The organism is Labilibaculum antarcticum (genome assembly GCF_002356295.1).
Taxonomy (GTDB): domain Bacteria; phylum Bacteroidota; class Bacteroidia; order Bacteroidales; family Marinifilaceae; genus Labilibaculum; species Labilibaculum antarcticum.
This window is the reverse complement of sequence record NZ_AP018042.1, coordinates 5075092-5132762: the sequence shown is the minus strand read 5'-3', so window position 1 is coordinate 5132762 and position 57671 is coordinate 5075092. Positions and strand designations below refer to the sequence as shown.

General features: G+C 34.2%; 56 protein-coding genes (2 of these 56 only partly in view). 33 read left to right on the top strand and 23 right to left on the bottom strand.

Features of this window, described 5'->3' with window-relative positions; translation table 11 throughout:
* Positions 1-840, top strand: partial view of a fructosamine kinase family protein gene (locus tag ALGA_RS20560; protein WP_096432506.1) — the 3' portion only. 30 nt of this gene lie to the left of the window's left edge; only the last 840 of its 870 coding nucleotides appear in the window; the start codon falls outside the window, past its left edge; it ends in the stop codon at positions 838-840.
* Here ALGA_RS20560 and ALGA_RS20555 read toward each other — a convergent pair.
* The 5 genes from ALGA_RS20555 to rpsF form a co-directional block, all read right to left on the bottom strand.
* Positions 812-2143, bottom strand: a complete 1332-nt coding sequence (locus ALGA_RS20555) for a cobyrinate a,c-diamide synthase (RefSeq protein WP_096432504.1) — start codon at positions 2141-2143, stop codon at positions 812-814. The genes ALGA_RS20560 and ALGA_RS20555 overlap by 29 nt on opposite strands.
* 130 nt (positions 2144-2273) lie before the next feature.
* The gene (locus tag ALGA_RS20550; RefSeq protein ID WP_096432502.1) at positions 2274-2978 is read right to left on the bottom strand and encodes a TapB family protein; all 705 of its coding nucleotides are present in this window, start codon (positions 2976-2978) and stop codon (positions 2274-2276) included.
* 870 nt (positions 2979-3848) lie between these two features.
* Positions 3849-4292, bottom strand: a complete 444-nt coding sequence (gene rplI / locus ALGA_RS20545; protein ID WP_096432500.1) for a 50S ribosomal protein L9 — start codon at positions 4290-4292, stop codon at positions 3849-3851.
* 21 nt (positions 4293-4313) lie between these two features.
* Positions 4314-4583 (bottom strand): 30S ribosomal protein S18, encoded by a 270-nt coding sequence (gene rpsR / locus ALGA_RS20540; RefSeq protein ID WP_096432498.1) that lies wholly within the window; start codon positions 4581-4583, stop codon positions 4314-4316.
* Between the two features lie 3 nt (positions 4584-4586).
* Positions 4587-4937: a 30S ribosomal protein S6 gene (gene rpsF / locus ALGA_RS20535; protein ID WP_096432496.1), complete on the bottom strand. Its 351-nt coding sequence runs from the start codon at positions 4935-4937 to the stop codon at positions 4587-4589.
* Between the two features lie 227 nt (positions 4938-5164).
* On the opposite strand from rpsF, the gene ALGA_RS20530 reads away from it, so the two are divergent.
* Positions 5165-6289, top strand: coding sequence for a universal stress protein (locus ALGA_RS20530; protein ID WP_096432494.1), 1125 nt, complete (start codon positions 5165-5167; stop codon positions 6287-6289).
* Positions 6290-6329: 40 nt separating this feature from the next.
* Here ALGA_RS20530 and mtaB read toward each other — a convergent pair whose 3' ends face one another.
* The 8 genes from mtaB to bioA form a co-directional block, all read right to left on the bottom strand.
* Positions 6330-7610: a tRNA (N(6)-L-threonylcarbamoyladenosine(37)-C(2))-methylthiotransferase MtaB gene (gene mtaB / locus ALGA_RS20525; protein ID WP_096432492.1), complete on the bottom strand. Its 1281-nt coding sequence runs from the start codon at positions 7608-7610 to the stop codon at positions 6330-6332.
* Complete coding sequence (gene miaB, locus ALGA_RS20520) at positions 7607-8950, bottom strand: tRNA (N6-isopentenyl adenosine(37)-C2)-methylthiotransferase MiaB (protein WP_096432490.1); 1344 nt, start codon at positions 8948-8950, stop codon at positions 7607-7609. Before miaB ends, mtaB begins: the two co-directional genes overlap by 4 nt.
* A 13-nt stretch (positions 8951-8963) precedes the next feature.
* Positions 8964-9608, bottom strand: coding sequence for a ferredoxin--NADP reductase (locus ALGA_RS20515; RefSeq protein WP_096432488.1), 645 nt, complete (start codon positions 9606-9608; stop codon positions 8964-8966).
* Positions 9609-10001: 393 nt separating this feature from the next.
* The gene (bioD, locus tag ALGA_RS20510) at positions 10002-10694 is read right to left on the bottom strand and encodes a dethiobiotin synthase (RefSeq protein ID WP_096432486.1); all 693 of its coding nucleotides are present in this window, start codon (positions 10692-10694) and stop codon (positions 10002-10004) included.
* A gap of 8 nt (positions 10695-10702) precedes the next feature.
* Positions 10703-11419, bottom strand: coding sequence for a malonyl-ACP O-methyltransferase BioC (bioC, locus tag ALGA_RS20505; protein ID WP_162845501.1), 717 nt, complete (start codon positions 11417-11419; stop codon positions 10703-10705).
* 25 nt (positions 11420-11444) lie between these two features.
* Entirely contained in the window at positions 11445-12137 is a 693-nt protein-coding gene (locus tag ALGA_RS20500) for a DUF452 family protein (protein ID WP_096432482.1), read from the bottom strand.
* Positions 12127-13248 carry an aminotransferase class I/II-fold pyridoxal phosphate-dependent enzyme gene (locus tag ALGA_RS20495; RefSeq protein WP_096432480.1) on the bottom strand — a complete coding sequence of 374 codons (1122 nt, stop codon included), beginning with the start codon at positions 13246-13248 and terminating at the stop codon, positions 12127-12129. Before ALGA_RS20495 ends, ALGA_RS20500 begins: the two co-directional genes overlap by 11 nt.
* Before the next feature lie 6 nt (positions 13249-13254).
* The gene (gene bioA / locus ALGA_RS20490; RefSeq protein WP_096432478.1) at positions 13255-14544 is read right to left on the bottom strand and encodes an adenosylmethionine--8-amino-7-oxononanoate transaminase; all 1290 of its coding nucleotides are present in this window, start codon (positions 14542-14544) and stop codon (positions 13255-13257) included.
* Between the two features lie 196 nt (positions 14545-14740).
* Here bioA and ALGA_RS20485 point away from each other — a divergent pair, with 196 nt between their 5' ends.
* The 24 genes from ALGA_RS20485 (at position 14741) to ALGA_RS20370 (ending at position 39053) form a co-directional block, all read left to right on the top strand.
* Positions 14741-15226: a thioredoxin family protein gene (locus ALGA_RS20485; protein WP_096432476.1), complete on the top strand. Its 486-nt coding sequence runs from the start codon at positions 14741-14743 to the stop codon at positions 15224-15226.
* A gap of 132 nt (positions 15227-15358) precedes the next feature.
* A complete protein-coding gene (locus ALGA_RS20480; RefSeq protein WP_096432474.1) occupies positions 15359-15901 on the top strand; it encodes an FKBP-type peptidyl-prolyl cis-trans isomerase in 543 nt (180 codons plus the stop codon).
* 106 nt (positions 15902-16007) lie between these two features.
* On the top strand, positions 16008-17318 hold the full coding sequence (locus ALGA_RS20475) for a dicarboxylate/amino acid:cation symporter (protein ID WP_096432472.1): 1311 nt from the start codon (positions 16008-16010) through the stop codon (positions 17316-17318).
* A 98-nt stretch (positions 17319-17416) separates the two neighbouring features.
* Positions 17417-19204: a fasciclin domain-containing protein gene (locus ALGA_RS20470; protein WP_096432470.1), complete on the top strand. Its 1788-nt coding sequence runs from the start codon at positions 17417-17419 to the stop codon at positions 19202-19204.
* A gap of 100 nt (positions 19205-19304) precedes the next feature.
* Positions 19305-20189 (top strand): MerR family transcriptional regulator, encoded by an 885-nt coding sequence (locus tag ALGA_RS20465; RefSeq protein WP_096432468.1) that lies wholly within the window; start codon positions 19305-19307, stop codon positions 20187-20189.
* Positions 20190-20370: 181 nt separating this feature from the next.
* Positions 20371-20868 carry an RNA polymerase sigma factor gene (locus ALGA_RS20460; protein WP_096432466.1) on the top strand — a complete coding sequence of 166 codons (498 nt, stop codon included), beginning with the start codon at positions 20371-20373 and terminating at the stop codon, positions 20866-20868.
* Between the two features lie 155 nt (positions 20869-21023).
* On the top strand, positions 21024-21311 hold the full coding sequence (locus ALGA_RS20455; RefSeq protein ID WP_096432464.1) for a hypothetical protein: 288 nt from the start codon (positions 21024-21026) through the stop codon (positions 21309-21311).
* A 51-nt stretch (positions 21312-21362) separates the two neighbouring features.
* Positions 21363-22085: a M48 family metallopeptidase gene (locus ALGA_RS20450; protein ID WP_096432462.1), complete on the top strand. Its 723-nt coding sequence runs from the start codon at positions 21363-21365 to the stop codon at positions 22083-22085.
* Position 22086: 1 nt separating this feature from the next.
* On the top strand, positions 22087-22458 hold the full coding sequence (locus ALGA_RS20445) for a hypothetical protein (RefSeq protein ID WP_096432460.1): 372 nt from the start codon (positions 22087-22089) through the stop codon (positions 22456-22458).
* Positions 22459-23529: 1071 nt separating this feature from the next.
* A complete protein-coding gene (locus ALGA_RS20440) occupies positions 23530-23958 on the top strand; it encodes a helix-turn-helix transcriptional regulator (protein WP_096432458.1) in 429 nt (142 codons plus the stop codon).
* Between the two features lie 62 nt (positions 23959-24020).
* Complete coding sequence (locus ALGA_RS20435) at positions 24021-24782, top strand: dihydroorotate dehydrogenase electron transfer subunit (protein ID WP_096432456.1); 762 nt, start codon at positions 24021-24023, stop codon at positions 24780-24782.
* The gene (locus ALGA_RS20430) at positions 24776-25690 is read left to right on the top strand and encodes a dihydroorotate dehydrogenase (RefSeq protein WP_096432454.1); all 915 of its coding nucleotides are present in this window, start codon (positions 24776-24778) and stop codon (positions 25688-25690) included. The genes ALGA_RS20435 and ALGA_RS20430 overlap by 7 nt, the downstream gene beginning before the upstream one ends.
* A 192-nt stretch (positions 25691-25882) precedes the next feature.
* A complete protein-coding gene (locus ALGA_RS20425) occupies positions 25883-26911 on the top strand; it encodes a pyridoxal phosphate-dependent aminotransferase (protein WP_096432452.1) in 1029 nt (342 codons plus the stop codon).
* Complete coding sequence (cbiB, locus tag ALGA_RS20420; RefSeq protein ID WP_096432450.1) at positions 26890-27840, top strand: adenosylcobinamide-phosphate synthase CbiB; 951 nt, start codon at positions 26890-26892, stop codon at positions 27838-27840. Before ALGA_RS20425 ends, cbiB begins: the two co-directional genes overlap by 22 nt.
* Before the next feature lie 376 nt (positions 27841-28216).
* Positions 28217-28732, top strand: a complete 516-nt coding sequence (gene cobU, locus ALGA_RS20415) for a bifunctional adenosylcobinamide kinase/adenosylcobinamide-phosphate guanylyltransferase (RefSeq protein WP_197705635.1) — start codon at positions 28217-28219, stop codon at positions 28730-28732.
* A complete protein-coding gene (locus ALGA_RS20410; protein WP_096432446.1) occupies positions 28732-29877 on the top strand; it encodes a BPL-N domain-containing protein in 1146 nt (381 codons plus the stop codon). The genes cobU and ALGA_RS20410 overlap by 1 nt, the downstream gene beginning before the upstream one ends.
* A gap of 276 nt (positions 29878-30153) precedes the next feature.
* The gene (cobT, locus tag ALGA_RS20405; RefSeq protein ID WP_096432444.1) at positions 30154-31209 is read left to right on the top strand and encodes a nicotinate-nucleotide--dimethylbenzimidazole phosphoribosyltransferase; all 1056 of its coding nucleotides are present in this window, start codon (positions 30154-30156) and stop codon (positions 31207-31209) included.
* A 38-nt stretch (positions 31210-31247) separates the two neighbouring features.
* Positions 31248-32297, top strand: a complete 1050-nt coding sequence (gene cobT / locus ALGA_RS20400) for a nicotinate-nucleotide--dimethylbenzimidazole phosphoribosyltransferase (protein ID WP_096432442.1) — start codon at positions 31248-31250, stop codon at positions 32295-32297.
* Positions 32298-33059, top strand: a complete 762-nt coding sequence (locus tag ALGA_RS20395; protein WP_096432440.1) for an adenosylcobinamide-GDP ribazoletransferase — start codon at positions 32298-32300, stop codon at positions 33057-33059.
* 1 nt (position 33060) lies between these two features.
* Complete coding sequence (gene cobC / locus ALGA_RS20390; protein ID WP_096432438.1) at positions 33061-33597, top strand: alpha-ribazole phosphatase; 537 nt, start codon at positions 33061-33063, stop codon at positions 33595-33597.
* Between the two features lie 478 nt (positions 33598-34075).
* Positions 34076-34576 carry a glucosaminidase domain-containing protein gene (locus tag ALGA_RS23080; RefSeq protein ID WP_162845500.1) on the top strand — a complete coding sequence of 167 codons (501 nt, stop codon included), beginning with the start codon at positions 34076-34078 and terminating at the stop codon, positions 34574-34576.
* A 151-nt stretch (positions 34577-34727) separates the two neighbouring features.
* Positions 34728-35459 (top strand): tetratricopeptide repeat protein, encoded by a 732-nt coding sequence (locus tag ALGA_RS20380; RefSeq protein WP_096432434.1) that lies wholly within the window; start codon positions 34728-34730, stop codon positions 35457-35459.
* Between the two features lie 623 nt (positions 35460-36082).
* Entirely contained in the window at positions 36083-38344 is a 2262-nt protein-coding gene (locus ALGA_RS23750; protein ID WP_096432432.1) for an NADP-dependent malic enzyme, read from the top strand.
* A 103-nt stretch (positions 38345-38447) separates the two neighbouring features.
* Positions 38448-39053, top strand: a complete 606-nt coding sequence (locus ALGA_RS20370; RefSeq protein ID WP_096432430.1) for a trimeric intracellular cation channel family protein — start codon at positions 38448-38450, stop codon at positions 39051-39053.
* A gap of 2 nt (positions 39054-39055) precedes the next feature.
* Here the strand turns inward: ALGA_RS20370 and ALGA_RS20365 are convergent, their stop codons facing one another.
* Positions 39056-39457: a hypothetical protein gene (locus ALGA_RS20365; protein ID WP_096432428.1), complete on the bottom strand. Its 402-nt coding sequence runs from the start codon at positions 39455-39457 to the stop codon at positions 39056-39058.
* A gap of 224 nt (positions 39458-39681) precedes the next feature.
* On the opposite strand from ALGA_RS20365, the gene ALGA_RS23745 reads away from it, so the two are divergent.
* From ALGA_RS23745 to ALGA_RS20345, 4 genes are all read left to right on the top strand, one after another.
* Positions 39682-40056, top strand: coding sequence for a DUF7670 domain-containing protein (locus ALGA_RS23745; RefSeq protein WP_096432426.1), 375 nt, complete (start codon positions 39682-39684; stop codon positions 40054-40056).
* A 96-nt stretch (positions 40057-40152) separates the two neighbouring features.
* Positions 40153-41319 carry an adenylate kinase gene (locus ALGA_RS20355; RefSeq protein ID WP_096432424.1) on the top strand — a complete coding sequence of 389 codons (1167 nt, stop codon included), beginning with the start codon at positions 40153-40155 and terminating at the stop codon, positions 41317-41319.
* A gap of 169 nt (positions 41320-41488) precedes the next feature.
* Positions 41489-42592, top strand: coding sequence for an FIST signal transduction protein (locus ALGA_RS20350; protein ID WP_096432422.1), 1104 nt, complete (start codon positions 41489-41491; stop codon positions 42590-42592).
* 1 nt (position 42593) lies between these two features.
* Entirely contained in the window at positions 42594-44306 is a 1713-nt protein-coding gene (locus ALGA_RS20345; protein ID WP_096432420.1) for a hybrid sensor histidine kinase/response regulator, read from the top strand.
* A 144-nt stretch (positions 44307-44450) separates the two neighbouring features.
* Here ALGA_RS20345 and ALGA_RS20340 read toward each other — a convergent pair whose 3' ends face one another.
* Together ALGA_RS20340 and gyrA are read right to left on the bottom strand one after the other, a co-directional pair.
* Positions 44451-45620: a tetratricopeptide repeat protein gene (locus ALGA_RS20340; protein WP_096432418.1), complete on the bottom strand. Its 1170-nt coding sequence runs from the start codon at positions 45618-45620 to the stop codon at positions 44451-44453.
* 103 nt (positions 45621-45723) lie between these two features.
* Positions 45724-48252: a DNA gyrase subunit A gene (gyrA, locus tag ALGA_RS20335; RefSeq protein WP_096432416.1), complete on the bottom strand. Its 2529-nt coding sequence runs from the start codon at positions 48250-48252 to the stop codon at positions 45724-45726.
* Between the two features lie 300 nt (positions 48253-48552).
* On the opposite strand from gyrA, the gene ALGA_RS20330 reads away from it, so the two are divergent.
* From ALGA_RS20330 to ALGA_RS20320, 3 genes are all read left to right on the top strand, one after another.
* Positions 48553-51054, top strand: coding sequence for an ATP-dependent Clp protease ATP-binding subunit (locus ALGA_RS20330; RefSeq protein ID WP_096432414.1), 2502 nt, complete (start codon positions 48553-48555; stop codon positions 51052-51054).
* A 137-nt stretch (positions 51055-51191) separates the two neighbouring features.
* Positions 51192-51707, top strand: coding sequence for a thiol peroxidase (gene tpx / locus ALGA_RS20325; protein WP_096432412.1), 516 nt, complete (start codon positions 51192-51194; stop codon positions 51705-51707).
* A gap of 55 nt (positions 51708-51762) precedes the next feature.
* Positions 51763-52353 carry a 3'-5' exonuclease gene (locus ALGA_RS20320; RefSeq protein ID WP_096432410.1) on the top strand — a complete coding sequence of 197 codons (591 nt, stop codon included), beginning with the start codon at positions 51763-51765 and terminating at the stop codon, positions 52351-52353.
* A 35-nt stretch (positions 52354-52388) separates the two neighbouring features.
* Here the strand turns inward: ALGA_RS20320 and rimO are convergent, their stop codons facing one another.
* The 7 genes from rimO to ALGA_RS20285 all read right to left on the bottom strand — a co-directional run.
* Positions 52389-53687 carry a 30S ribosomal protein S12 methylthiotransferase RimO gene (rimO, locus tag ALGA_RS20315; protein ID WP_096432408.1) on the bottom strand — a complete coding sequence of 433 codons (1299 nt, stop codon included), beginning with the start codon at positions 53685-53687 and terminating at the stop codon, positions 52389-52391.
* A 148-nt stretch (positions 53688-53835) separates the two neighbouring features.
* On the bottom strand, positions 53836-54786 hold the full coding sequence (gene ftsY, locus ALGA_RS20310) for a signal recognition particle-docking protein FtsY (protein WP_096432406.1): 951 nt from the start codon (positions 54784-54786) through the stop codon (positions 53836-53838).
* 157 nt (positions 54787-54943) lie between these two features.
* Positions 54944-55096: a DUF4295 domain-containing protein gene (locus ALGA_RS20305; protein WP_096432404.1), complete on the bottom strand. Its 153-nt coding sequence runs from the start codon at positions 55094-55096 to the stop codon at positions 54944-54946.
* A 7-nt stretch (positions 55097-55103) separates the two neighbouring features.
* The gene (gene rpmG / locus ALGA_RS20300; protein WP_096432402.1) at positions 55104-55286 is read right to left on the bottom strand and encodes a 50S ribosomal protein L33; all 183 of its coding nucleotides are present in this window, start codon (positions 55284-55286) and stop codon (positions 55104-55106) included.
* Positions 55287-55299: 13 nt separating this feature from the next.
* On the bottom strand, positions 55300-55542 hold the full coding sequence (gene rpmB, locus ALGA_RS20295) for a 50S ribosomal protein L28 (RefSeq protein ID WP_096432400.1): 243 nt from the start codon (positions 55540-55542) through the stop codon (positions 55300-55302).
* Between the two features lie 290 nt (positions 55543-55832).
* Positions 55833-56735: a YitT family protein gene (locus ALGA_RS20290; protein WP_096432398.1), complete on the bottom strand. Its 903-nt coding sequence runs from the start codon at positions 56733-56735 to the stop codon at positions 55833-55835.
* A gap of 345 nt (positions 56736-57080) precedes the next feature.
* Positions 57081-57671, bottom strand: the 3' end of a protein-coding gene (locus ALGA_RS20285) for a M3 family metallopeptidase (RefSeq protein WP_096432396.1). Its footprint extends 1446 nt past the window's final position; 591 of the gene's 2037 nt are visible here — the last part of the coding sequence; its start codon lies off the right edge, out of view — the gene reads right to left on this strand; the stop codon is at positions 57081-57083.

Sequence of the window (57671 nt, the reverse complement as noted above, 5' to 3'; positions counted from 1 at the left end):
GAAGATTTAATCGGTCAGAAAATCACTGGTTTTAAATCTATTTCTGGTGGGAGTTTTGCTACTTCAAATCAAATTCGATTTGAAAATGGACAATACGCATTTTTAAAGACGGAACCGTACAATGAAGATGTATTTTTTAAAGAAGCGAACGGATTAAAAGAAATTCGTAAAACAGCTTGTATTCGAGTTCCTGAAGTGTTTTATGTCGACACAGATGTTCTCTTACTTGAATTTATTGAGGAAGGACATAAGAATAAGGATTTTTTCAGTCGATTTGGCACACAAATGGCAAATTTACATAAAAGGAGCGCAAGTAAATTCGGATTTAAGGAAGACAACTATATTGGTGCTACTCCTCAAATAAATAGTGCAACGAATACAGAGACTGTTAATTGGTGCGATTTCTATTATAATAAACGCCTGCTGTATCAATATAAATTAGCCGAAAGCAATGGTTTGGTTGGTAATGAATTAAAAAATGGATTTCTAATTTTAGAAGGTCGAATAGAAGAGATTTTAGAAGGAAGCGAAGAAAAACCAACTTTATTGCACGGAGACTTATGGAGCGGTAATTTTTTATGCGATGAAGATTCTAACCCATGCTTAATTGATCCGGCAGTTTACTATGGTCATCGAGAGGCTGATTTAGCCATGACTAAACTCTTTGGTGGTTTTAGTGATGATTTTTACAGATCTTATCAAAAAAAAATGCCACTTCCACAAGGCTATGATTACAGAGAGAATATTTACCTATTGTATCATGTTCTTAATCATCTGAATCTCTTTGGAAATAGCTATTACGGACAAGCAGTTAGACTTGTTTGGTCGTATCTTCATTAGTATTTCCAAAAAAAATATCAGTAATTTTCTTTTCGCCCCAATAAAAATGGATGTAGGAAGCTACAGTATTTTGTTTCCGAAACAACAGTGTATCTAATTTTTGATCTCTCGCCGAATAAATTTCTCCCACAGAGTATTTTAGTAATGGACTAAGAATTTTAGAATAATGAAATTCATGTCCAAAACAAATATTGTTATCAATATTAATTTTTCGATACCCCAATTTTAGTTTCATATTCTCCATAGTGGCTTTTTGCTCTAAATATCCTACCATTGGATATTCAATAGAATCTGAATCTATTATACTTTCGCATAAATACATCATTCCACCGCACTCTGCCAATACACGACCACCTTGTGAGCAATAGTTGTTAATTGCCTTTCGCATAGTAGTATTCGAACTTAATTCTTTAAGATGAAGTTCAGGATAGCCTCCGGCAAGGTAAAGCAGATCAGTAAAAGGTAATTCATGATCTTTAAGAGGGGAGAAATATGTTACATCTCCTAATTGTTCTAACGCTTTTAAATTTTCATGATAAGTAAAATTAAAGGCTTCATCCTTAGCAACCGTAATTTTTAGTTTCCCTTTTTGACTGATTTTACTTGTTCTTGGTTCTTGAAATTGAGTTGTCGAGATCTGAATTAATTTCTCTATGTCAACTGTTTGTGAGATATGTTCCGCAATATCTTCTATAATTGCGTCATACTGCAATGAATCAGAAATTTGCAAGCCAAGATGTCTGGATGGCAAATGAAGTTTATCGTTTTTAGGAACATAACCTAAAGGAGTTACACCTACATCTTCACAAGCATCTTTTAAAAATTGATAATGTGATTCGCTGCCAACAAAATTAAAGATAACACCGGCAATATTAATTCCCGGATAGAAATTTTTAAATCCATACAGTAATGGAGCAACAGAATAAGCAGTTGCCTTAGCATTAACCACAAGAATTATTGGAATATTTAATAATTCAGCAATTTGTGCTGAACTCCCCTCCATTTTCTTCGCCCCATCAAAAAGCCCCATAACACCCTCTACTACCGAAACGTCAGATCGACTTGAATATCTATGGTAAATCTCCTCAACGTGCTCATAACTGCTCATAAAGGTGTCCAGATTGATCGAAACATTGCCGGCAGCCCAGGCATGGTGTTTTGTATCTAAATAATCCGGGCCACATTTGAACGGTTGAACACGCAATCCTTTATTCTTTAAATAGCGTAATAATCCCTGGGTAATAGTCGTTTTTCCTGATCCACTGGAAGGAGCCGCAATTAAAAACTGTGGTTTTTTGTCCATTGTTAAGTTACAAAATAAGAAGTCAAAAAAGTTGAATAATCAAGGCATTAAAGCAAGAGGATATAACTCATTTCATGCTTTAACCATGTTTTTCAGAAAAGAATTAATTAGAAACAAAAACTGATAAGTCTTACGGTAGGAAAAAATCTTCAGCGAGTGATTCCAATACTTTATAGGATATTAATTTTCCGTTAGATTGATATTCTTCCACCCGAACTAAACCAACATTAATAGCATACCATTCAAATATCTTGGTTTTACTTTTATTGATTCCCCCGTAAGTAATTTTATCCGTTGAAATCTTAAAACAATTAAAGTTTCCTGCTGGAGTACTAATGTTTTCCATCGCATCTATCTTTCGATTAATAAGTAGAACATTCATCGACATCAAAACTGATCCTGTCCCTCGTAAGATACTGGCTTCACAACTCGCTTCAGGTAACATTTGTCCTATTCTAGGCCGAACAGGTATAGCAACGCTGTCTGATGAGATTTTAATTACCATTTTCTGATAGGAATCCAATTTTTTAGGATCAAGATATCTTTCTGATCCGATAAAAAAGATAGAATCCTTAGTAACTAATCTGAAATATTGATAAAATGTATTGTGTTTTCTTGTGGTAATCTCTGATTCAATATTGTACTGAATTAAACCATTCGATTTTGATTTACCAACCAATTGCCAAATTTCAGAATATTCTCTTCGATCTTTCGAGTCGTAGGATACGTATTTTATTCTAAAGTTTCTTTTAGAAGGTAAATATGTATTGTCTCTTTGTCCAAAAGAAGAGAGTGAAAATGATAGTAATATAAATATGGTGTAGAATATTCTCATAGACAAAATTTGATAGCTGAACTAGTTATTTTCAGTACTTAAAATTACATATAATCCTTTAAGTTGGAAACAATATTTTACATATTTCCAATAATTTTTAAAATCCATATAAATTAGCTTCCAAATTACTTATAAATAAAGAAAATATTCATCCTTCTATTTCAACCAAATTCACACTCAATCCACATTTAATCATCTTTAAATTATTCTAAATGAGAAAAGTGTTTTATACAGTTTGCCTGATATTATTATCTGGATTATTGATATTAGGTTCCAAAGATGATATTAATTTTAGTGAGCCACTTCAGAAAAGACACACAATACAACTATTCAAAATCAAGTAATAATCAAGCTATTTCAGGATAAGCACTTCCATCAGTTGAAGGAAGCTTGCCGAGAGGGTGTTCCTGACTTCCATCAAATTAATAGAAAGCCAATCGGTATTATCCCCCAGTTGATTCAATTGCTTGGAACAGTAAACTTGAAACAGCTACTCTTAAGCATAGTAATGATAAGCTGAATAATGATTTTTTCAGTCACAAATCTTTTAATGAGGGAACTTTCCTTGAGATAATAGGCGACGTAGGATCTATTTATTTCAGTGTATGTGAGAATATTGCAATGGGGTAACTTCCGAAGAAAGTGTATGGATGGATGGCTTACCAGCCAAGGATGCTGTCCCAAAAGTATATATTCCAGTATTACAGAAGTGGGAGTAGGAAGAGCTGGAAGTTATTGGACTCAGGATTTTGGAAAACCTAAGGTATAAAAAAACCACCCCAAGCGTTAATCAGGGTGGTTTTAATCTGTCTGTTTGAAAAGTTTTAAGTTTGTCTGTTATAAACTTAAATTAATTAATTATCGAAGCGATTATTCAGAAACAACGTCAAATTCGATATCAACTTTAACTTCTTTATGAAGTTTGATAGTTGCGGTATATTTACCGATCTCTTTAACAACGTCTTTGATTGCAATCACTTTTCTGTCAATTTCAAATCCCTTAGCAATTAATGCTTCAGCAATTTGAATGTTGTTAACAGAACCGAAAATTTTACCAGTAGTACTAGTTTTAGCACCTACACTTAAGGTAACACCTTCAAGTTTTTTAGCAACTTCTAAAGCTTCGTTCTTTATTTTTTCTTCTTTATGAGCTCTTTGTCTCATATTTTCAGCATTCATTTTCTTAGCTGATTCTGTTGCCAGAGTAGCTATTCCTTTAGGAATCAAATAATTTCTACCGTAACCGTTTTTTACAACTACGATGTCGTTCTTATATCCTAAGCTATGAATATCTTGTTTTAAGATTACTTCCATTTCGTTCCTCCTGTTTAAAGATTATTTCATCATGTCAGTTACGTATGGTAGCAATGCCAAGTGACGAGAACGTTTAACAGCTGTAGCTACTTTTCTTTGGTATTTCAATGAAGTACCAGTGATACGACGAGGTAAAATTTTACCTTGCTCGTTTAAGAACTTTCTCAAAAATTCAGGATCTTTATAATCGATGAATTTAATTTTGTTCTTTTTAAAACGACAATACTTTTTCTTTTTGATCTCAACCGATGGAGGGGTTAAATATCTAATTTCTGATTGATTCTGTGCCATAGCTTACTTCTCCTCTTTGTTAGATTTAAGTTTTCCTTTTCTTTTAATAGAATACTCAAAAGCGTGCTTGTCAAGTTTGAAAGTTAAAAAACGAATGACTCTTTCATCACGTCTGTAATTTAATTCCAATTTTTCGATAACGTCGCCTGGAGCATCAAATTGAAGCAATTGGTAAAAACCAGTGCTTTTCTTTTGAATTGGATAAGCCAACTTGCGCAGTCCCCAGTTCTCCTCATTAACCATCTCGCCACCATTCTCGATGACAAGGGCTTTAAATTTTTCTACCGCCTCCTTTACCTGAGCCTCAGATAAAACGGGAGTTACAATGAAAACGGTTTCATAATGATTCAACATAACTTTGTTTGTTTAATTAATTACTTATTAAGTAACTGTTCTATATTAAGGCGCAAAATTAACTATTCTTTTTTGATATTTCAAGAATACTAGGGTTTTATTGCGACATAGGATGCATATTATATTTAGAATCTATTTTAGTACCCATTCTTTCCTCTAAAAAATCGCTTTGTTCACTATCTCTTTTTTTTGTAACTTAAGACTAACGAACAATAAAACCAATAGCTATGAAGGACAGGATGATAACATTAGCAACTTATAGCTACTCCAGAGCACAGTTGCTTAAAACTCGTTTAGAATCAGAAGGTGTAGAATGCTTTCTGAAAAATCTCAATTTAATACAATCTGCCATTGGTGGAGGTGTAAAATTAAGAATAAAAGCACAGGATTTAACTCAGGCTCTTAAAATAATTGAAGAATTGGAATTGAGTTATGCTCAGGAGGATTTTGAAAAAGCCTTTCCTCAGCAAAAAATTGAAGTGAATCGTATTTTGGTTCCTGTCGATTTTTCTGATTTCTCACCTCGTATTTGCGAATATGCTATGAGTATTGCCAAGAAGTTTAATGCCGATATTTTATTGTTTCATACTTATTTCGCATCAGCAATAGAAACCATTCCATTCTCTGACAGTTACACCTACAATGCCACTGTTGTAGAAGTCCTTTCAGAAGTTGAGAAGAATGCAAAAGCAAGAATTAAAGAATTATATTACGATTTACGAAATAAATTGGAACTTGAAAAAATTGAAGGGATTGAAGTCGATTATGCCCTAAGTGGAGGAACTGCGTCTTCCGAAATATTAAACATTTGCAATACTTATAAGCCCGACTTAATGATTATGGGAAGTAGGGGAGAAACAGCCGGAACAACCAATCTTTTGGGAAGTGTAGTCACAAATGTTATTGAAGAAACGGAAGTGCCTATTCTGATATTGTCGGATCAAGGAGAGCTTGTTGATTTTGATAAGATTGATAATATCATGTATGCAACCAATTTTGATAAAGCTGATTTTAGGGCAATGGCCAACTTAAAATACATTACCAAGCCCTATGACATGAAAATTCATTGTGTTCACTTCAATGATATCGAAGAGGATAATATTATGGAGCAACACCAAATGGAAGTCATGAGAAAATATTTGAAAAGTACACTTGGTGAATCAAATGTTAGCTGCTCAATCATTCAGATTGAGGATAAAATGAAAGGCATAGAAAAATATGTGCAAGATAATAACATAGGTGCGATAGCTATTTTGGCTAGAAAGCATAATTTATTGGAACGTATGTTTTTTGGTCAGATGTCAAGAAAACTGTTCATTAAAACACACATTCCAATATTGGTTTTTCATTAGATTAATACAAAAAAAGACGCAATTCAATTGCGTCTTTTTCTTATATCATTTCACCTTTTAAGACGGGATCTGAACCGTCTTCCATATCGGTAATATTCACTTTATAGAATTTATTCTTTTGAATGTTAACTCCAGAAAACTGAACCGGAATATAATACTCCCCATATCCGCTGCCAATCTCACCATCAGTTTTTTCAACTAAAATAGTTTGCGTTTTCCCGATGAAACTTTTCCTGTAGTTATTTTTTATTTTGTCGGATAAATTCCGAATAATTTCACTCCTTTTAGTTTTTATTCTCTCATCAATCTGTTCGGGCATTCGCTCAGCTCTTGTCCCTTTTCTAATAGAATATTTAAAAGTATGCACATGGCCAAAATTCAATTCTTTAATCGCATCACAAGTTGCGGAAAAATCATCTTCAGTTTCATTTGGGAAACCAATAATAATATCTGTAGTGATGTTAAAATTAGGATTGATAGATCTCACCTTGTTTACAATTTCTTTAAAACGTTTAACCGTATACATTCTTCTCATTTGAAGCAGGATGGGTTCTGAACCACTCTGCAAACACAAGTGTAAATGCGGTGTCATTTTCGGATGATTTAAAAGGCTTAAGAATTTATTCCCAAAACCATCTGGTTCTATTGAGGAAATTCGAAGCCTAAATTCACCATCCAAATCTAAAATTTGTTCAACTACATCGTCGAATTTGTAGCCTTCAAACTCATACCTACCAATGTTTACGCCTGTTATAACGATTTCTTTTGCTCCTTGTGCAATTACTTCTCTTATATTGGTAAGAATATCCTGAATCGGTCTGCTTGCCGCTCTTCCTCTAACTGAAGGAATAATACAAAAGGTGCAAAAATTATCACATCCATCTTGTATTTTAATCATGCTCCTGGTGTGAAACCCCTTATCTGTAGACCCATATGAAAATAAATCAGCATTTAATTTCGAGGGGTGAATAATCTCTCCTTTAAAATGTGCTTCCACTAGGGAAAACACAGATGTTTTCTGATCATTCTCAACCACATAATTTATTTCTTCACGATTTTCTAATTCTTCTTTAGCATTATTGGCCATGCAACCAGTAACTACAAGAACCGAATCTTTATTCCGTTTGTTCGCTTGATTAATGAAATTCCTCGATTTATGATCACTTTGATGAGTTACTGTACATGAGTTAATTACATAAACATCTGCGGGATCATCAAACGAAACCAGTTCATAATCGTTTGCTTGAAACTGAGATGCCAAAGCATCCGTTTCATATTGGTTCAATCTACACCCTAAGGTCTTAAAGGCCACTTTTTTCACGCTACACTTTCTTTTATTATTACCAGTTCACCTTCAACTGAAAAATCAGCTGTCGATGTAATTTTAATATCCACAAATTCTCCAATTAGACTCTCATCCTGAGATAAAAACCGAACGTTAATTCTTCCTTCCGTTAATCCGGCAAGGTAACCATCATGCTTCGCCTTGCCTTTCACCAATAATCGAAAAGTTTTACCCACCATGGTCATATTGTAATTTTTCGAATGAATTTTTAAATCCTTCGTTAAAATATGATGTCTTTCTTTCTTAATATCCAGACTTACATCGTCGAACCAACGATGACTTAAGGCACCTGGCCGCGGAGAATAAACAGCAATATAAGCCATATTGTATTTGAATTCCTCCATTGCTTTTCGGGTATTTTCAAACTGCTCATCACTCTCACCGGTAAAACCAACAATGATATCTGTAAAGAGGGTAGCCTCCGGAATTAACCTTTTAATAGTGTGAACAATTTGACGGTATTTCTCCATTCCATGCTTGCGATTCATGTGGATAAGTACCTTATCATCCCCAGATTGAACAGGCAAGTGAATTTGCTTTGCTAAATGTTTATATTGAGCAATTACTTCGATAACTTTGTCAGTCATATCGCGCGGATGGGGAGAGGTAAAATAAACCCAAAATTCCTTTTTCAATTCATTTCCTAATTCTCCAACTTTACGGAGTAATTCTGGAAAATCAATTTCATCGCCTTTTTTATCCAGACCATACGAATTAACATTTTGTCCAAGCAAAGTGATAGACTTATATCCTTTTTCTACCAAACTTTTAACTTCGTCAACAATTTCGATTGAGGGCCGAGAAACTTCACGACCTCGGGTATAGGGTACCGCACAGAACGAACAAAACTTATCACAACCATTTTGAATAGGCACAAAAGCCTCAAAATCTGAAGTATAGTGAGGTTTAACATTCCAAAATTCTGAAATGTTTTCGTTCTGAGAATCAAAGCCTTGTTGCAAACCAACAGGAGTTGTAATCCCATACTGCTGAATCATTTCAGGTAATTTAGGTAGATCTTTCATTTGAAAAATCACATCAAATAATTTGAGAAATTTATCAAAATCGGAAGGTAATATACAACCAGAAACAAATGTGATTAGGTTACGTTTATCTTTCCATTGATTCCATTTATGAATTTTGGAGTATACTTTGTCGATGGCTTTTTGGCGGACAGAACAAGCCAAAATTCCTATTAAATTTGCTTCTTCTTCATTATCAGTCCACCGATAACCCATATTCTCAATTACCGAACGAACTCTTTCTCCATCCGAAGCGTTCATTTGACATCCCAATGATACAAGATGATATTTCATTTTAAAAATTTTCTTAAAAGTAAACTTCTGTATGGATAGGGCCTAATGAAATACCTTGTTTTTCAAGAATATCATAAACCTCATAAATCATATGGCAATTACCGCACAAATAACAAACAGTATCTGAGGGTATTGGATTTTTCAATAAGTAATCCGTTACTCTGCCATGGTAATTTCCGGATTTATCTCGAGAAGTACATAGTATATATTTTCCATTCGCATAACTTTCTTTTTCATATGCTTCCTCTTCAATACGGACACCATGAAGCACTTGGAAATCCATTTCCGGATGTGTTTTTACAAAACTGTGAATTGGTGATATTCCGGTACCGGTGGCAATAAATAAAAATTTTTTTTCTCCAATTTCTGATTCCTCTAATGAGAAATGACCAAAAGGCCCATCAACATCCAGATAATCGCCAACTTTACATCGTTTTAGTTTTTTTGAAACCAAACCGTTTTCCACTTCTTTAATTAACACTTCCAGAAAAATATCATCTTCGGAGCTATATATGGAATATTCCCTTCGATCAATACTACCCGAAAATCCCAGAGTGATGTATTGACCGGTTTTAAATGTGAAATCTTTTTTCTCCATTCTGATAATGTAAGTGGAGTCGGTAAGATTTCTGATTTCAATAACTTTTTGTGATCTCATTCTTTATTTATTCAAATTCAATTATTCCATCAAAACTTAGTCTTTTTAAGAAAAAACCGAGACTTTGTTTTATGTGGAATCATTACAAATAAGCAAGTACAAAAAAAGACAAAATCCATCGAATAAACAAGCATATTAGGATCTTTAGATCTTAATTAACGGAAATTACGATCGAAATCAATAAATTCGAGAAAAAGGACCTTCTTTTGTCCAGATTACTTACTTATTTGAAATCAATAATAATGCTACTTATGATTGATTATGTGACTATTAAAGGCAAAGATATCAGGTCTTAACTGCCTGAGAATTGATCCTTTTTAACGTCTGTTGCTATAGGGTCAGTTTGTTTCCTTCTTGAAGGCTTAACTATTTATCTCGTTTATGTGATTTTACTCACTTTGACTTATTGCTGGAAAAAAGTTGTCCGAAATCAACATTTGACATTTCACCTTTTTTAATTTCCGGAATCTCAATAACCGGACAATCAAAACCATATTTTTTTAAATAGGTTTTAAAAACATGAATTGAGTCTTTTAAAATGAATTCGCTGTTTGCAGGAAATTTATTGTAGATTAATCCTTGAATTGGAATTTTTCTTTGTCTTGCAACTTCAAGACTAAGTAAAGTGTGATTAATGCTACCCAATTTCGATGATGTTACTAAAATCATCGGATATTTTTTCTCTTCCATAAAATCAAGAAGTGAATAGTCTAAAGTTATAGGTACATGCATGCCACCAACACCTTCCAATAAAAGATAGTCAAATTGGTTTTCAAGAATTGAAGTTGATTTTTCGATTCTTTTAATATCAATTTCCTGATTTTGCATTTTGGCTGCCAAATGAGGAGAAGCAGGGTAGTCGAATACATATGGACAAGTGGTTCCATCCTTATCCACATCTTGAATTTCGATTCCCATTATTTCACGGTGCATCAAAATATCTTCGGAGATTCCTTTGCATCCAGTTTGTGCAAATTTTTGCGTAATAACTGACTTTCCTTGATTCAGTAAATACTTGGCCATCAGACCTGTCGCAAATGTTTTGCCAGTATCAGTATCAATTCCTGCAATAAAATATGTTGGCATTATCGATTTTACTTTTTAGGTTTAGCAATAAAATATAATGGTTGATAGGTGAGAGGCACACCTAAATCGGTACCAAACAAATCTTGATAATCCTCTTCAAATTTCTTTAAATCGCTTTTAGTCCAAGCCTTTCCTGGTATTCCGTTTACCCCGGTTTGCTTCATATGGGTAAGAACTCCAAGAGGATTTGAGAAAAAACGAGTAATAATTTCCCTGTCACTCCAAAGAATTTCAAATTTTTCAGACAAAAGCTTTTCGTGTTTTCCAAATGACAGATAATTTAATCCTTTGCCATTCACTTCTCGTATTTCTCTGTAATTATCAGGTCCAAAAGTACTGAATACAAGTAAGCCTTCTGGTTTTAAAGCCTTGTGAATTTTTAATAAAAACCCATCTAAGTTATTGAACCACTGGAAAGTTGAGCTCGAAATTATTAGATCTAAAGAATCAGGTAAATCCATAGATTCAATATCTCCACCAAAAAACTTTATATCAGGATGAATGGAAGTAAGAACGTTTGAGTATTCCTCAACGATATCATTGGCATAGTACAAATCAGCGCCAAATTGTTGAAAAAACTTCTCTGTTAGAACAGCCGGACCACAACCAATTTCAAGAACTTTTGAGAATTTGCGAACAGGATGGCGTAGCAATTCATTCATCAATCTGGATGCGATAGCCTCCTGAACGATAGCATGTTTACGATAGGTTTCAATACTTTTCACGAAACCTTTTTGTACTTTGTCTTTATTAATATTTTGATGTTGCACTTTTACATTCCTTCATTAAATCATCCCACGAATCCCAACTGTAAAAACAAAAGTGAGGAGTATTCTCCTTAATAATAACATTTTCCTGCTCACTCCAGGCATTTTCTAAATTTTCAAATGGAAAAATCAGATCGTTTTTTCCCAACAATACAGAATCATATAAATTCCAGTCAACAAAATGATTTTGTATAACTTCCTGCAATATTATTAATTCCTCCTTTTGCTCATCTATACCGCGTTGCGGTAATTGCTCTTTGAACAGATCATACCCAACTTTACCGCCACACATTCGAAGCCAAAACTTATCAATTGTTCGAGAATTTAACCCATTGATAGTGCCTTGGAAGATTGCCGGCGAAATGCCTTTCAAATTGTCAATACCCTGTAAAGTCCCATTTATAGCTATTTTACTAGCGAATACATCCTTCCATTTAAAGCAAGTCATGTTCGCAACATAAACACCAAGCGACCATGCAACCAAATGTACTTCCTGATAGTTTTCAAAAAGTCTTTCAACTTCTTTCGGAATCAAAATATCTCGATAATCGAAACACATTAGTACATCAAATTCATTTGAATTTATAGATTGAAAAGGTGTTCCATCGCAACCCCATCCATTCATAAATAAAATGCATTTTTCATTCTCAGATTTGTGTAACCATTCAATTTTCATTGCAATAGTTCTTTATCAGTTCTGGCAAATCTTTAATATCCTCCCAATCCATATCTGCACAAACAGATATTCTTAGTCTTGCAGAATCTTTAGGCACTGCAGGTGGACGAATGGCGAATACCAAAAATCCTTTTTTTTGTAAATACTCAGCTAAATTAATGCATTTCTGACTGTCTCCAACCAAAACAGGAATAATATTTGAGCTTCCCATCGTAGCTATACCGGCATCTTTCAGACCATCTCTTAATTGATTAGATATGAAATGTAAATGCTCCCGTTCCATTTTCATTTTCACAATTGTTCGCAGCATGATGTAGTTCCAGCTAATTACAATAGGAGGTAGAGCTGTCGTGAAAATCAAAGAACGCATTTTATTGATTAAATACTCCTTTAAAATAGAATCACAAACGACAAAAGCTCCTACCGAATTCATTGCTTTTCCAAAGGTACCAACCAATAAATCAATATCATCAAGACATGATTTTTCTTCCGATAAACCAAGACCTTTAGTTCCTCTAACACCTAGGGTATGAGCTTCGTCAATATATAAAAAGCAATCAAAACGTTTTTTGATTTCGATTAGTTTTTCGAGATCTGCTTCATCACCATCCATGCTAAATACCGATTCACTAACAATAAAAACGCGATTGTAATCTTTTCGCTTTGTGTCAAGAATATGTGTTAAATGATCGTAATCAGCATGTTTAAACCGTACTTGCTCTGCACTGCTCAAACGTATGCCATCAATAATACTTGCATGATTCAATTTATCAGATATTATCAAATCATCCTTTTCAGCCAAGGCTGCTAAAATACCGATATTGGCATGATATCCTGAATTAAAAAATAGGGCAGGGCGACCATATAATTTTTCCAATTCATTTTCCAACAACACGTATTCTTTAAAATTACCTGTTAGCAGACGAGATGATCCCGAGCCAAAAGAATTCCCTTTTGGTCGAGGAATATTCTTTTTGCTAACTCCTAAATAATCATTAGACGAGAGATTAACCTTATATCCGTTTGCAGATATATTCTTTAGTGCACGAAAATTTCCAGATTCTTTAAGCATCTGCAGTTCCTCGTTATATTTGTTTAATTTTTGATCCATTTCCAGTTATTGTATTGCGATCACTTTAACTAAAGCTTTGCAAAGAAAAGATAAATCTCGTTCGGAGATAATAAATGGCGGCATAATATATACCATTTTTCCAAAAGGTCGCACCCAAATACCATTCTCAATAAATTGTTTCTGAATGGATGCCATATTTACTGCCTCTTTCATTTCAATTACTCCAATGGCTCCAAGAACTCTTACATCATTTACTTGTTTCAATTCTTTCGCTACTGCTAGATTTTCAATTAATTGTTTCTCTATTTCACGAACCTTATCCAAACATGATGATTCCAATAATAGTTTAATACTTGCAACACCAACTGCACAAGCTAACGGATTTCCCATAAAAGTGGGTCCATGCATAAAGCAACCGGGAGCACCTCCTGAAATTCCATCACTTATTTTTTTTGAAGTTAGAGTAGCGGCAAAGCTCAAATAACCTCCGGTAATCGCTTTACCGACACACATAATATCCGGAGAAATACCAGAATGTTCAGAAGCAAAAAACTTCCCGGTTCGACCAAATCCGGTAGCGATTTCATCGAGAATTAGCAGTATGTCATACTCATTACATGCTCTTCGCAGTTCCGTTAAGTACTGCGGATGGTAAAACTTCATTCCTCCAGCACCTTGAACAATAGGCTCTAATACAATCGCCGCAAGTTCTTTATGGTGTTTTTCAATCATATTTTGCATGGATTGAAAGGAATCAGGATCCCATTCATCATGAAAGCCACAAGTCGGCGATTCTGCGAAATAATTAATGGGTAAAATACCACTAAATATTTCATGCATTCCTGTTACAGGATCACAAACCGACATTGCATTAAAAGTGTCACCATGATATCCAGATCGAATACTTAGAAATTTATTTTTCTTTTGATTTCCTTTAGCGAACCAATATTGAAGGGCCATTTTCATTGCGACTTCAACCGATACTGAACCAGAATCACAAAAGAAAACTTTTTCCATTCCTTCGGGGCTTAACTCAACCAGCAATTTAGCTAATTCAATGGCTGGTTTGTGAGTAATACCACCAAACATCACATGCGACATCTGTTGTAATTGCTCTTGAATAGCATCATTCAAAACTGGATGATTATATCCATGAACCGCGCACCACCATGACGACATGCCATCAATAATCTCTTGACCAGAATCCAATGTGAGCCGCACGCCATTGGCCGAAACCACAGGGTAAACTGGTAATGGGTTGTGCATTGAAGTATATGGATGCCAAATGTGCTCTTTATCAAAAAGAAGATCGGATGACGTAATCTGTTCAGACATAGAAGTATTTTTCTTGTTAATTCTTCGTAAAACTAGGGTTTATCCCTTTAAACTTAGCCATATCTACTGTTTTTTACAACATGTATTTTGAGAATACACACCCCTTAAATGTTATTGGTTCGTTAAAAAAATAAATTTCCTTGATTTTTCTTCAATTTACTTTAAATTGCTCCAAATTTGAAATCTAAACACAAACATGAAAATACGAAAAATTGCCATTCTAGTAGGTTTACTTTTAACCTTTAGTCTAACATCAATAGGACAAAAGCCCTATGATCCTTCACTTAATGCGAAACAAGAAATAGCTAAAGCACTAAGTATAGCAAAAGTACAAGGGAAACATGTTTTACTTCAAATTGGAGGAAATTGGTGTCCTTGGTGTATAAAAATGCACACTTATCTACATACCGAAACTGAAATAACCAAGCTTTTAGATGACAATTATATCTTTCTTGAAGTGAATTACAGTAAAGAAAATAAAAATTTGGATGCTTTAGCGGAACTTGGTTATCCTCAAAGATTTGGTTTTCCTGTTATGATTGTATTAAATGGTGATGGTGAACGTCTTCACACACAAAACACGGGAAATTTAGAACAAGAAAATGCGTATAATTTTGAAAAAGTTAAATCGTTCTTATATAACTGGAGACCTGATGCTTTAAATCCGGAACATTATAATTAAATTAAAAGGGGTAAATTTAGACTATCAAGTCCTCTTTTATTTGAATAAAGAAATAATTGTACTTTCTTTGTATAAAATTCCGCGGTTTTAGGAATTGATTTAAGGATATAATTAATAAAAAAAGAAGATTTTATGACAATTTCAAAAGATAAGGTTGTTTCAGTTATTTATGAATTAAAAACTGATCTTTCAGGAGAGATTATTGAAAAAGCAGTAACAGAAACTCCACTTACATATTTATGTGGTGCAGGACAGATGTTAGAAAAATTTGAAGAAAAATTGATGGGCTTAAAAGTAGGCGATTCTTTTGATTTCAAATTGGACACAGAGGAGGCTTATGGTGAGGCATCAGAAGAAGCTGTTATTGATCTTCCTAAAAATATTTTTGAAGTAAACGGAGAATTTGATTCAGAAGTTATTGCTGAAGGAAATGTTGTACCTATGCAAGATAATTCTGGACGTAGAATGAATGGAATCGTTCTTGAAGTTACAGATGCAATTATCAAAATGGATTTCAATCACCCACTTGCTGGTGATGCTCTTTTCTTCAAAGGTGAAGTTATTGAGGTTAGAGATGCTTCAGAAGAAGAAATGAAAGAAGCATATGCTCCACAAGGAGGATGTGATAGCGGAAGTTGCGATGATGGCGGATGCGGTAGCGGATGTGGATGCTAATTCTTTTCTAAAAAGATATTTCAGCCCGAAAGCCTTTGGTTTTCGGGCTTTGTTTTTCTAGTCTTATAAATTATCTTTACTACTCATCTGAAAATATAGTTTAATCATGCGGAAAAAAATGCCTCTTTACGTGAAGATATTAATAGGAATGGGACTTGGAATTATAGCAGGTATGTTCGCTGTATATTTTGACTTGTCTGATTTCACCAATGATTGGATCAAACCATGGGGTAGCATTTTCCTAAATCTTTTAAAATTAATAGCGGTTCCTCTAATTTTCGTTTCGTTAATAAAAGGAATATCAAGCCTTTCCAATATCACAAAGCTTTCCAGGATAGGTATAAAAACAATTTCGCTTTATTTGTTATCCACAATTATTGCTGTCAGCTTTGGTCTGTTATTGGTGAATAGCATAGAACCAGGAAATACTTTTCCCGACCATAAAAAGATAGAGTTGCAGGAAAAATACAATGCAACAATTGACTTGAAAAAGGACCAGGCTTCTGAATTGAAGAATGAATCTCCTCTTAAATTTCTTGTCGATGTAGTTCCCTCCAACTTTTTTAAGGCCGCCACAGATAATTCTAAAATGCTGCAGATCATTTTCTTTGCAATTCTATTTGGTGTTGCAATGGTAATTTTAGAAGATAAGAAAGTTAAGATTGTAAGAGAGTTTTTTGATGGGATAGATGCCATTATTCTTAAAATAATAGACATCATCATGCTTTTTGCACCCTACGGTGTTTTTGCTCTCATTGCAGGATTAATAGTAGACTTTTCTGGTGATCTTGATTTATTTTCTGCCTTAGGGTTGTATGCAATCACGGTTATTTTAGGACTCTTGGTAATGATATTTGTAATCTATCCATTATTTCTAAAAATATTTACTTCAATTAAGTACACCGATTTTTACAAGGCTATTTCACCAGCTCAATTATTAGCTTTTTCAACTAGTTCAAGCGCAGCAACACTTCCACTAACTATGGAGTGTGTAGAAAATGATTTAGGAGTGGCCAATGAGGTTGCAAGTTTTGTACTGCCGGTTGGAGTTACAATAAATATGGATGGAACCAGCTGTTATCAAGCAATTGCTGCTGTGTTTATAGCCCAGGTTTTTGGTATAGATTTAGATATTTATGACCAATTGATAATTGTCGTAACAGCTACATTAGCTTCAATTGGAACACCAGGAGTGCCAGGTGGAAGTATCGTAATGTTAATAATTGTGCTAACATCTGTTGGCATCCCTATTGAGGGGTTGGCTTTAATTTTAGGTATTGACCGACCTTTGGATATGTTGCGAACAGTCGTTAATGTAACAGGAGATGCAACTGTAGCTACAATTGTAGCAAAATCAGAAAATAAATTAAATCTCACCCCAGTAGTTCAAGTCGAAAAAATCATGTCTGAAAAATAAATTAATAGAAAATTGAATTTTTGTTTATTTTTTTCTCGAAAAGAATGAACAAAAATAAACTTTATTTGTTTCTAGATTGAACCATTAAAAATAATGATATGAAATCGAGAAACAACAAATTTAGTTTGGGAGTATTCTTCCTATTTAGTTTTTTAGTATTCACAGTAGCTTGTACTGATGATGATGACGACAACACACAGCCCGTAGCTATGGAAGAAACCATAGTGGATGTAGCTGTTAGTAGCGCAGACTTTTCTATTTTAGTTGAAGCATTGAGTAAGGCGAATCTTGTAAATACATTAAAAGGTGCTGGGCCTTTCACAGTCTTCGCACCAACCAATGCTGCCTTCGAAGAACTTTTTACCACTCTTGGCGTTTCTGGCATTTCCGATCTTAGTGCTGAAACCCTAACTCCAATCCTTCTATATCATGTACTTGGAACCGAAGCCAAATCAAGTAATTTAAGCAATGGATATTTTGAATCATTGAGTTCCTACACCCCCGGAGATTATGCAATTAAAATTTTAGTTGATTTGAGCTCAGGAGTTAAATTGAATGGAACAACCAATGTTAGCACCGCTGATGTTATGGCTTCAAATGGTGTGATTCATATAATTGATAAGGTTTTATTGCCTCCAACTGTTGTTGATGTTGCAATTGCGAATGCTTCATTTACACATCTGGTTGCTGCTGTGGTAAAAGCCGATTTGGTTAATGCACTAAAAGGCGAGGGACCTTTTACCGTTTTTGCTCCAACAGATGCAGCATTTGAAGCCCTTTTTACAGATTTAGGAGTTTCTGGCATTGCTGATTTAAGCGCTGAAGCTTTAACACCAATACTTCTTGCTCACGTAGTCTCAGGAAATGTTAGAGCTGCAGATGTGAGTACAGGAACAGTGCCAACATTAAATCAAGATTTCGATTTAGATATTAATACAGAAGGATCAGGAGTAGTTCTGAATGGAAATTCTAATATCCTTGCAACTGATGTACAAGGAAAAAATGGAGTTGTTCACGTTATTGATAAAGTGATAGTTCCAGGCGCAAAAGAAGAGCCACAATCAATAGCCGATATCGCATCGTCGAACGCTGACTTTACAAGTTTAGTTGCTGCACTTGACAAGGCAGGATTAGTACAAACTCTAGATTCAGAAGGCACATTTACGGTTTTTGCTCCAACAAATGCAGCATTTCAGGATTTATTCAATACTCTTGGAGTTGCAGGAATAGAAGATCTTTCAGCTGATGCACTTACTCAAATTTTACTCTATCATGTTATAGGCAGCAAAGCAATGTCAACAGATTTAAGTAATGGCTATGTTGAAACATTAAGTACTGATAGTCCGGATGCAGATCCTGTTGTTGTAAGAATAGATGTTGATGCTAATGTAAAGATCAACAAAGATGCTACTGTAACAACTGCCGACATTGAAGCATTTAACGGAGTGATTCATATTATCGACAAGGTGCTTCTTCCTCCAAATGTAGTTGAAATTGCTATTGCAGATCCTACATTTGATTATTTAGTAGCAGCAGTCGTGAAAGCCGGTTTAGCTGAAACCTTGAGCGGAGAGGGCCCTTTTACAATATTTGCACCAACTGATGCTGCTTTCGAAGCTCTGTTCGCAGACTTGGGAGTATCAGGAATAGATGATTTGAGTTCAGAAACATTAACTCCAATTTTACTTTATCATGTTGTATCGGGAAATGTTCGTGCAGAAGATGTAACGACAGGAATGGTACCAACCTTAAATGAGACCAGTCAACTTGATATTGATACCAGTTCGGGTGTTGTAATTAATGGAAACACTAATGTGATTGCAACAAACGTTCAAGGAATAAATGGGGTGATACATGCAATTGATAAAGTTCTGTTGCCAGAGTAAAAACCAATAAAACCTGTAGGATTCCTGCAGGTTTTATGTATTTTTATTTAGTTTTACTGCTAAGAGGTTAATCTGTCTTGATAACTATAACATCAATTAAATGAGTCGATATTCCATAAAAGATCTTGAGCAAATAACAGGTGTCAAAGCACATACCATACGGGTGTGGGAGAGAAGGTATGGAATTATTCAGCCGCAACGAACTGAGACAAATATTCGCTTTTATTCTGATGAAGATTTAAAAAGGCTTCTAAATATCTCTATGCTAAACACTTCGGGAATAAAAATTTCACGAATAGCGAAACTGGAAAATATTGATCTGGAAACCAGTGTTTTAGAATTAGCAAGAAACAGTAGTGTCGAGGACACCAGCATTGATAAGCTTATATTGGCAACAATTAATTTTGATGAGAATCTTTTTGAATCAATATTAAATAGATGCTTGTTTGAAAAAGGCATGGAAGAAGCAACAACACAGATCCTTTTTCCTTTTTTTCAGCGAATTGGAATTTTATGGCAAGTTGGAACCATAAGTCCTGCGCAAGAACATTTTATTTCTAATTTGGTACGACAGAAACTCTTTGCAGCAATCGATTCAATCTCCAGTGCAAGACAAGAAAATGCAAAAAAAATAATATTTTTTCTAAAAGAAGACGAGCTTCATGAAATAAGTATTTTATTTTACAATTATATCGCTAAAAAAAATGGGGTGAAAACATTGTATTTGGGGCAAGATCTTCCCTTTGGGGATTTGCAAAAAGTGGTAAATGATTATAATCCAGATGGATTATTTACCTCTTTTATTTCTCCGATCACTCTTCTAGAATTGAATAATTACCTAACATCTTTAGCAGGGAACTTCAGCAAAATTGATGTACTTACAACAGGATTACAACTTAAGCAAGAGGATCTTACAGTTCCTTCGCACATTAAAATAGTATCATCTATATCCGATTTTAAAACATACTTAAAGCACACCAAATAATAAATACCTCCAGCTCTTATTTTAATAAAGTTTTAAAAACCTCAGATAAGCCTTTTAACAAAAGGATTCTGAGGTTTTCTTATTTAGAATATCCAACCAAAATTATTTCAGCTACAAAATAAATTTTGACTTTTGTTCATTCTTTTTGTAAATTAGTTAAACAAACTAAAAACAAAGAATCATGACAACAATCGAATTTAAAACACATATCCTTAGCCTTGATCAGCAATTAAAGAACTATGCATTCATGCTAACCTCAAATCAGGATGATGCATTGGATTTATGCCAGGACACTTTACTAAAAGCCATCACTTACAGAGCTAAATTTACACATAGTAATTTAAAGGCATGGATTTTTACCATCATGAAGAATACCTTTATCAATGCATACCGACGCAAAGTTAAGCAACGGGAATGGTTGTTGAATGAAACAAATAGCAATAGAGGTATTTTAAATGTAAGCAATGATAACCCCATGTCTACACAGAATTATAATGATATCGTACAAGAATTTAATAAGTTAGAGTCTTTTATAAGAGAACCATTTAAGATGTATTTGGAAGGCTATAAATATCGAGAAATCGCTGATGATTTGAATTTGCCTATAGGCACAATCAAAAGTCGTATTTTTCAAGGGAGAAGGATTCTAATGGAGAGTCTTAAAGAATTTGCAAACTAATTTGTAAAAAGATTAATTCAAATGAAATTTAAAGCTTCAGTTATAATTGAGAAAAAATTCCTTAAATGAGAACGCTGTTTATTAGTAAGTGTTTATTATCTTTGTGAACGAATAACAGTATCTTTCTGTTATACAACTTATTCAAAAATATAGATATGGCAAGTAGAAAACGCTTAAAAAAGGATATCGATTACCTTAGTTTTGAGGTAATTTCAGATTGCTACAATTATAATTATTTACATCCTGAAAATAAGGATCAAGTAATGGAGATTGTAAAGGATACCATTGTTTCCCGCAATAATTTAATTGCTCGTGTAAATCATCCTGATGGCAAAGACAATACTAAAATTGTAAAAGCTTACTACAAGGCTGTTTATACTGATTTGTTCAAAAATGTTGACGAATCATTTACAAAATTAAGTGATCTAATTAAGACGAAATAATTTCTTTCAAAAGATATTTCTGATAGCTTTGCGTACTGCAAAGCTTTTTTTATGCCCGAAGAAAAAATTGTACTAATAGAGGATGTTGGAGAAGTCCTCTTTAAGAAGAATAGACGATTCAAACGTTTATCTGTCCGAATTGCACCTAAAAAAGGAGTTTGGGTTAATGTTCCTTATGGAATAACCTATAAGGATGCTATCAGTTTTGCCAAGCAAAATAAAGCGTGGATAATTACGAATAAAGTTAAAACAGCACGAAAAGAAAACAAACAAACTCTTTTCACTCCAGAGATTACATTTAGAACGCACTTTCATCAATTAAAGCTTAGTCCTTCGGAAGTGAATAATTATTCGGCAAAGCTCTTAAATGGAGTTCTGGAGGTAATCTATCCGCTTACTACTTCTATTCAAAATGGAGATCTACAAACTTTCATACAAAATTCCATTACAGAGACTTTACGCAGAGAAGCAAATCACTACCTACCAATTAGAATTAAGGAATTAGCCACATATTGCGGGTTTTCATATAAATCAGTACAAATTAAAAACACAAAAAGTCGTTGGGGATCCTGCACTCATGATAATAAGATAAATCTAAACCTTCATTTAATGAGATTGTCTCATGAACTTTGCGATATGGTTATTCTTCATGAATTATGCCACACCAAAGTTAAAAATCACTCGAATGATTTTTACGAATTGTTGGCACTACATTGTTCTGAATTAACCAGAAAAAGAAAAGAAATTAAAAATTACTCAACAACCATATATTAGTATGAATAATGAAATCTACATTCTTGTTGGAATATGTGTTTTAACATTTATAATAGGGCATAAACTAAAACAAAAATTAAGCAAACCTGAGCCCCTGAAACATACAAAGAGAGGTAAAAAAAATTACAAAGAAACATCTTCGTCTTTCTCCACAAAAAAAGAAAAACTTAAAATTGTATTTCTATATACCGTGCTCGTTTTAATATTTGGATTGCTGATCTTTATGATTCCAGCTTTATCAAGAGATATCCTTTCAAACAAAGAAGTGGCTTACCCGAATTTAATACTCCGTATGTTAATTGTTGCATTTGCAACCTACATTTTATTTATGGGCTTCCTTAAACTAAGAAAACCTCCGGAAAATAACAATTAGTAATTCCCTTAAACTTAAAACGAGATTCAAGACTCAGCACATTGTATTTGTTCTTAACAATTCGAATAAATAAAGAAAAAACTCCCTTTTCATCCAGAAAGTAACACTACTTGTTGCAACTGAAATCAATACATTTGTTTAAGTGTGTGACACTTACGGTAAAATCCCATCCCTTTTAACCTTCTGAGAATTTAATATTTGTAAACTAATTGGGTATTGTTTACAAATATCATTTGAATTCCGAGGAATTCTGTAATCAACAGTTTTAAAATTCCATTTTCCATTTACAATTAGCAATTTAATAGAGTTTAACATTGTAACCTTTAGTAATTACAGATATATACTAAATGTAAACACTTAAAGAAATGCATCTTGTAACTAGTTTCACATTGTAATTTACAATGGTAATGTTATAACAAACACTATGCTCTGGATGTTAATTGCATTTACAAGTAAGGCGAGTTCTATTCGGCTTATTAAATAAAGACTATTAATACGTACTGTATTCTGAATACCAGTTCATTAAGATTTCATATTAAAGCTGTACTTTAAGTAATTGTTTACATATGTATAAGAATGACCTTAATTGGTGTAAACTAACCATGTTGTAATTTAATAATAGACTATTAATCAATTCAATAAAGCTTTTACCTAGAGTAATTAAACAAGGCTTATCCTTCATAAATTACACTTTGCTAAATACATCTGTGAATAACGTGAGTATCGTATTGTAAACCTATTAAACAGCTTACAGTATAGACTATTAGAAGCTATTTTATTATTTAAACGATATTGTTTACGCAATTGAATATTATTGATTCATTAGGATATTATTCTTTACAAGCTTGTATTGAGCCTAAATACTCTGTAATCTAGATGCATTTAATGTTTACAAAATTAAACTTAGATGCTAATTACAAGATTAACATCCTCTTTCTTCTTGATTACTTTTGTGAATCACTTTTGTAAATAATTCTCTCTCCTGAATTTTGACTTATGTAATTTTTATTATAGATTTGTAATGTCATTAAAATTAACATCTGTAAAATTCACATATAAACAACTCTAAAGATGAAAAATAGAATCGTTCAGCTGATTAATAGTGAAGGACTAACCTCTTCTAAGTTTGCAGATACTATAGGCGTGCAGCGATCTAGTATTTCTCATATTTTATCGGGTCGTAATAACCCTAGTCTTGACTTTGTTCAGAAAATATTAACATCATTTCCTAAAATCGACCCTAATTGGCTTATTTCAGGTAGTGGTAATATGTACAAATCACAAGGTTCACCTTCCTTGTTTCAGGAACATGAAACGGATCAATCCCCTGTTGAAAATCAAGTTAATCAGCCCCCTAAATTAAATAAAGAACCAATCAGTACTCCACGCCCAAACCAAGAGCCTGTATTGGAAATGAGTGCGTTTGTGTCTGGCAAGCAAATAGAAAAAGTTGTGGTATTTTATAGTGATAAAACTTTTAAAGAATACAATCCTTCCTAAGCATTTTTTAACTTATCTTTGCCTGCGTTTATACTTAACAGTTTAAAATACAATCAGGCAGCATGAAAAAATTAGTACAGGACTTTGAGGTACTGCACAAGGAAGAGCTTAATAAAGGGACTTTTGTTATTGATATAAAGGCATCTAAGCCTTTACCTGACATTAAACCAGGGCAATTTGTTAACGTTCTTGTAGAAAATGCAACCAACACCTTCCTTAGAAGACCTTTATCCATCCATTTTGTTGATTACGAAAAGAATATCATCAAATTATACATTAAAAAGCTTGGAGAAGGCACCACTAAATTGGGCGATTTAAAGCTTGGAGACAGGCTAAATATCGTTTTTCCATTAGGAAATCAGTATTCTATTCCTAAAAACTCTAAAACTCTTCTAATTGGCGGTGGCTGTGGTGTCGCTCCTTTATTATACTTGGCAAAACATCTTAAGGAGGCCGGAAACGAGGTTACAACCATATTGGGTGTACGCTCTGCCTACGATGCTGTTGAATTAGATTCTTACAAAGAATACGGGCGTATATTCGTAACTACCGAAGATGGCTCAATAGGCGAAAAAGGCTATCCTACGCAACATTCTGTGCTTAATGAGAAGTTTGATTACACGTTTACTTGTGGACCAGAACTCATGATGAAGGCAGTAGCTGCTTATGCTAAAAGCAAAGACATTCCGTGTGAGGTTTCACTAGAAAACACGATGGCTTGTGGATTTGGAGCATGCTTATGCTGTGTAACTGATACAAAAAGAGGTAATATATGTACATGCACTGAAGGTCCGGTGTTCAATATAAACGAGTTAAAATGGTAAATTTGGAAGTTAAACTTAAGGATATGATTCTTAAGAATCCGGTAATGACTGCTTCCGGAACATTTGGTTACGGTGAAGAATTCGAAGATTTCATCGATATCAGCCAGTTAGGCGGTATCTTGGTTAAAGGTACCACCAGACACCATCGGGAAGGAAATCCTTACCCTAGAATGGCTGAAACACCTTCAGGAATGCTAAATGCTGTAGGTTTGCAGAATAAAGGCGTCGAATATTTCTGCAATAACATATATCCTAGAATAAATCACTACGATACCAATATTTTGGTCAACGTTTCCGGCTCTGTAATAGAAGACTACGTGGAAACAGCTGCAATGATCAATGAATTGGACAAAATACCGGCAATTGAGCTTAATATCTCCTGTCCGAACGTTAAAGAAGGCGGAATGGCCTTCGGAACTAGTTGTGCATCCGCTGCATCTGTGGTTCGAGCAGTTCGCAAGGTGTATAAAAAGCATTTAATGGTAAAGCTTTCACCTAATGTTACTGATATAGCAGAAATAGCTAAGGCTGTTGAAGCTGAAGGTGCTGATTCGGTATCACTTATCAACACATTGTTAGGAATGGCTATAGATTCAGAAACAAGAAGGCCCCTTTTATCTACAATTACAGGAGGTTTATCTGGTCCATGTGTAAAGCCTGTAGCTTTGCGAATGGTTTGGCAGGTTGCTCAGGCGGTGAATATCCCTGTAGTTGGCTTAGGAGGTATCATGAATGCAAAAGATGCTATTGAGTTCATTCTGGCAGGTGCCACAGCCATTCAGATTGGTACAGCTAACTTTATCGACCCTCAGGTGAGTGTGAAGATTGTAGAAGGTATAAAAGACTACATGATTCGTCATCAAGTGAGTGATATTAATGATTTAATTGGTGCTATTAATCTGAAATAGAATAAGATAACTTATTAAAGAATTATTTCTCTAATACGAGGACTGATTAAAGAAATAATTCTTTAATGTGTGGTTGGTAGGTTTACAGATGTGATTACAACTGTAAACCTATTGTTTTTGTTTGCTTTATTCGCTTAATTTGGGTCTTCTAAGAAATTAGAATACTGATTACAAACTCGACTCATATTCAATATGTTACACGGTCACGGCGACGACGCCTATCTCTATACACAGCCTATAAAAGCCAATTTCTCGACGAACATCTGGTATGGCGGCAGATCTGAGGCGCTAAAGACCTTTATTCAAGCAAGCTGGGATAAGATACATGCTTACCCTGAGCCTGCAGCCGAGAGTCTTTGCGACTTAATTGCTCAGGATCTGGATATTGGTACGGATCAGGTTCTGGCCTGCAACGGGGCCACTGAGGCCTTCTACTTAATTGCACAGGCCTTTCATTCAAAGACTTCGACTATTATGATCCCGACTTTTGCTGAGTATGAGGATGCCTGCAATGTGAACAGACATCAGCTTAAATTCCACAATTGGGCTGATTTAAAAGGAACCACCCTCTTTTCAGAAGGTCTGGTTTGGCTTTGCAACCCCAATAACCCTGATGGTCGTGTTGTTGAGAAGGCTTTCCTAAAATCTCTTCTTAAAAATAACATTAAGAGCACTTTTGTGGTGGATGAAGCCTATATCGACTTTACTGATGCGATTTCATCTGCAATCGATTTGATTGATAAGCACCCAAATTTGATTTTGGTGAAGTCATTGACTAAAAACTTCTCCATACCCGGCCTGAGATTGGGCTATTTGATCGCAAACAGGGCTATGGTACAGAATATCCGATTTTTCAAGCCTCCCTGGACGGTTAATTCCATAGCAATTGAGGCTGGAAAGTACATTTTGCAAAGGAAGGAGAGCTTTCTGCCTCCCGTAAAACAGTACAAATCAGACCAAAAGGAATTTTCTGAAAAACTGGCTCAAATTCCAGGTCTTAAAATATGGTCTTCAAAAACTTCCTATTTTTTGATCGAACTAGAGAAATCAAATGCTTCAGAACTTAAAAAGCTGCTAATTTCAGAATTTGGCTTGCTCATTCGTGATGCAAGTAACTTTCGAGGACTCAGCAACCAATTTATTCGTGTCGCCACCTTATCCGAAGACAAAAACCAACTTTTAATAGACGCACTGACCCAATGGAGCAAATCGAACTCATAATACTACCCCTAATTATAGGGTACATTTTGGATCTCATATTAGGAGATCCCCGTAATTTTCCACATCCCATCGTGGGTTTTGGCAATATGATCAGTTTGGGAACTGAAAAGCTCAATCATGGGAAGCATCGCTTACTAAAGGGTGCTTTTATGAGCCTGAGTTTAATTCTACTGATCTATTCATCTTTTTACTTTCTTTCCTTGTTGCTATTAGGCTGGGAGAAATGGGCTTTCATCTTATTCACCTCTGTTTTTGTGTTTTATGGCTTGGCTAATCGTAGTCTTTTGCAGGAAGGCTACGAGGTTTTTAAAGAGCTGGAAGAGAAAGGTCTGGAGGCAGGACGTAAACGCTTGTCGTGGATTGTTGGTCGTGACACCAAGGGTCTTAGCGAACAAGAGATTCGCCTGGCTGTATTCGAAACCCTGTCTGAAAACCTTTCGGATGGTGTGGTGGCACCTCTCTTTTTTTATGCCGTGGGTGGCTTACCAGCCATGATGGCCTATAAAATGATCAACACGTTGGACTCCATGATTGGTTATAAAAACGAGAAATACCTGTACTTTGGTCGGGTTGCGGCACGAATTGATGATGCGGTTAACTTTATTCCTGCTCGTATCACCGCCTTCCTGATGGTGCTTGTGAGCCTGAGTTACAGGGGTTTTATATTCATATTCCGCTATGGACGTTCGCATATCAGCCCCAATTCGGGTTATCCTGAATCGGCCTTGGCTGGTATATTGAATTGCCGATTTGGTGGTGCACACGATTATGGCGGCAAGATGGTTGAGAAACCTTATATTGGTGAGTTGGATCGAAAGATTGAAAATTCGGAGATCAAGCGCCTTGCCTACATCAATCATGCGGTTTGTTTGGCGACGATTGTACTGATTTTAGCTTTTTATCTGGGCATCAATCTGCTAGTCAAATAGATTTACTCGCTTTAAGAATACAAAAAGCACTATATGTTTTCATTTTTTGCATTCAACATTTGTTATTTGAACACTATAACTGATATTGCTCATGGCAACTCTCTTTAATAAAAGAACAGTATTTAATCTCATTGATAGATTTATGATTGTAGCTTATTATGGCTCTTTCTTTTTAGTATTACATGATTATATAAATGAATATGTGTTTTATTTTTTCCCTGTATTACTATTCCTTACAAAAATGTATATCGGATTTAAAACGCGACATCAAAAGTTATCCTTTTTCTTTATTCTACTTCTGCATTTTGCCTTGATATACACCATCATAGATGGCATATAATTGCATTCTTCAGTTAGAAATATTTAAATTATCATCATGATTCATCTTATTACAGGCGGTCAACGTTGTGGAAAAAGCGAATACGCAGAACAATTGGCCCTTGAACAATCAACAAATCCTGTTTATCTGGCAACTTCTCGTATTTGGGACGATGGACATCGTGCCCGTATTGAGGCTCATAAGGCCCGTCGTGGTGAACAATGGGAAAGCATTGAAGAGGAAAAAGAGCTGAGTTCTCTCGATTTCGAGGGACGATTGGTTTTACTTGATTGCATAACCCTCTGGCTGACAAATATTTTCTTTGACAATGGTGAGCAGGATGAGAAGAGTCTGGAAGAAGCTAAAGCTGAACTGGATAAGAGCCTCTCTCAGGATTGTGATTGGATTATTGTCAGCAATGAAGTGGGCTTAGGTGGCCATCCGGGCAATGAAGTGGCGATGAGATTCAACGATTTACAGGGTAGAATCAATCAATATATTGCAAAAAAAGCGGACCGTGTAACCTTAATTATATCTGGTTTACCACTTGAAATAAAAAACACACAAGCATAATGACTAAATCGCTCACCTTCATTTTTTCAGCACTTATTATTCTCATTACTATTTCATCTTGTAAAAGGGTAGAAAAAAAGACCATCTCAAATAAAATTAAAGTTGGTGTTTTCGATAAAAACGGCGACAGTCCCTGGTGTATTACCGATGCTATTGAGGCACTAAAAATTGACCCGGCCATTGATTGTGAAGTGATACGTGCAAGTCAAATTATGTCTGGTGAACTAGATCAATTTGATGCTATTATATTTCCAGGTGGAAGTGGCAGAGGTGAAACTCAAAGTTTAGGTGAAACGGGGATGGAAAAGGTTGTTCAACTGGTAAAAGAAAAAGGAATTTCTGTTATTGGAATTTGTGCAGGAGCATACATTATGACCGAAACTCCAAACTATCCAAGTCTTAACCTTACTGGTTTTGAGGCGATTGATATTGAGCATGATAATCGAGGTCATGGTTTGGTGAAATTTTCATTAACTGAGAAAGGATTGGAAATTTTCCCTGAACTAAAAGATCAAAAAATTTCATTGTGCCAATATTACGAAGGCCCTGTTTTGGTTTCCACTAAAAATAGTGTGGGAATTGAATTGGCAAGTATGCTTTCTGATGTTCATACAGTTGAAGGAAGTCCTGCAAACATGACCAACAACAAACCATTTATAGTTGTAGCTCAAGTAGGTAAAGGGAAAGTCGCTTCTTTTGTTGGGCATCCGGAATGTACTCCTGGTATGAGATGGATGTTAGCTCGAATTGTTCGTTGGGCGACAAATAATGAAATGATCAAATATTCAGAAAGTGTTGTTCGACCAAATTTCTTTACTGAAGAGATAATCTATACAAAAGAAGTTAAAGATCTTCAAGAAAAATATTACCAAATGCTATCCGGATCAAAGGATGACAAATTAATAGCAATTGATAAAGTGATTGAATTGGCTTGTTGGTCTTCGAAAAAATGGATTCCTGGTATGCTTCGCGATAAGGATGCTATGGTGAGAGTGAAAGCTTCTTGGGCATTGATTCAACTGGAGCGAACAGACGCCATTCCTGATTTGGAAGCAGCTGCTATGACTGAGACGGATAACAATATCAAAATTGAATTGGAAAAAAACTTGAAAGCACTAAGAGGTATTTTGGGCTCAAATAGCTAGCGAATAACACACTGTAATATATATAAGGCGGTCATCACTATGGAAATGACCGCTTTTTGCATTTTCTATACTGTTATGTTCTGACTATAAGCAAGCTTTATATGTCAGGGTATGACTAGAATATATAGATCTGTTTATAAATTTGGAAACAGCATAAGATTGAAGGTTTTATTGAGAGCCTCCGTAAATAAGAAATATATTCTCTAGCATCAATATTCCTTAAGTGTTACTGGTCTTTTTGTGTAAATTGCCGTTCTTAAAAAACACATTAAACCTATGCAAAAATTTGATATAGAAAGCTTATCTACAGAACTAGATGATAGGATATTGAACAAAATTAATGGAAAAACAAAACCTATTGGTTCATTGGGAGTACTCGAGAAAATTGCATTTCAAATAGGGAAAATACAGAACAGTTTATCTCCAGAAATTGTAAACCCCACTGTCGTGGTATTTGCAGGAGATCATGGGATTGCTGACGATGGCGTTAGTTTTTATCCTAAATCTGTGAGTTACCAAATGCTATACAATTATATGCAGGGAGGTGCCGCAATAAATGTTTTTTCACGCCAGCACGGGATTGATTTTAAAGTTGTTGATGCAGGTATCGATCATGATTTTGATCCATCATTAAATATCATTAATAAAAAAATAGCTTACGGCACAAAGAATTACAGATTTGAACCGGCAATGTCAAAAGATCAATGTCTGGAAGGATTTAAGCGTGGCGCTGATGTAATTGAAGAAATTCATAAAGAAGGATGTAACTTTATTGCTTTTGGAGAAAAAGGAATCGGAAACACATCTTCGGCAGCTTTAATTTTAAGTCTTTTAGCTGATATTACTTTAGACGAATGTGTGGGAAGAGGCACAGGACTCGACAGCAAGGGAGTAAAATCTAAATTTAACTTGCTAAATGAAGCCTTATCCAAATACGATGGAAGTAAAGATCCAATTGACGTACTGACTCAGTTTGGTGGTTTTGAAGTGGTTATGATTGCCGGTGCAATGCTGAAAGCTGCAGAATTAAGAATGACAATGTTGATTGATGGCTTTATTATTACTTCAGCATTGCTCGCTGCATCAAAAATAAATTCTAAAGTGTTGGAATATTGTTTGTTTGCACATAAATCAAATGAAAAAGCACACATAAAAATGCTAAACCACCTAAATGCAGAACCAATATTGGATATCGGTATGCGATTGGGCGAAGGAACAGGTGCGGTGGTTTGTTATCCAATTGTGAAAAGTGCCGTACAGTTTATAAATGAAATGGCTTCATTTAAGGAAGCTGGTGTAAGCGAATCAGAAGAAGTAGAAACAATCAGCTAATTGTTTTATATTTAATTTTCTATTAAAAAATCATATCAATGAATTTCAATATAAATAAACCCAATAACGAGCTAACAGAACAACTTCAACATAAAATTGATTTCAAAACCAAACCGATTGGATCTTTAGGTATTTTGGAACAATTAGCTGTGAAAATAGGATGTATTCAAAACACTTTAACACCTGAGTTAAAACAACCAACCATTATGGTCTTTGCGGCAGATCATGGAATAGCTCTTGATGGCGTAAGTCCTTATCCGCAAGAAGTTACCTGGCAAATGGTTGCCAATTTTATTAATGGAGGTGCTGCAATTAACGTATTTGGTCGTCAGAACGGAATAGACATTCGGATAATTGATGCCGGTGTTAATTTTGATTTTGACAAAAGCTCCGGAGTAATTAACGCTAAAGTTGATTACGGAACAAAAAGCTATTTGAATGAATCTGCAATGACAGCCAAACAATTTGAAACAGCGATTAAGCGTGGTGCAGATCTTTGCGATAAAATGCATCGGGAAGGATCGAATATTATTGGTTTTGGAGAAATGGGAATTGGAAATACTTCGTCGGGAGCTATTTTATTGCATGTTTTAGCTGGAGTCGATTTAAAAGAATGCGTTGGCCGTGGCACCGGATGGGATGATGAAGGTTTGAAAAAGAAATATGAAATACTGAAAAAGGCCGTTGATAATTACAAAGGACATAATACTGTTGAGAACATTCTAACACATTTTGGAGGATTCGAAATTGTAATGATTGTTGGAGCAATGATGAAAGCTGCTGAATTAAAAATGGTAATTATGGTTGATGGGTTTATCATTAGCTCAGCACTTTTAGCCGCATCAAAAATGAATGCTAACGTTCTGGAGTATTGTATATTTACACACAAATCGAATGAAACTGGTCACAAACATATGCTTAAGCATTTAAATGCCGAACCAATTCTCGATTTAGGAATGCGACTTGGTGAGGGTACGGGAGCTGCAGTGGCATATCCAATTATTGAATCTGCGGTAAATTTCTTGAATCAAATGGCCAGCTTCGAGGATGCTGGTGTTAGCAATAGCGATCAAATTACAGAAGCCTAAATGAGAAAAGAAATCGAGATATTTTTTACAGGACTGTCCTTTTTTACAAGAGTTCCATTTCCAAAATGGACACGATTTAAAGAGGAATATCAGTACGAGGCCATAAAATATTTTCCCATTTCGGGAGCAATTATTGGAGGATTAACAGGTTTGGTGTTTTATCTTGCCAATATGTTTTTTCCATTCAATCTGGCAGTAATGCTAAGCATGGGATTCACTGTTTTGTTTACCGGTGCATTGCACGAAGATGGATTCATGGATTTTTGTGATGGCTTTGGTGGAGGTTGGACACGCGACCGAATCCTGGAAATAATGAAGGATTCCTTAATTGGAGCTTTTGGAGTAACAGGAATTGTTTTTTTGGTGATGACGAAGTTCTTTTGCCAATATTCAATTTCGGCAACTCATTTGCCTTTGATTTTAATCGCGGCACACTCAGTTTCAAGAATGTTTGCAGCTACTTTGGTAAATACGCACCAATATGCCCGAACCGAAAATTCAAAAGCAAAAGATTACTCACAAAAACTATCAACAAAAAATCTAATTTTCACAATTATTACAGGAGTTTTGCCTTTAGCATTATTAGGAAATATAAAGTTTTTCCTGATTCTTATTCCTGTTTATTTGAGTAAAATTTTATTAGGAAGATATTTTAATAAATGGATAGGCGGTTTTACTGGCGATTGCATTGGTGCAACTCAGCAAGTTTGCGAAATCGTATTTTATTTGTCCTATATGGTAATTATCAATCAAATTTTATAAGATGGAAATATATTTAATCAGACACACAAAAGTAAATATTGAACCAGGTATTTGCTATGGCCAAAAAGATGTTGATTTAGCTTTAACTTATTCTGAAGAATTGGAAGCAGTAAAAGAAAAATTAAAAGATATTGATTTTGACTTGATCATTTCAAGTCCCTTAACCAGAGCTAAAAAGTTGGCAAATGATATTTTTGGCGATCAGGTATTGGAGGACAAGCGATTAATGGAATTAAACTTTGGTGATTGGGAAGGTAAAGTTTGGGACGAAATTAAAGATCCGTTATTCCAGGCCTGGATGGAAGATTTTGTAAATAAAAAATGTTCCAATGGAGAATCATTTGTTATGCTTCGCGATCGGGTTTTAGAATTTTGGAACGAAATAAAATCAAAAGATTGTAAGAAGATTGCAATTTTCACACATGGAGGTGTAATTCGTACGATTAAGGCAATTGAGCAAAACGTTAAACTGGAAGACTCTTTCAATGAACCGACTACTGATTTTGGGGAGATTACCATTCTATCAACGCCAAAGTAAACGTCAGATAGTCACGGATATAACCTAATCAGGAACTGGCCAGTTCCTGATTTTTTTTGAATTTATTCATTAATAATCGGTCAATTTTAAATGAATAAAGACCAGTTAGATGAAAGAAATTGCTATTTTAGCACACTTAAATTATCAATAATATGCGATGCGCTCAATAACCCCTTTAATTATTTGTCTGATTTTTCTTCTTTCCAGTTGCTCACAACCTGTCACGTTCAAACATGTATCAGTTATTCCTAAATATGCTGTAATTGAGAAAAAGGAGGATATACATGCAATAACAGACTCTACAGTAATACCTTATATTTACACTAAGGTTATATCACTTAGAGAATTAGCTGTCGAAGAGAAGAAAGATAAATTTGTAGAAATGTTATTGCCTTCCATTTTAGTTTCACAACATGATTTACATCAGACAATAAAAAGGGTCGAATATATTGAAAAACGCTTAGTCAAACATCCGTTTATGAGAAAAACTGATAGTATTTTTCTTTTACCTTTGTTTGAAACCTATAATTGTGATCAGATTCCTGAATTGAAAATAAGATTGAAGCCACATGCAGCCAGCATTGTTTTAGGGCAAGCAGCATTGGAGTCCGGTTGGGGATCATCGCGATTTTTCAAAGAAGGAAATAATGTTTTTGGCATATGGTCTTATAATGCAGGAGAAGATAGAATACAGGCTTTTGTTGGACGAGATTCCACGAATATCTATGTTCGAAGTTATTCTTCTATAGAAGAATCGGTTAATGATTACTTTCAAACCATTGCTAGAGTGAATGCGTATAAGGAATTTAGGCAAGAACGATTGACAATAGAGAAACCTCTTGAACTCATTCCTTTTTTGAACAGGTATTCTGAGTTAGGTGAAATATATACAGATAAGCTGAAGCAACTAATTGAAACTAATGACTTAACAAAATATGATTCTTACGTAATTAAAAATGAATATTTTGTGGAAGAATAAATTCAATTTACTGAAAAGATTTATTTTGGGTCAAATAAATAATGAATGTTAATTTTTCGTTATTTCTATTTGATTTTTATTCTAAATCGTTACTTTTAGGCCTGTTTAAAAATAAAATTAATTATTCAATTAATCATAAAAGTTACTTAGTATGAAAAAAATTATTCTGATTCTTGCAGTTTGTTTAAGTGCTGTTGGCGTGTTTGCTCAATCGGCAGCACAATTTAAAAATGAAGGAAATGATGCTTTGAAATCAAAAAATTATAAAGCAGCTCTTGCAAGTTATGAGAAATTTTTAGGGGCAGAAGATACTGTTGAAGATCCAGCATTAATTTTCAATTCCGCATATTGTGCAATAAAGGTAAAAGACTATGCCAAAGCTGAAAAATATTTTGGCATGGCAGCTGAGAAAAATTACAAAGCTTCTACTGCTTACAAATACAAAGCTATTGCTCAAAAAAATCAAAAGAAATTTGATGATATGGTGGCTACTTTAAATGCTGGAATTGCTGCTTGTCCAACAAAAAACTCAAAATTAATCTCTACACTTGCAAAGCATTACTTACTTGAAGGGCAAAAAGCTCAAAAAGCAAATAATTTTGAAGTTGCTGAAGATTTGTACAAAAAAGCTGGCAACGTTAAATCAAAATTACAAGTTGACGCATTATTTAGTTTAGGTACTTTGTACTATAACAAAGGAGCTAAAATTATGCAGGCTGCAACTCCAACTGCAAATACTGAGCCTGAAAATTACAAATCAGAATCGGCGAAAGCCAAGTCTTTTTTTCAAAAAGCAATTGTTGAACTAAACAAAGCTAAAGTAATTGCTCCAACTAGAAAAGATGTTGCTTCTACTATTGCATCAATAAAAGGATTATTATAGTAATTCCTTATACGAAATATAAATTAAAAAGGGATGCCGTAGGTATCCCTTTTTATTTGCCTTCATATTTATATCTCCAGCGGTTACTCAAACTATTGAGACTACATGTGTAAATAAGAAAAAATCTAAAGCTGGTTTTTTGTTAGAACATATTCTTTTTAAAAAGAAATCTGAAATAGGTGAGTGGAAAATTAACACGATCAAAATTGTCAATTCTGAAGGAATTTAAGAATACACGACAACAAGCTTCTGATTCAAAATAAATTTTCATATTCTTCACAAATAAAAGATATTTAAGATAAATTCAGTAGAGCATCAGTGAATATTTCTGTGATCTTGAATCTTTTTCTAATTTTGGGAAAGCTTATCCCGTTTAAGTAAAATTTGCTCTGATATCAAAAAATTAAAGCTTTTTATCCACATCTTGGATCCTCCTCAATAAATCTAGAAATATTCCTCTATTCTTAATTATTCCTAATTAAAAGAGTTTCAGTCAAATACTAATTTCTTATTGGATTTGAGGTGTTTAGCACATCAATATGTAACAATAATCCCCATCTTTGTATCAAGAAACAACAAATAGTTAACTATTGATTCAATAATTAAACAAAACACTAAGAATAATGTCCAAAAAAAGTATGACCGATGCATTAAAGTACCACTCAGAAGGCCGTCCAGGTAAAATAGAAGTAGTACCAACAAAACCTTACAGAACTCAACGTGATTTAGGCTTGGCTTACAGTCCGGGAGTCGCAGAGCCATGCTTGGAAATTGAGAAAGATCCTGAAAAAGCTTACAAATACACTGCTAAAGGAAATCTGGTTGCAGTTATTTCAAATGGAACAGCAGTTTTAGGCTTAGGAAATATTGGTGCTCTTGCAGGTAAACCAGTGATGGAAGGAAAAGGGTTACTTTTCAAAATATTTGCCGACATCGACGTATTCGATATCGAAGTAGATGCGACTGATATAGATAAATTTGTTGAGACAGTTAAAGCAATTGCTCCAACTTTTGGAGGAATAAACTTGGAAGATATCAAGGCTCCTGAATGCTTCGAAATAGAACAACGCTTAAAAGAAGAGTTGGATATTCCGGTTATGCATGATGATCAGCATGGAACAGCGATCATTACATCCGCAGGCTTGCTCAATGCACTGGAAATCAGCAATAAAAAAATCGAAGATGTTTCGGTTGTTGTAAATGGAGCTGGAGCTGCCGCAGTATCCTGCACCAAACTTTATATTGCATTAGGGGTTAAACCCGAAAATGTGGTGATGTGTGATAGTCGGGGTGTAATCAATAGTAAAAGAACAAATTTAAATAAACAGAAAAAGCAATTCATCACAAATCGTGATATTGATACTTTGGAACAAGCTATTGTTGATGCAGATGTGTTCTTAGGATTATCAGTAGCAGGTATTCTAAGTACCGAAATGGTTAAAACCATGGCTGAGAATCCGATTGTATTCGCATTAGCAAATCCTAATCCTGAAATTGGCTACGACGATGCTATATCAGCAAAAGAAGGTGTTATTATGGCTACTGGTCGCTCTGATTATCCCAACCAGATTAACAATGTCTTAGGATTTCCATACATTTTTAGAGGGGCTTTAGATGTTCGAGCAAGCGCAATTAACGAAGAGATGAAAATTGCTTCGGTTCATGCCATCGCAAAATTAGCAAAAGAATATGTTCCGGAATCTGTGCACTCAGCTTATAATGAATCTAATATCGTATTTGGCCGCAATTATATTATTCCTAAAGCTCTGGATCCACGTTTGCTCTCAAGCGTAGCGGTGGCTGTTGCTAAAGCTGCTATTGATTCGGGTGTGGCACGAAAAATCATAACCGATTGGGATGCTTACGCTGAAGAATTAAGACAGCGATTAGGATCAGAAAATCAATTAATTAGAACTATTTTCGACAAAGCTAAAAGTAATCCAAAACGTGTCGTTTTTGCTGAAGGAAATAACTTAAATGTATTAAAAGCAGCTCAAATTGTTCTTCATGAGGGAATTGCAAAACCAATTATATTAGGTAATCCTGAAAATATTAAAAGAATAGTTTCAGAAAACGAATTGGATCTCAATGGTGCTGAAATTATAGATATTCGTTCTCAATCGGAAGACGGAAAAAGAAATCATTATGCCAATGTTTTGTGTGAAAAAAGAGGTCGTAAAGGATTAACTCATAAAGAGGCTGTTGAAAAAATGTTCGATCGTAATTATTTTGGAGCAATGATGGTTGAAAATGGTGATGCAGATGCCTTTATATCAGGATATGCAACACGCTATTTTGAAGCCTTAAAAATTGCGAGCAAAGTAATTGGTATTGAGGAAGGAATGAAAACTTTAGTTGGCATGAATATCATTATGACCAAAAAAGGGCCCCTTTTCTTTGCTGATACTACAGTTAATGCCGAGCCAACAGCAGATTCATTAGTTGATACAACATTAAGTACTGCGCGTGCCTTAAAAACCTTTAACATTGAGCCCGTAATGGCTATGGTGTCGTACTCTAATTTTGGATCAGTGAGAAAGGGTAGTCCGGTGAAAGTAAATCAAGCCATCACTAAATTACACAATAATCATCCTGAATTACTTGTAGATGGTGAAATGCAGTTAAATTTTGCTCTCGATAAAAAATTAAGAGATGAAACTTTTGGTTTTACAAAAATTAAAGGGAAAAATGTTAATACTATTATTTTCCCAAATCTTAGTTCTGGAAATATTGCCTATAAATTAATGCAGGATTTAAATGGCTATGAAAATATTGGTCCGATTTTATTAGGAACAGCAAAGCCATTTCATATTATACCCATGGGATGTTCTGTTCGTGAAATCATAAATATGACAGCATTTGCTGTCGTTGACGCACAATCATAAATATCACCAAAACAAATAAAAAAGGATGGGATTCAATAAAATCTCATCCTTTTTTTTTTATCTATTCAATTATACTACATATTTTTGTGCGAAAAATTAAATTATGACGATCTTATATGAGTTAGATTTATTAGGTACTCTTGTATTTACAATCAGTGGAACATTATCTGCAGCAAATAAAAAACTCGATCTTTTTGGGGCCTATTTTACAGGGTTTATTACTGCGATAGGTGGTGGAACTCTTCGCGACGTGATCCTTGGTAATTTTCCTGTTGGTTGGATCAGCGACATTAACTACCTAATCGTTATATCGACTGGTGTTGCGCTCACATTTCTCTTTAAAAGGTATATCATGACTTTAAAACGAACTCTATTTTTGTTTGATACGATAGGAATTGGTGTCTTTACAATAATAGGAATCGAAAAATCATTAAGCATGGGGATACATCCCTTTTTATCCATAATAATGGGATTATTTTCCGCTGTAATGGGAGGTGTTATTAGAGATACCCTTTGTAATGATATTCCATTAATTTTCAGAAAAGAGATTTACGCAACCGCCTGTTTGGTTGGCGGAGTTCTTTTTATCACCCTCAACTTCCTTGGTGTAGAACCTTCTCTTAACCAATTCATAACCATTGCATGTATAATCATTATTCGAATAATCTGTATCCGCTTTAAAGTTTCGCTGCCAGTTTTAAAATACTAGACTTAAGACATATCAATTAAGTTGTTGAAATTAATATATTTACTGGCATCTTGCCCAAAAGTATTTACTTTTTTCTCATGAATTTGATAGGTGCACCTTTCTCCATAAATTCCTGAGAAAAGAATCTCATACTCCTGATCTTCATCGTCTTGCATTAAAATTTTAAAAATATTTTTATGTGCCTTTGGATACCTTAAACTCTTATGGCAGCAAGGACAATACATACTAAGGTTTTCATTCTTTTCAATATCAAAATTAGGATGCTTATTAATTTCGTAATCTCCCAAATGAATACTAAATAATAGAAGCCCCTTAACTCCTTTCTCATTTTTAGCCGAGATAACAATTTGATCTCCAACATTGAGATAGGTTCTACAAATTGGACATAAATAGTTTGCCTTCATAACGATAAATTTAAATGGATAACTTCCTTATTAAAATATAAGACATTACAAGAAGAATGTCAATTTAAATCATCTTATTACCAGAGGTATAAATAAATTATTAAATACTTTTTGGTCTTTTTTTTATTATATCTCGTGTTGTAATTTTCAATTAAATATTAATTCGGCTATATTTGATGAAAGGCACACTTTAAAGCCTGCCAAATCGTTAAAAAGAATTTGAATTGAAACTAATTATAACCATACTTCGCTGGATTGCGCGCTTTTTAGGGATCTTCTTATTCCTATTTTTTATTTGGTTTGCTATCCAAATTGGTTCTCCTGATTTAACTATGATGTCTGAACAAGAAATTAAATTATTCTCGGCAAATGTCATAATGCTTATCGGATTAATAGTCGTATGGAAGTTTGAATTTATTGGCAGTCTTCTTCTAATTTGGGGCTATATTTTCTTCGCAATTGCCAATTATTCTTTTTGGAATGGACCTGTATTTCCTACGTTCTTATTTTTAGGTTTATTACATCTATTATGCTGGGGTTTAAGCACTTTTACGAATTTTAAAAGTTATAAAATTTCATTGCTGATTTTCCTTAAATAATTCTGCTTAGGAACATTCTATTAAAATTCTATTAACGAATGAAATTTTTATTATTTTTGAATCAATAACAATCATAACAAATATAAATCTTAGTTCATGTTAAATATTGCACTTTTTGGCCCTCCTGGCGCAGGTAAAGGAACTCAATCAAAGATGCTTGTCGAAAAATATAATCTAGCTTATATATCAACGGGAGATATTCTAAGAAGTGAGATTGCAGAAGGAACCGAGCTTGGTTTACAGGCAACAGACATCATAAAAAGGGGTGGACTTGTTCCCGACGAAATTATTGTTCAAATTATTGAAGAACGTATACTAACCAATACTGACGTAAATGGTTTTCTTTTTGATGGATTCCCTAGAACAATAGTACAAGCCTATATTCTTGAAGGTTTACTTTTAAAGATGAATACAAAACTGGACTGTATGCTAAGTTTGCAAGTACCTTCAGACCAATTGCGAAGTCGTTTGTTAGATCGTGCAAAGAAGGAGGATAGAGAAGATGATACAGAGGAAGTTATAAGTGTTCGTTTAAAAGAGTATGACACCAAAACAGCTCCTGTTGCCAATTTCTATAAAGAAAAAGAAATATACCACGGTATTGAAGGTATGGGTGGTATCGATCAAATTTTTGAGCGATTGACTGCTATTGTAGATCAAACACTTCAAAAATCATGGATTAATTTGGTTTTATTAGGTCCTCCAGGATCAGGAAAAGGTACTCAAGGAAGAAAATTAGCCGAGCAATTCAATTTAGTATATATTTCAACGGGTCATTTAATGCGTCAAGAAATAAAAAAAGACACAGAAATGGGTCAAAGCGCGAAAACCTATATTGAAAAAGGAGATATTGTTCCAGATGAAATTGCGATTCGATTAATTGAAAGACAAATCCGCAAGCATCCAGATGCCAATGGCTTTATTTTTAAAGGATTTCCCCGAACTATTGTTCAGGCTTACATACTTGATGGTCTTTTACGAAAACTCGACTCTACGGTCACTACATCAATCAATCTTAACGTTTCTACTCTTGAATCCATTAAACGTCTAACTTCGAGAAGAAAAACCATTGGAAAAAGGCTTTATGATGATACTGATATCATTATTCATCGATTAGAACAATTTGAAAAGAGAAGCATTAAAGTATCCCCCTATTATTCCAAACAGAACAAATTTGAAATGGTAGATGGAATAGGAACTGAAGACGAGGTCTTTAAACGACTCACGGATGTTGTCAATAATTCATTCAAGAAAATTAGATAATTTGATAAAAAACTGGCTTTTCACAAAAATGCCAGTTTTTTTTTATTTTCTCCTCTTACAAAGCAATTGAAAGCCTTGACATAGTAATATTGCTCTTTAATCAAATGTAATCGGTTAGTAGTCATAAATTCGCTAAAATTGTAATTAATATAATTCAAGAGGAGAAGCAATGTATCTGGAAAATCCAAGCCTAAAAAAAATACTTAATTCATTAGAAAATCATACTTCTACTGATAATTCATTTGCTTTTATACTTATTGGTGAAGATTCTAAAATTTCCTTAAATGAGCTTGTTGAATCATTAAATCAGAAAAATATTCGATTTGCTGGCGGAGTATTCCCTCAAATAATCTACAACGAAAAAACATCAAATCAAGGCGTTGTTATCAAATGGATATGTGATGATTCTATTTCTATCTATTTTGATTCCCCCGAAATATTTAGCCGTCAAATTTCAAAATTGGATAGTGCAATATTTTCAACAGCTTATGTTCTAGTATCCGGTTTGTGCTCCAATAGTTCCGAACACTTAAGATCATTATATACCTATTTAGGAAATGATGTTAAATTTATAGGAGGTGGTGTCGGACGAATCAAAGAGAACAACGAAGGCATTTTAATTAGTAATGATGGAGTATTTAGATCAGGATCTATAGTCATACTAACTAAAAGCAAGGCAACAACAGGTGCTTTACATGGTTGGACAAAACTTTTTGGCCCTTTTATTGCTACAAAAACTGAAAAAAACTTTATAAAGGAACTTAATTGGGAGAATGCATTTGTTGTATACCAGCGATTTTTAAAAGAAGTATTAGACATCGATCTTGACAGATTAAATTTTGAGGAAAATTCTATCCATTATCCATTTGGAATCTATAAAGAGAATAAAGAATATATTATAAGAGACCCAATGAAAGTTTCTGAAGAGGGTTACCTGCAATGTGCAGGTAGTATTCCAGAGAATTCACTTATCGATTTAATGTCAATGGGAAAGGAAGATTTTAAATCAATTCCTAAAAATCTTATTACCCAAAATATCAATGAAAAATCAAAAATATCTGATGTGTTGATTTTCAATTGCATATCAAGAGCTAATCATTTAAATAATGATTTCTATATGGAATTATCTAATTTAGCTGAAGAAATTAAAAACAACCAAAGTCAGATGAATTTAGAAGGAGCACTTTCCATTGGTGAAATATACTCAAGTGGTGAAGGGTATCCTGAAATATTAAATAAATCTATCGTTATAGGTTTATCATATACAGATTAGAATGCTAACAAACGATATAATAAAAGACATTTCATTTCTTTACGAATTATCTCTATCTATTGGACAATCATTAGATATGAAGGAAAATTGTAAGCAATTTTCACATGCACTAATGTCATTTAAAAATATCGAATTTGGCGGTGTTTGGATTAAAAACAAGCACATTCCATTTTCGAATAATGAATTTGGATTAAAAGCTATTTATTCGCATCCTATTGTTAAGCTTAAAACTGATTCTATATGCATTCCTAATTTTATTGATAACTGTTTTGAATCTCAAAATTCTTTTTCGTGTGTTCTTACACAAGAGATTAGTAATGAAATAGGATTTAAAGTGAAAGAGGGGGGAGCAATAACTTTTTTTCAATTAAAAGACATTGGATTTTTGGCTCTCTATTCATCGTCAGAAAAACGAATTTGGAGTGATATCGATCAAACTAAATTAAAAAATGTTGTAGATAAATTTTCAGTTTCCATACAGGCATGCATCTCACATGAAATATCTATTCAGGATTTACTGACAATTACAGAAACAAAAAAGGAACTTGAAAAAGCCAAGAAGGAGGCGGAGGAATCAGAGCAATTAAAATCAGCCTTTCTTTCAAATATAAGTCATGAAATTAGGACTCCAATTAATGCCATAGTTGGATTCTCAAACTTATTGTCAGACACGGAGATAAATATAGAACAACGCACCAATTTCATAAGTCACATTTCAAATAATAGTAAAAAACTATTAAAACTAATAAATAATTTGATTGATGTTTCCAAAATGGAAACGAACCAATTAGCTATTCAAAAAGAAAAATTTGTTTTAAATCCAATTATAACAGATCTATTTAAGATCCATAAAACATATCTGTTAAGTCATTGCAAACTTAAGCTAAAGCTTGTATTACCTGATAATAGTGACCAGTTCTCAATTTATTCCGACAAGAATAAAATCATTCAAGTATTTGATAATCTTATAGATAATGCTATAAAATTCACCCCAAAAGGATTAATTGAGATAGGTTATTTTATAGAAAATGAAAAACACCCCGTGTTTTACATAAAAGATACAGGTGTGGGTATTTCTTCGGAAAAACAAGATGTTATTTTTGATCTATTTAGGCAAGGTGAAAGCAGTTCTACTCGAAAATTTGAAGGTTCAGGAATAGGTTTAACACTTTGTAAAAAAATGGTGCAACTTTTAGATGGCGAAATTTGGTTTGATTCTGAAGCTGAGATCGGGTCAAATTTTTATTTCAAAGTGCATGATTCCGGACAATCAAATCTTAAGTTGTTAAGAGATTCTTCTGATAAATATGAAAATAGAATTGAAAAATCAGGAATTAAGTCCATTAATTATTCAAATTGCAATATTTTAATAGCTGAAGATGTTAAGTCTAATTTCAACTACCTAAATGCAATAATTGAATTAACAGATGCTAATGTAATTTGGGCTCGGAATGGAAAGGACGCAATAGAAATATGTCAAACCAATAATCCTCAAATTGATTTAGTATTAATGGATTTGAGAATGCCTGAAATTGGTGGCTTAGATGCGATTAAACAAATTAAATCATTTAATAGTGGTATTCCTGTTATTGTACAAACAGCCTTTACGTTTAACAACGAAAAGGAAGAATGTTTCAATGCTGGGGCTGATGAATTTATTACAAAGCCTATTGATCCACAGAAATTAATTGAAGTCTTACAGAGGTTTTTGTAACTCAATCTTGATATTTCTTAATATCTAGCCTTCATTATGAGTTTATTAAAAAACGTACATTTGTCCTATAATCAACATTACGTTAAATAGAGTATATTGAAATAAAAGGAAGCCGTAACTTCCTTTTATTTTATAATTTATGAATTATTCCATTCCATCCAACTTGGCCTTGATTTGATTATATTTTTCAAGGTAAACTTCTTTTTCATTTCTTAATTTGAAATATAGCTCTTTCAAAGTAATCATAGAATTTTTCTCATCAGGTTGCATTTCAAGAACCTTTTCAAAATATGGAACAACAGCTTCATATTCGGTATAAACACCTTTAATTGCTTCGTTATACTTTTTAGCATCCATTATTTCATTGGCTGCTTTATGATTTTGTATGGCTGAATTTAGTTTTAGCAATCCCAGATTATACTGAGAAGTAAAATCCTCAGGATCCATACTCAATGCTTTATTGTACATCTCTTCAGCCTTAGCAAATTCCTCGGTTTTTTCATATAATGTACCTTTAGCGCGATAAAAAGAACTGTTTGTTGGATCTAACTCAATTGCTTTATCCAGATAGTCAGCAGCTTTTTCAGGCTCTCCACCTAACATGTAATGATTTATCAATTCAACTAACATCCATGAATCATTTGGAAATAGCTCAAATCCTTTATGCAGGTATTTAACTCCTTCTTCTTTATTTCCAGAATCATTTAAAACTTTAGCCAAATTAGCATAAGTTTTTGCGCCCCCATAATTGTACTCAATAGATTGCTTGTAATATTTAGCAGCTTTCTCTAATTGATCAGACTTTTGAGCAGTCATACCTGCATTAAAAATTACAGCTGTGTCAATTGTAGCATTTTCCTTAAACATATCCATTGCTTCAATTTCCAAGACTCTTTCAAAAGCAGCTAAAGCACCAGGAAAATCTCCTTTATTGTAAAGGTTTACTGCTTCATTTGTGTAATCAGGAATCATATTTGTCATCTGAGCTGTAATAGGCTTTTCCATTCTCCCCTTCTCATCTAACTCAAGAGCTTTCATGTAAGCATCAAATGCAACATCAAGTGGATTTTCCGACAATTTCTTGTACGCAGGAAGAGGACTCTCAAAGATAGCCTGATATACTTTTCCTTTCACAAGATATGCCTTAGCATATTCCACACATTTTTCGTCCTGAATTCCTAAATCAATAGTTTCTTTTGCCTGATCTAACTTACCGGAAGTAAGATAATTCTGGGCTCCAGTAACTTTACTTTTTTGTGCGCTTACACTTGCAACACACATAAGCATAACTAGAATGAATGATACTTTTCTCATAATTAATGTTTAGTTATTATAACAATCTTGCACAAAAATATATTTTTATTCCATATTAAAGCACAAGATTGGTTTCTTTATATTTAGTCTAAGTATTTATTCTTTACTCATCTCCTTCTACTGGTCCTGTTGACTCAGTTGACTCTTCTCCTTCTGCTGGTTTCTCTTCCGTTAATTCAGCTTCTTCAGGTGAAGAATTTACTTTAGCAACAGCTGCGATCGAATCATTTTTCTTACTCAGGTTAATTAAACGAACTCCCTGGGTAGCACGTCCCATAACTCTTAAATTAGAAACAGCCATTCTAATTGTAATTCCAGATTTATTGATGATCATTAGATCTTCAGTATCGGTTACATTTTTAATAGCAATTAAATCACCTGTTTTCTCAGTGATACTAATGGTTTTAACACCTTTACCACCTCTATTGGTAATTCTGTAATCATCAATTTTAGAACGTTTTCCAAAACCATTTTCAGAAACAACAAGAATATCCTCTTCTCCATTCTTAACACATATCATGCCAACTACCTCGTCGCTTTCATCTTTTAGCGTAATTCCACGTACTCCAGAGGCTGTTCTTCCCATTGGTCGCACCTGACTTTCAGCAAATCTAATCGCTTTTCCTGAACGTCCGGCAATTAAAATCTCATTGTTCCCATTTGTAAGTTTAGCTTCAAGCAATTGATCTCCTTCACGAATAGTAATCGCATTTACACCGTTAACTCTCGGACGAGAATAAGCTTCCAGTGAAGTTTTCTTAATAACACCTTTCTTAGTACAAAGAACAATGTTATTATTATTGATATATTCTTCTTCTTTTAAATTAAGAACATTAATGTAAGCTTTCACCTTATCATCCTGTTCAATATTCAATAGATTTTGAATCGCTCTACCTTTAGATTGTTTGGTTCCTTCAGGAATTTCGTAAACTTTCAACCAAAAGCATTTCCCTTTTTCTGTGAAGAACAACATAGTATTATGCATTGTTGCCATAATCATATGCTCTAAGAAATCTTCTTCTCTAGTAATACTTCCTTTAGAACCTACTCCACCTCTATTTTGAGTTTTGAATTCGCCGAGTGGTGTTCGTTTAATATAGCCCATTCTTGAAATGGTAATTACCATTTCTTCATCAGCATAAAAATCTTCCGGATTAAACTCTTCTGAAGCATAAACGATATCAGTTCTTCTTTCATCGCCATATTTAGCTTTCACATCAAGAAGTTCATTTTTAATGATATCCATTCGAATTGGTTCATTATTAAGAATTGAATTCAAATAATCAATCAATTTCATCAATTCTTCATATTCCGCATGCAGTTTATCTCTCTCAAGACCGGTTAATTTCTGCAAACGCATATCCAAAATTGCCTTAGCTTGTAGCTCATCTAACGAAAAGTTAGACATTAAGCCTATTCTAGCTTCTTCCGGAGTTTTAGATGCTCTAATTAATGCAATTACTTCATCGATATGATCCAAAGCAATAATCAAGCCTTTTAAAATATGAGCCTTAGCTTCTGCTTGTCTTAATTCAAATTGAGTTCTTCGAATAACAACCTCATGTCTATGTTCAACAAAATGCACTATTAAATCCCTAAGATTTAACATTTTGGGACGTCCTTTAACCAACGCAATATTATTAACGCTGAAAGACGTTTGCATTTGAGTATATTTAAACAACTTGTTTAAAACAACGTTGGCAATCGCATCTCTTTTTAGATCGAAAACGATACGCATACCGTTACGGTCAGACTCATCATTTACATTTGAAATTCCTTCTATCTTTTTATCATTGATTAAGTCTGCTGCTTTGATAATCAACTCAGCCTTATTAACCATATAAGGAATTTCACTTACGATTATTTTTTCACGTCCATTGTCCGTTGTTTCAATATTCGTTTTCGAACGCACAACAACACGACCTCTACCTGTCTCAAATGCATCTTTAACACCTTGATAACCGTAAATTGTTCCTCCTGTAGGGAAATCAGGCGCTTTCACAATACGAATCAAATCCTCCATTGAGACATCATTGTCATCAATATAAGTGACTATTGCATCAATAACATCAGATAAATTATGTGGCGCCATATTTGTTGCCATGCCAACAGCAATTCCCGAAGCTCCATTAACTAAAAGATTTGGAATTCGAGTAGGAAGAACCGTTGGTTCCAGTAAGGACTCATCAAAATTGGAAGTCATATCAACTGTATCCTTGTCAAGATCGGCTAATATCTCTTCAGCAATTTTTTTCATTCTGGCCTCAGTATAACGCATAGCTGCCGGGCTATCACCATCAACAGAACCAAAATTTCCCTGACCATCAATGAGAGGATAACGCAAAGACCAATGTTGAGCCATACGAACCATTGTCATGTATACAGAACTATCACCATGTGGATGATACTTACCTAATACTTCTCCAACAATTCTAGCTGATTTCTTGTAAGGTTTAGTTGATGTCATTCCCAACTCTCCCATTCCAAACAATACTCTGCGATGAACAGGTTTTAATCCATCCCTAACATCTGGCAAAGCTCTGGAAACAATCACCGACATTGAGTAATCAATGTAGGCTGATTTCATTTCCTCTTCTATATTAATACGTATAATTCTCTCTCCAGTAGTCATTATATTTATTTTAAAATTCTAATCATTTCTCGGAATTACAAAAGTAACAAAATATGTAGATTTTGCGTAACAAAGGAAGTGATATTTATGAATGGATTAAGATAAATATCACCCCGTTTCGCATTATTGGTTGATTATTAGTTTAATTGCTAATTTAGATAGATAAGAGATGAAAATTTGATAGCCAATTTAGGCTTGTATCTAATTATTTTTTGTTATTTTAATGCTACAATTACAAAATCGGGATGAATTTACCGATTAATTTATATTGATTTGTTAAAATTATTAAAGACCGACTATATGGATTCAAAATTTTCACCTCGTATAAAAGATGTACTTTCTTATAGCAAAGAGGAAGCTGAAAGGCTTGGTAATAATGCTATTGGAACGGAACATTTGTTTTTAGGAATTCTTCGTGAGGGTGAAGGTATTGCTGTTGATATTCTAATTTCATTAGGAGCCAACCTTTACGATATTCGAAAAAACATTGAGAAAAATCTGAAATCAGATGCAATATCTGACTTAGATCAAAACAATATTCCCCTGCAAAGATCAGCGGAACGTGTTCTTAAATTAATATATCTTGAAGCTAAAGCCCTAAAAAATAACACTATTGACACAAGTCATCTCCTTTTGGCCATCTTAAAAGATGAAAAGAGTTTGGTAACTCAAGTTCTAGAGGACAATACCATAGACTACAATAAAGTGAAAGATAATTTAAAAACACTCTTCCCTAAAGCACAGGCAGACTATAATCCAGAAGATCATGAAGAAAAAGGCGGATTGTCTGGTGGTGAATCTAAAAGAACTACATCAAGGGGAAAATCTGAAACTCCAGTATTAGATAATTTTGGTATTGATATAACCAAATCAGCAGAAGAAGGTACTCTGGACCCCATTGTTGGAAGAGAAAGGGAAATTGAACGATTGGCACAAATTTTAAGTCGTAGAAAAAAGAACAATCCAATTTTAATTGGTGAGCCTGGCGTTGGTAAATCAGCTATTGCTGAAGGACTTGCTTTACGGATCATTCAAAAAAAGGTGTCAAGAGTTCTGTTTGGAAAGAGAGTTGTTTCTTTGGATTTAGCCTCAATTGTTGCTGGAACAAAGTATCGAGGTCAGTTTGAAGAAAGAATGAAAGCCATTTTAAACGAGCTTTCAAAAACAACTGACATTATTCTTTTTATTGATGAAATTCACACTATTGTAGGAGCTGGTGGAGCTACAGGATCACTAGATGCAGCAAACATGCTTAAACCAGCCTTGGCAAGAGGTGAAATTCAATGCATTGGAGCAACAACGCTTGATGAGTATCGTCAAAATATTGAAAAAGATGGAGCCTTAGAAAGACGTTTTCAGAAAGTGATGGTTGAACCAACCTCTCCTGAAGAAACAATAGAGATTCTAAATAATATTAAGGAACGATACGAAGACCATCATAATGTTTTCTACACAAAAGAAGCCATTGAAGCTTGTGTCAAACTAACGTCCAGATACATAAGCGACAGACACTTGCCAGACAAAGCAATTGATGCTCTTGACGAATCAGGATCACGTGTTCATATTTCAAATATTCACGTTCCTGTAATCATCGAAGAATTAGAGAAAAAAATAGAAGAAACCCGTCAAAATAAAATTAAAGCTGTTAAAGCGCAGAAGTTTGAGTTAGCAGCAAGTTTTAGAGATAAAGAAAAAACTTTTTCGGAAGATTTAGATCGGGAAAAAGACAAATGGGAACAAGAACTTAGCCTTAAAAAGGAAAAAGTTTCTGCAGACGATATTGCCGAAGTGGTTGCAATGATGACTGGAGTCCCCGTAAAAAGAATTGCTCAGGCAGAAGGCTCCAGACTTTTAAAAATGGCTACTGAACTTCAAGGAAAAGTTATTGGACAAGAAGATGCCATTAGTAAAATTGTAAAAGCCATTCAAAGGAATAGAGCTGGTTTAAAAGATCCGAACAAACCAATTGGCACATTCATATTTCTAGGGCCAACTGGCGTTGGTAAAACTCAACTAGCTAAGGTTTTATCAAACTATTTGTTCGACAGCAATGACTCGCTTATACGAATTGACATGAGCGAATACATGGAGAAATTTGCTGTATCTAGATTAGTTGGAGCACCTCCGGGTTATGTTGGTTATGAAGAAGGTGGCCAATTGACAGAAAAAGTAAGACGCAAGCCTTATTCTGTTGTACTCTTGGATGAAATTGAAAAAGCACATCCAGATGTTTTTAATATTTTACTGCAAGTTCTAGATGACGGTCAATTAACTGATAGCTTGGGACGTAAGGTTGATTTTAAAAATAGCATTATCATCATGACTTCCAATATTGGCAGTAGAGAATTAAAAGATTTTGGGAAAGGAATTGGATTCCAATCAGGAGGATCTGAATCTAATGACTACACCAACAATATTATTCATAAAGCACTAAAAAAAGCATTTGCTCCCGAATTTCTTAACAGAATTGATGACTTGGTCATGTTTAATTCTCTAACTCAAAAAGACATTCATAAGATCATCGATATAGAACTTGATGGCTTATACAAGAGAGTTAATGAACTGGGGTACCATATTAAGATGTCTTCGGCAGCCAAAGATTTTATTGCTGAAAAAGGTTATGATGTTCAATTCGGTGCTCGTCCATTAAAACGTGCCATTCAAAAATATTTGGAAGATGAAATGGCAGAAGTCATTATAAAAGCAAGTATTTCAGAAGGCGACACCATCTCTGTAGGTTTTGATAAAGCCAAACAGAAAATAACTACTAAAGTTCTGAAACTACAGAAAGAATTAGAATAGAAAATTATCGGCATACAGCGAACAACACCCTAAATGTTAAACACAATATTTGGGGTGTTTTTTTTATTTCAATTCTATTTTTATTTAGAGTAATTCAAAACAATTATTACCTTTGGTTTAAACGATAAAATATCATTATGAATAAAAATAATAAAAAAGTTGCCTTTGCAGGCAATCCAATGACTCTTCTTGGAAATGAAGTGAAAACTGAAACAATTGCAAATAATTTTACAGCTCTTGATCAAGGTTTATCTCCAGTACAACTATCTGATTTTGATGGGAAAGTAAAGATTTTATCTATCTTTCCATCTATTGATACAGGTGTTTGTTCGGCGCAAACCCATAGATTCAACAAAGAAGCTGCTTCTTTAGATAAAAACATACAAATCATTACATTATCTAATGATTTGCCATTTGCATTGGGGCGTTTCTGTGGCGCTGAAGGGATAACAAATTTAATTACCCTTTCCGATCATAAAGAACTTGATTTTGGATTAAAATATGGTTTTGTTGTTGAGGAATTACGTCTTCTTGCCCGTGGTATTGTCGTTATAGATAAAGACAACAAGGTAAAATATGTAGAATATGTAGCTGAAATGACAGAAGAACCTAATTACGAAGCAGCATTGAAAGTTGCTAAAGCATTAGTTTAAGATTCTATAATTAATTATTAAAGCTCCTTAATGGAGTTTTTTTAAAAGAAAATATATGTACTTATTTTTCGATACAGAAACAACTGGTCTACCTAAACGTTGGAATGCTCCAGTTACAGATTTAGATAACTGGCCAAGACTCGTTCAATTAGCATGGCTTCTTTATGATAGTCGCGATAATGAAATAAAAAGAGCAAATAGAATCATTATTCCTGAAGGATATATTATTCCTCCTGAAGCTTCTAATATTCACGGCATTTCAACACAAAAAGCTATTGATGAAGGAATTGATTTGACTGAGGCATTAAACGAATTCTCGAAAGCATTAAACGAGGCTGATTTTCTTATTGCTCACAATATTAGCTTCGATGAAGTAATTATTGGAGCCGAATTTCTAAGGAAAGATATCAAAAGCAGATTGATTGACATCCCTAAAATTTGTACCATGAAAACCACAACTAATGTTTGTAAAATACCTGGGCGAAGTGGTTACAAATGGCCTAATTTGACTGAGCTTCACCAATTTTTGTTTCAAAAAGACTTTGAAGGTGCTCATGATGCACTAGCAGATGTTAAAGCATGTGCCGATTGTTTTTTTGAGTTAAAAAAAACCGGGATGTATCAAGTACAAGGAAGTTTATTTTAAAAAATAAAGGCAGATCAAACGATCTGCCTTTTTCTTTATATTACTTCTCCAAATAAGTCGTAATCTTCAAAATCGTTAATTTTAACGGTATAAAACTCACCAATTTTAAGGTCAGCTCCTTTAATTGGGATTAAAACCTCCGGGTCAACTTCATACGAATCAAATTCTGTTCGTCCGTAATAGAATTCGGCATCCTTTCTATCAATCACAACTTTCAATTCTGCCCCTACTCTTTTTTCGTTTACTGCTCGTGAAATCCCCTGTTGCAAAGCCATGATATCATCCTTCCTGCTTTCTTTTATCTCTAAAGGAATATTATCATCGTAATTAATGGCCGCATAAGTATCATCTTCATTTGAATATGGAAAAACTCCCAAGCGTTCAAACTTCATCTCCGATACAAACGCCATGAGATCCTCCATATCTGCTTCGGTTTCTCCAGGATGACCAACTAACATTGTAGTTCTAAGAGTAATTCCTGGAACCTCCTCCCTAATTTTGGTAATTAGCTCAATAGTTTTCTCACGATTAATACCTCTTCGCATTAAATTTAATACATTATCACTGGAATGTTGAAGTGCTATATCAAGGTAACGACAAACTTTTGGATTCTCCCGCATCAACTTGAGAATTCCATATGGAAATTGAGTAGGATATGCATAATGTAACTTAATCCACTCTAAACCATCTATTTCAGAAAGCAACTGAATCAATTCAGCAAGTTTCGATTCGTTATATAAATCATGTCCATAGTAGGATAAATCCTGAGCAATCACCAATAGCTCCTTCACCCCATCTTTTACTAGTCCCCTTGCCTCTTCCAATATATCTTCCATCGGTCTGGAAACATGCTTTCCTGTAATGATAGGAATGGCACAATACGAACAAGATCGATTACACCCCTCGGAGATTTTTAAATAAGCAAAATGTTTAGGCGTAGTAATCATTCTAAAATTCTTAAAATCAGGTTTGTAATCCTTATTTAATTCTTTTATAATCAATTGCCATTCAAATTTCCCAAAGAAATGATCTACCTCTGGAATCTCTTTCACTAAATCATCACGATAACGTTCGGATAAACAACCCATTACAAATAATGTGTCTATTCTACCTGCTTTTTTTTCTTCTACATATTGAAGAATCATATCTATCGACTCCTCTTTCGCATCACCAATAAATCCACAAGTATTAATAATGATAGTTCTTGCATCACTATTCTCTTCATCACAGCCAACTTGAAATTGATTGGCATCAAGCTGTTTCATTAACAATTCAGTATCAACCAAATTCTTTGAACAACCCAAACTAACAATATTTATTTTCGTCTGATTCATATATAAATTTACTTTTATCGACTTAATTTTTGGCAAAAATAAGAGAAAAAACTCTTTTTCCCATTTGAATTTGAAATATTAACAGGTTTTAGAAAAAGAAAGGCTGTCCATGAGAGACAGCCTTTTCAAATATCATCAGGAGATTCGTTTAACTAAATAAAGAATCTACAAATTCGTTTCTATTGAATACTTGCAAATCTTCCATGCTTTCTCCAATTCCTATGTATTTTACAGGTACTTTAAATTGGTCAGATACACCAATAACAACTCCCCCTTTTGCAGTACCATCAAGCTTAGTAATGGCCAATGCATTTACTTCGGTTGCCAGGGTAAATTGTTTCGCTTGCTCAAATGCATTCTGCCCGGTTGATCCGTCTAACACCAATAAAATTTCATGCGGAGCTTCGGGAATAACTTTATCCATCACGCGCTTGATCTTACTCAACTCATTCATTAAGTTGATTTTATTATGCAAACGTCCTGCAGTATCAATAATAACCACATCTGAACCATTTGCTTTAGCTTGAGTAAGAGTTTCAAAAGCGACAGAAGCGGGATCCGCACCCATTCCTTGATCTACAACCGGAACACCTACTCTTTTGGACCATATTCTTAATTGCTCAACAGCCGCCGCACGAAATGTATCCGCAGCTCCAAGTGTTACCTTTTTTCCAGCCTTCTTGAATTGATAAGCTAATTTTCCAATGGTAGTTGTTTTTCCAACACCATTAACACCAACAACCATTATTACATAAGGATTATCAGATTTTGGCAAGTCAAAGGCTTCGTAATCACCTTTATTATTCTCCTCTAATAGACCAGAAATCTCCTCTTTAAGAATACGATTCAATTCAGAAGCTCCCAAGAACTTATCCTCTGCTACACGCTTTTCAATTCGTCCAATAATTTTCAAGGTGGTATCAACCCCAACATCAGAAGAAATCAAAACCTCCTCCAATTCATCAAGTACATCATCATCAACTGTGGTTTTACCGACAACAACACGAGTCAACTTCTTAAAAACACTGTCTTTTGTCTTAGCAAGTCCTTTATTAAGATTTTCTTTTTTTGATCTTGAAAAACTCCCAAATAATCCCATTTCCAATTAAATTTTAGTCTGCTAAAGTACAAAAAAATGAACTTACAAGCAATTAACAATAAATGAATTAAAGCTATAGAAGAAAGTAATATTAGAAGGTATAAAAAAAGCTTCCCAATAAAATTAGGAAGCTTTTAGTATTATCTGAAGTTCTTTACTATTTAGCAAAGAAGTCCTTTACCTTGTCGTTTGGTACAATTTCTTCTTTAAAAGAATATGAACCAGTCTTAGGTGATTTTACCATTTTGATTACCTTAGCGAAACCACGGCCTTCACCTTTTTGTAGGGATGCTACTACTTTCTTAGCCATATCTCAATTATTTAATTTCTCTGTGAACAGTTACCTTCTTCAAAATTGCATTATACTTTTTCATCTCCATACGATCTGGAGTGTTTTTCTTATTCTTAGTAGTAATGTATCTTGAAGTCCCTGGCATACCGCTTACTTTGTGCTCGGTACACTCAAGAATTACTTGCACTCTATTGCCTTTTTTAGCCATTTTCTATGCCTTTTTAGTATTTTTTAATAAATCCTTTTTCTTGAGCTTTCGTAAGTGCACCTTTTACTCCTAATTTGTTAATTAGTCGTACTCCTGCAGCAGAAATCCTTAGCTCAATCCAGCGATCCTCTTCAGGAAGATAGAACTTCTTATCGAAAAGATTTGGATAGAATCTTCTCTTAGTTCTTCTTTTTGAGTGAGAAACATTGTTCCCAACCATTACGCTCTTTCCAGTAATTTGACAAACTCTTGACATAGTCCAGATTATTTTTTTCCTTAAACGCTTTTCAAACAGGTCGCAAAATACGTGATAATTTTCTTGAAAATCAAATTATTTCACAACTTTTTACAGATAAATTTTAATGTGGATTCATTTGCTCCATGCACAACAAACACAATGCATGTCTAAATAGTAAAGAGTTTGTTCTTACAAACAATAAATTCTTTTTTTTCAATAAATAAAGAAATGAATATCACACTTAGCTACAAAAATAAAAAAATCCCTCTATATTTTAGAGGGATTTTAAATAAAAATTATAAAAAATCTTATTCTTCTTTAAGAGATTTAAATCCTTCACCAAGAATTTCATTTGCTTCAGTAACATTAACAAAAGCATTAGGATCAACTTCTCTAATGTGCAATTTAAGAATTTCTAATTCTCTTCGACTCATTACAGAGTAAACCATTTTTTTCTCTTCCCCTGAATAAGCCCCTGTTCCTGTGAAAATTGTAGCACCGCGCATCAAGTCATTTTTAATTTTCGAGGAAATTGACTCGTACTGATCAGAGACAATCATTACGGTCTTATGATAATTTGCTCCACTCACAACCATATCGATTATCTTTCCTTCAATATAGATAATGATTAATGAGTAAATTGCAAATTCCCATCCAATAGCGCCAGTTTCACTTGGCTGAACGAGTGTGAACAGCACAATAATACCATCAACAATCATTACTAATTTACCCAATGACAACTTGGTATATTTGGCCAAAATCATTGCAATAATATCAGACCCCCCTGAAGTCGCACGTGATTTAAAAATGAATCCAATTGAGATACCGTAAAAAACACCTGCAACAATTGTATTCAGCATTGGATCTGCAATCACCTTGGCATAACCTGGGGAGATATATGTCTCCATGATCCAAACAGTGAACAGAATGATAGAAATACTCACAATTGTTTTAATCCCGAATCTGGGACCAAGAATAATTGTACCTAAAATTACCAATGGAATCTCCATTGCAAAAGTACAGTAACTAATCTTCCAGCTAAACATTGTGTTTAAGACAGTTGCAATACCGTAAACCCCACCTGGAGCCAACTTGTAAGGAACGACAAATAAAATGTCGGAGACTGCAAAAATAATACTCCCAATAATGAGGTATAAATAAGCGCTAATCCATTCATTTGATAAGAACTTTTCTTTAGTAATAAAAGCCATTTTTTAATTGTTAGTTTAAGTGTGTGAAATTCGCCGACAAAAATAGATTCGCTTCCTCTAAATACAAGAAAAATCATCAATTTTATCAGCTAAACAGTTGCTTGAAAATCAGGAGCTAACATATTTTCAGCATGTTTTTTTAAACATGTTTATCTAAATCGTGAAAAATAAACGTCAATATTTCACTTATGAAAAAGTACTTATCCTCATTTCATCTGATCTAGACCTAACTAATACATTTCTTTATCTAACCGAAGAGTAACGCTTATGATTACTAACCTTGTTTTGTACAAAAAAAAGAGCCACTCATTAAATGAGTAGCTCTGATATGATATTTTTAAATACTTATTTCAATCCACTTCTCTTTAAAAGAGGTTCGATAGAAGGTTCTTTACCTCTAAATTCCAAATATAGATTCATAGGATGATCACTTCCCCCTTTTTCAAGAATATTTTCCCGAAATGAATTTGCGATTTCTTTATTGAATATACCTGCAGTTTTAAAAGCATCAAAAGCGTCTGCGTCTAAAACCTCTGCCCATTTATATCCATAGTATCCCGCACCATAACCTCCGGCAAAAATATGCGAAAACGAAGTGCTCATACAGCTTGTCTCAACCCTATCGAACAATTCCGTTGATGCCATAGCCTTATCCTCAAAGACAGCAACTTCATCGGTCACCGGCTTTGTAACGCTATGCCATGCCATATCATTTAATCCAAAGCTAATTTGACGCACAAAAGAATAACCACTTAGGAAATTCTCACTATCAATAATCTTCTGCACAATTTCTGATGGAATTTTTTCTCCTGTTTCGTAGTGTTCAGCTACATCATCAAGCCATTCCTTTTGTGTGGCAAAGTTCTCCATAAATTGAGATGGCAATTCAACAAAGTCACGGTATACACTTGTCCCGGAAAGACTACTATATGTGCA

What these genes read in the sequence shown, in the direction of transcription:
- ALGA_RS20330 (WP_096432414.1), top strand. Translation starts at nt 48,553, where the DNA reads ATGGATTCAAAATTTTCACCTCGTATAAAAGATGTACTTTCTTATAGC.
- cobT (WP_096432442.1), top strand. Translation starts at nt 31,248, where the DNA reads ATGAATTTCAATATAAATAAACCCAATAACGAGCTAACAGAACAACTT.
- ALGA_RS20465 (WP_096432468.1), top strand. Translation starts at nt 19,305, where the DNA reads ATGAGTCGATATTCCATAAAAGATCTTGAGCAAATAACAGGTGTCAAA.
- ALGA_RS20460 (WP_096432466.1), top strand. Translation starts at nt 20,371, where the DNA reads ATGACAACAATCGAATTTAAAACACATATCCTTAGCCTTGATCAGCAA.
- ALGA_RS20395 (WP_096432440.1), top strand. Translation starts at nt 32,298, where the DNA reads ATGAGAAAAGAAATCGAGATATTTTTTACAGGACTGTCCTTTTTTACA.
- ALGA_RS23080 (WP_162845500.1), top strand. Translation starts at nt 34,076, where the DNA reads ATGAGAAAAACTGATAGTATTTTTCTTTTACCTTTGTTTGAAACCTAT.
- gyrA (WP_096432416.1), bottom strand. Translation starts at nt 48,252, where the DNA reads ATGACTACTGGAGAGAGAATTATACGTATTAATATAGAAGAGGAAATG.
- cobU (WP_197705635.1), top strand. Translation starts at nt 28,217, where the DNA reads ATGATTCATCTTATTACAGGCGGTCAACGTTGTGGAAAAAGCGAATAC.
- ALGA_RS20425 (WP_096432452.1), top strand. Translation starts at nt 25,883, where the DNA reads ATGTTACACGGTCACGGCGACGACGCCTATCTCTATACACAGCCTATA.
- ALGA_RS20320 (WP_096432410.1), top strand. Translation starts at nt 51,763, where the DNA reads ATGTACTTATTTTTCGATACAGAAACAACTGGTCTACCTAAACGTTGG.
- ALGA_RS20355 (WP_096432424.1), top strand. Translation starts at nt 40,153, where the DNA reads ATGTTAAATATTGCACTTTTTGGCCCTCCTGGCGCAGGTAAAGGAACT.
- ALGA_RS20370 (WP_096432430.1), top strand. Translation starts at nt 38,448, where the DNA reads ATGACGATCTTATATGAGTTAGATTTATTAGGTACTCTTGTATTTACA.
- ALGA_RS20340 (WP_096432418.1), bottom strand. Translation starts at nt 45,620, where the DNA reads ATGAGAAAAGTATCATTCATTCTAGTTATGCTTATGTGTGTTGCAAGT.
- ftsY (WP_096432406.1), bottom strand. Translation starts at nt 54,786, where the DNA reads ATGGGATTATTTGGGAGTTTTTCAAGATCAAAAAAAGAAAATCTTAAT.
- ALGA_RS20450 (WP_096432462.1), top strand. Translation starts at nt 21,363, where the DNA reads ATGCCCGAAGAAAAAATTGTACTAATAGAGGATGTTGGAGAAGTCCTC.
- tpx (WP_096432412.1), top strand. Translation starts at nt 51,192, where the DNA reads ATGAATAAAAATAATAAAAAAGTTGCCTTTGCAGGCAATCCAATGACT.
- ALGA_RS20500 (WP_096432482.1), bottom strand. Translation starts at nt 12,137, where the DNA reads ATGAAAATTGAATGGTTACACAAATCTGAGAATGAAAAATGCATTTTA.
- bioA (WP_096432478.1), bottom strand. Translation starts at nt 14,544, where the DNA reads ATGTCTGAACAGATTACGTCATCCGATCTTCTTTTTGATAAAGAGCAC.
- rpsR (WP_096432498.1), bottom strand. Translation starts at nt 4,583, where the DNA reads ATGGCACAGAATCAATCAGAAATTAGATATTTAACCCCTCCATCGGTT.
- ALGA_RS20430 (WP_096432454.1), top strand. Translation starts at nt 24,776, where the DNA reads ATGGTAAATTTGGAAGTTAAACTTAAGGATATGATTCTTAAGAATCCG.
- rimO (WP_096432408.1), bottom strand. Translation starts at nt 53,687, where the DNA reads ATGAATCAGACGAAAATAAATATTGTTAGTTTGGGTTGTTCAAAGAAT.
- ALGA_RS20345 (WP_096432420.1), top strand. Translation starts at nt 42,594, where the DNA reads ATGCTAACAAACGATATAATAAAAGACATTTCATTTCTTTACGAATTA.
- rpsF (WP_096432496.1), bottom strand. Translation starts at nt 4,937, where the DNA reads ATGTTGAATCATTATGAAACCGTTTTCATTGTAACTCCCGTTTTATCT.
- ALGA_RS20440 (WP_096432458.1), top strand. Translation starts at nt 23,530, where the DNA reads ATGAAAAATAGAATCGTTCAGCTGATTAATAGTGAAGGACTAACCTCT.
- ALGA_RS20495 (WP_096432480.1), bottom strand. Translation starts at nt 13,248, where the DNA reads ATGGATCAAAAATTAAACAAATATAACGAGGAACTGCAGATGCTTAAA.
- ALGA_RS20455 (WP_096432464.1), top strand. Translation starts at nt 21,024, where the DNA reads ATGGCAAGTAGAAAACGCTTAAAAAAGGATATCGATTACCTTAGTTTT.
- ALGA_RS20555 (WP_096432504.1), bottom strand. Translation starts at nt 2,143, where the DNA reads ATGGACAAAAAACCACAGTTTTTAATTGCGGCTCCTTCCAGTGGATCA.
- ALGA_RS20470 (WP_096432470.1), top strand. Translation starts at nt 17,417, where the DNA reads ATGAAATCGAGAAACAACAAATTTAGTTTGGGAGTATTCTTCCTATTT.
- rpmG (WP_096432402.1), bottom strand. Translation starts at nt 55,286, where the DNA reads ATGGCTAAAAAAGGCAATAGAGTGCAAGTAATTCTTGAGTGTACCGAG.
- ALGA_RS20485 (WP_096432476.1), top strand. Translation starts at nt 14,741, where the DNA reads ATGAAAATACGAAAAATTGCCATTCTAGTAGGTTTACTTTTAACCTTT.
- ALGA_RS20365 (WP_096432428.1), bottom strand. Translation starts at nt 39,457, where the DNA reads ATGAAGGCAAACTATTTATGTCCAATTTGTAGAACCTATCTCAATGTT.
- ALGA_RS20475 (WP_096432472.1), top strand. Translation starts at nt 16,008, where the DNA reads ATGCGGAAAAAAATGCCTCTTTACGTGAAGATATTAATAGGAATGGGA.
- cobT (WP_096432444.1), top strand. Translation starts at nt 30,154, where the DNA reads ATGCAAAAATTTGATATAGAAAGCTTATCTACAGAACTAGATGATAGG.
- ALGA_RS20350 (WP_096432422.1), top strand. Translation starts at nt 41,489, where the DNA reads ATGTATCTGGAAAATCCAAGCCTAAAAAAAATACTTAATTCATTAGAA.
- rplI (WP_096432500.1), bottom strand. Translation starts at nt 4,292, where the DNA reads ATGGAAGTAATCTTAAAACAAGATATTCATAGCTTAGGATATAAGAAC.
- rpmB (WP_096432400.1), bottom strand. Translation starts at nt 55,542, where the DNA reads ATGTCAAGAGTTTGTCAAATTACTGGAAAGAGCGTAATGGTTGGGAAC.
- bioD (WP_096432486.1), bottom strand. Translation starts at nt 10,694, where the DNA reads ATGCCAACATATTTTATTGCAGGAATTGATACTGATACTGGCAAAACA.
- ALGA_RS20550 (WP_096432502.1), bottom strand. Translation starts at nt 2,978, where the DNA reads ATGAGAATATTCTACACCATATTTATATTACTATCATTTTCACTCTCT.
- ALGA_RS20410 (WP_096432446.1), top strand. Translation starts at nt 28,732, where the DNA reads ATGACTAAATCGCTCACCTTCATTTTTTCAGCACTTATTATTCTCATT.
- ALGA_RS20305 (WP_096432404.1), bottom strand. Translation starts at nt 55,096, where the DNA reads ATGGCTAAGAAAGTAGTAGCATCCCTACAAAAAGGTGAAGGCCGTGGT.
- ALGA_RS20435 (WP_096432456.1), top strand. Translation starts at nt 24,021, where the DNA reads ATGAAAAAATTAGTACAGGACTTTGAGGTACTGCACAAGGAAGAGCTT.
- cobC (WP_096432438.1), top strand. Translation starts at nt 33,061, where the DNA reads ATGGAAATATATTTAATCAGACACACAAAAGTAAATATTGAACCAGGT.
- ALGA_RS20480 (WP_096432474.1), top strand. Translation starts at nt 15,359, where the DNA reads ATGACAATTTCAAAAGATAAGGTTGTTTCAGTTATTTATGAATTAAAA.
- ALGA_RS20530 (WP_096432494.1), top strand. Translation starts at nt 5,165, where the DNA reads ATGAAGGACAGGATGATAACATTAGCAACTTATAGCTACTCCAGAGCA.
- miaB (WP_096432490.1), bottom strand. Translation starts at nt 8,950, where the DNA reads ATGAAATATCATCTTGTATCATTGGGATGTCAAATGAACGCTTCGGAT.
- ALGA_RS20515 (WP_096432488.1), bottom strand. Translation starts at nt 9,608, where the DNA reads ATGAGATCACAAAAAGTTATTGAAATCAGAAATCTTACCGACTCCACT.
- ALGA_RS20380 (WP_096432434.1), top strand. Translation starts at nt 34,728, where the DNA reads ATGAAAAAAATTATTCTGATTCTTGCAGTTTGTTTAAGTGCTGTTGGC.
- ALGA_RS23750 (WP_096432432.1), top strand. Translation starts at nt 36,083, where the DNA reads ATGTCCAAAAAAAGTATGACCGATGCATTAAAGTACCACTCAGAAGGC.
- ALGA_RS20445 (WP_096432460.1), top strand. Translation starts at nt 22,087, where the DNA reads ATGAATAATGAAATCTACATTCTTGTTGGAATATGTGTTTTAACATTT.
- cbiB (WP_096432450.1), top strand. Translation starts at nt 26,890, where the DNA reads ATGGAGCAAATCGAACTCATAATACTACCCCTAATTATAGGGTACATT.
- ALGA_RS20290 (WP_096432398.1), bottom strand. Translation starts at nt 56,735, where the DNA reads ATGGCTTTTATTACTAAAGAAAAGTTCTTATCAAATGAATGGATTAGC.